Source organism: Allokutzneria multivorans (genome assembly GCF_039537405.1).
Taxonomy (GTDB): Bacteria; Actinomycetota; Actinomycetes; order Mycobacteriales; family Pseudonocardiaceae; genus Allokutzneria; species Allokutzneria multivorans.
In genome coordinates this window covers 581,873-639,543 of the sequence record NZ_BAABAL010000018.1, presented here as the reverse complement: position 1 = coordinate 639,543, position 57,671 = coordinate 581,873, and the positions used below count along the sequence as shown (strand labels likewise).

General features: G+C 70.0%; 26 protein-coding genes, 2 pseudogenes and 1 CRISPR repeat array (2 of these 29 running past the window's edge). Of the genes and pseudogenes, 15 read left to right on the top strand and 13 right to left on the bottom strand.

The genetic code is table 11. The features are described from left to right. Window positions 1-2,276 carry the 3' portion of a helix-turn-helix transcriptional regulator gene (locus ABD798_RS26865; RefSeq protein ID WP_344880371.1) on the top strand. Its footprint begins 505 nt before the window's first position, so the window shows 2,276 of its 2,781 coding nt (coding positions 506-2,781); its start codon lies beyond the left edge, outside the window; the stop codon is at window positions 2,274-2,276. A 10-nt stretch (window positions 2,277-2,286) separates the two neighbouring features. Here ABD798_RS26865 and ABD798_RS26860 read toward each other — a convergent pair whose 3' ends face one another. The 3 genes from ABD798_RS26860 to ABD798_RS26850 form a co-directional block, all read right to left on the bottom strand. Beyond that, the gene (locus ABD798_RS26860; protein ID WP_344880368.1) at window positions 2,287-3,513 is read right to left on the bottom strand and encodes a glycosyltransferase; all 1,227 of its coding nucleotides are present in this window, start codon (window positions 3,511-3,513) and stop codon (window positions 2,287-2,289) included. 72 nt (window positions 3,514-3,585) lie between these two features. Continuing rightward, window positions 3,586-5,142 (bottom strand): MFS transporter, encoded by a 1,557-nt coding sequence (locus ABD798_RS26855; protein ID WP_344880365.1) that lies wholly within the window; start codon window positions 5,140-5,142, stop codon window positions 3,586-3,588. A gap of 44 nt (window positions 5,143-5,186) precedes the next feature. After that, window positions 5,187-6,872, bottom strand: a complete 1,686-nt coding sequence (locus ABD798_RS26850) for a flavin monoamine oxidase family protein (RefSeq protein WP_344880362.1) — start codon at window positions 6,870-6,872, stop codon at window positions 5,187-5,189. A 665-nt stretch (window positions 6,873-7,537) separates the two neighbouring features. On the opposite strand from ABD798_RS26850, the gene ABD798_RS26845 reads away from it, so the two are divergent. From ABD798_RS26845 to ABD798_RS26825, 6 genes and pseudogenes are all read left to right on the top strand, one after another. Beyond that, window positions 7,538-8,983 (top strand): class I adenylate-forming enzyme family protein, encoded by a 1,446-nt coding sequence (locus tag ABD798_RS26845; protein ID WP_344880360.1) that lies wholly within the window; start codon window positions 7,538-7,540, stop codon window positions 8,981-8,983. Further along, entirely contained in the window at window positions 8,980-9,912 is a 933-nt protein-coding gene (locus ABD798_RS26840) for an ACP S-malonyltransferase (protein WP_344880357.1), read from the top strand. The genes ABD798_RS26845 and ABD798_RS26840 overlap by 4 nt, the downstream gene beginning before the upstream one ends. Before the next feature lie 90 nt (window positions 9,913-10,002). Next, window positions 10,003-13,734, top strand: a pseudogene (locus ABD798_RS37255) (type I polyketide synthase); the annotation flags it as partial. Then, a complete protein-coding gene (locus ABD798_RS37250; protein ID WP_425549276.1) occupies window positions 13,723-20,136 on the top strand; it encodes a type I polyketide synthase in 6,414 nt (2,137 codons plus the stop codon). The pseudogene ABD798_RS37255 and the gene ABD798_RS37250, both read left to right, overlap by 12 nt. A 47-nt stretch (window positions 20,137-20,183) precedes the next feature. Beyond that, window positions 20,184-30,005 carry a type I polyketide synthase gene (locus ABD798_RS26830; RefSeq protein WP_344880352.1) on the top strand — a complete coding sequence of 3,274 codons (9,822 nt, stop codon included), beginning with the start codon at window positions 20,184-20,186 and terminating at the stop codon, window positions 30,003-30,005. 112 nt (window positions 30,006-30,117) lie between these two features. Beyond that, window positions 30,118-35,976 (top strand): annotated as a pseudogene (locus ABD798_RS26825) (type I polyketide synthase); the annotation flags it as partial. 48 nt (window positions 35,977-36,024) lie between these two features. Here the strand turns inward: ABD798_RS26825 and ABD798_RS26820 are convergent. Continuing rightward, entirely contained in the window at window positions 36,025-37,263 is a 1,239-nt protein-coding gene (locus tag ABD798_RS26820; protein ID WP_344880346.1) for an activator-dependent family glycosyltransferase, read from the bottom strand. 337 nt (window positions 37,264-37,600) lie between these two features. On the opposite strand from ABD798_RS26820, the gene ABD798_RS26815 reads away from it, so the two are divergent. Next, window positions 37,601-38,710, top strand: a complete 1,110-nt coding sequence (locus ABD798_RS26815) for an HNH endonuclease signature motif containing protein (RefSeq protein ID WP_344880343.1) — start codon at window positions 37,601-37,603, stop codon at window positions 38,708-38,710. A 209-nt stretch (window positions 38,711-38,919) separates the two neighbouring features. On the opposite strand, the gene ABD798_RS26810 is transcribed toward ABD798_RS26815, so the two are convergent. Next, window positions 38,920-39,453 carry a dihydrofolate reductase family protein gene (locus ABD798_RS26810; protein WP_344880340.1) on the bottom strand — a complete coding sequence of 178 codons (534 nt, stop codon included), beginning with the start codon at window positions 39,451-39,453 and terminating at the stop codon, window positions 38,920-38,922. Window positions 39,454-39,746: 293 nt separating this feature from the next. Here ABD798_RS26810 and ABD798_RS26805 point away from each other — a divergent pair, with 293 nt between their 5' ends. Continuing rightward, a complete protein-coding gene (locus tag ABD798_RS26805; RefSeq protein WP_344880337.1) occupies window positions 39,747-40,610 on the top strand; it encodes a GNAT family N-acetyltransferase in 864 nt (287 codons plus the stop codon). On the opposite strand, the gene ABD798_RS26800 is transcribed toward ABD798_RS26805, so the two are convergent. Together ABD798_RS26800 and ABD798_RS26795 are read right to left on the bottom strand one after the other, a co-directional pair. Beyond that, the gene (locus ABD798_RS26800) at window positions 40,592-40,780 is read right to left on the bottom strand and encodes a hypothetical protein (RefSeq protein WP_344880334.1); all 189 of its coding nucleotides are present in this window, start codon (window positions 40,778-40,780) and stop codon (window positions 40,592-40,594) included. The two genes, ABD798_RS26805 and ABD798_RS26800, sit on opposite strands and share 19 nt — an antisense overlap. A 487-nt stretch (window positions 40,781-41,267) precedes the next feature. Next, window positions 41,268-42,629: a putative glycoside hydrolase gene (locus ABD798_RS26795; protein WP_344880331.1), complete on the bottom strand. Its 1,362-nt coding sequence runs from the start codon at window positions 42,627-42,629 to the stop codon at window positions 41,268-41,270. Window positions 42,630-43,092: 463 nt separating this feature from the next. Between ABD798_RS26795 and ABD798_RS26790 the strand changes: the two genes are divergently transcribed. Continuing rightward, a complete protein-coding gene (locus ABD798_RS26790; protein WP_344880328.1) occupies window positions 43,093-43,431 on the top strand; it encodes a hypothetical protein in 339 nt (112 codons plus the stop codon). A gap of 78 nt (window positions 43,432-43,509) precedes the next feature. Here the strand turns inward: ABD798_RS26790 and ABD798_RS26785 are convergent, their stop codons facing one another. Beyond that, entirely contained in the window at window positions 43,510-44,091 is a 582-nt protein-coding gene (locus tag ABD798_RS26785) for a TetR/AcrR family transcriptional regulator (protein ID WP_344880325.1), read from the bottom strand. Between the two features lie 62 nt (window positions 44,092-44,153). Between ABD798_RS26785 and ABD798_RS26780 the strand changes: the two genes are divergently transcribed. Continuing rightward, window positions 44,154-44,837, top strand: coding sequence for an alpha/beta fold hydrolase (locus ABD798_RS26780; RefSeq protein WP_344880322.1), 684 nt, complete (start codon window positions 44,154-44,156; stop codon window positions 44,835-44,837). A gap of 75 nt (window positions 44,838-44,912) precedes the next feature. Then, window positions 44,913-47,108: a transglycosylase domain-containing protein gene (locus ABD798_RS26775; protein ID WP_344880319.1), complete on the top strand. Its 2,196-nt coding sequence runs from the start codon at window positions 44,913-44,915 to the stop codon at window positions 47,106-47,108. 7 nt (window positions 47,109-47,115) lie between these two features. On the opposite strand, the gene ABD798_RS26770 is transcribed toward ABD798_RS26775, so the two are convergent. Beyond that, complete coding sequence (locus ABD798_RS26770) at window positions 47,116-47,586, bottom strand: hypothetical protein (protein WP_344880316.1); 471 nt, start codon at window positions 47,584-47,586, stop codon at window positions 47,116-47,118. A gap of 118 nt (window positions 47,587-47,704) precedes the next feature. On the opposite strand from ABD798_RS26770, the gene ABD798_RS26765 reads away from it, so the two are divergent. Together ABD798_RS26765 and ABD798_RS26760 are read left to right on the top strand one after the other, a co-directional pair. Further along, window positions 47,705-48,352 (top strand): GNAT family N-acetyltransferase, encoded by a 648-nt coding sequence (locus tag ABD798_RS26765; RefSeq protein ID WP_344880313.1) that lies wholly within the window; start codon window positions 47,705-47,707, stop codon window positions 48,350-48,352. A 52-nt stretch (window positions 48,353-48,404) separates the two neighbouring features. Further along, a complete protein-coding gene (locus tag ABD798_RS26760; RefSeq protein WP_344880310.1) occupies window positions 48,405-49,637 on the top strand; it encodes an SLC13 family permease in 1,233 nt (410 codons plus the stop codon). Here ABD798_RS26760 and ABD798_RS26755 read toward each other — a convergent pair. Further along, window positions 49,621-50,088, bottom strand: coding sequence for an AAA family ATPase (locus tag ABD798_RS26755; protein ID WP_344880307.1), 468 nt, complete (start codon window positions 50,086-50,088; stop codon window positions 49,621-49,623). The genes ABD798_RS26760 and ABD798_RS26755 overlap by 17 nt on opposite strands. Window positions 50,089-50,146: 58 nt before the next feature. Between ABD798_RS26755 and ABD798_RS26750 the strand changes: the two genes are divergently transcribed. Then, a complete protein-coding gene (locus ABD798_RS26750) occupies window positions 50,147-50,845 on the top strand; it encodes a DUF6882 domain-containing protein (protein ID WP_344880304.1) in 699 nt (232 codons plus the stop codon). Here the strand turns inward: ABD798_RS26750 and ABD798_RS26745 are convergent. The 3 genes from ABD798_RS26745 to metH form a co-directional block, all read right to left on the bottom strand. Continuing rightward, window positions 50,819-52,036: an erythromycin esterase family protein gene (locus tag ABD798_RS26745; protein WP_344880301.1), complete on the bottom strand. Its 1,218-nt coding sequence runs from the start codon at window positions 52,034-52,036 to the stop codon at window positions 50,819-50,821. The genes ABD798_RS26750 and ABD798_RS26745 overlap by 27 nt on opposite strands. A 36-nt stretch (window positions 52,037-52,072) precedes the next feature. Further along, a complete protein-coding gene (locus ABD798_RS26740; RefSeq protein ID WP_344880298.1) occupies window positions 52,073-53,269 on the bottom strand; it encodes an MFS transporter in 1,197 nt (398 codons plus the stop codon). A 68-nt stretch (window positions 53,270-53,337) separates the two neighbouring features. Beyond that, window positions 53,338-56,943 (bottom strand): methionine synthase, encoded by a 3,606-nt coding sequence (metH, locus tag ABD798_RS26735; RefSeq protein WP_344880295.1) that lies wholly within the window; start codon window positions 56,941-56,943, stop codon window positions 53,338-53,340. A 348-nt stretch (window positions 56,944-57,291) separates the two neighbouring features. Further along, window positions 57,292-57,671: direct repeats of the CRISPR family, unit length 28 nt; unit sequence GGACCACCCCCGCTCGCGCGGGGAAGAC; it runs 321 nt beyond the window's last position.

Sequence of the window (57,671 nt, the reverse complement as noted above, 5' to 3'; positions counted from 1 at the left end):
AGAGTTCTACCCCGTCCTATCTGCACTTTCGGGCGGAGTTGTTGCGGCAGCCCTACTGCCAGCGCATTCGGCTGTTTCCGTTCACGCCCGCCGGGGTCATGCGGCGACTGGCCGCCGAACTGGGAGAAGAGGCAACGAACGAGGCCACTCCGACCTATTTCGCGGCCAGCGGGGGAAACCCGCTGCTGCTCAACGCGCTCATCGAAGGATATCGCGCCGCGCACCGGGAACTGCCGACGGGGGTGAGTCCGGAACCGGTGGTCGGAGACGGTTACCGGCAGGCGGTGCTGGCGTGCCTCTATCGCTGTGAACCGCCGGTGGCGGAGGTCGCCGCCGGGCTCGCGGTGCTGCACGAAGCGGCGACGCCCTCGATGCTGCACCGGCTGCTGGACCTGGAGCCCGAGGCGGTCATCCAGGCGATCCAGACGCTGAACATGGCCGGGCTGCTGGAGCGCGGGCGCCTGCGCCACGCCGCCGCCCGCGCGGCGGTCCTGGAGAACCTGCCCGCGACCGAGCGCACCGAGCTGCACGTGCGCGCCGCGTGGCTGCTGCGGGCCGACCGGGGTGAGGCGTTGACGATCGCCCGCCTGCTGCTCGCGGTGGGGTGGGACCAGGACCCGGCCGTGGTGCCGATCCTGGAGGAAGCCGCCGAAGCCGCGCTCGCCGTGGATGACGCGGGGCTCGCGGTGCGGTGCCTGGAACTGGCGCAGCTGGCGTGCTCGGGGCAGCGCCGACGCGCGGTCGTGACGCTGCGGCTGGTCGAAGCGCTGTGGCACTTCGCCCCGGCCGACGCCGCGCGGCACCTCACCGGCCTGGTGGACCTCGCGGAGCTGGACCTGCTGGAGCAGTCCGACCAGTTCTCGTTGCTGTCGTGCCTGCTGTGGTTCGGCAGGGTCGACGAAGCGAACCGGCTGCTGCTGCGCTGGGACGTGCAGGCGGCGGGCCGCGATGCGCAGCTCACCCTGGTGCGGCACCAGTTGCTGGCGAGCTTCCCGCAGTTGCTGGCCCGCCTGCCCGCCGCGCCGCGCGTGGCGGAGCTGGGCACCGCGCAGAACGGCCTGCGCCCGACGCCCTCGGCCGCGGCGGTGCTGGCGAGGGCGCTGGCCAACGGCAACACCGACCAGATCGTCCTCGCGGCAGAAGAGATCCTCCAGGCCACGCGGCTCAGCGCGGCCAGCCTGGAGGCGATCGAGTTCGCGTTGATGTCGCTGGTCTACGCCGACCGAGCCGACCGCGCGGCGCACTACTGCGTGCCGTTGCTCGGCGAGGCGACCAGCCGCGAGGTGCCGACGTGGCGTGCCGTGCTGTCGTTGGTGAGCGCGGAAATCGCGCTGCGGCACGGTGATCTGACCGAAGCCGACGAGCACGCGGCAGCGGCGCTGAACCACGTCGGCGTGCAGGGGCTGGGTGTTCGGGTGCGCGCGGCGCAAGGCATCAGGGTGTTGGCGCTGACCGAGATGGGCGAGCACTCGGCTGCCGCCGAGGTTCTGCGCCTTCCGGTGCCCGAGGTGATGTTGCGCTCGCGGTACAGCCTGCCGTACCTGCTCGCGCGCGGGGTGCACTTCCTCGCGACGGATCGGCCGCAGGCTGCGGAAGCGGACTTCCGCAGCTGTGGCGCGCTGATGACGCAGTGGGGGACGGACGCGCCCGCGCTGGTCCCGTGGCGCACCGAACTCGCGCAGGTGCACGTGCGTCTCGGCGCGCGGGAACAGGCGCGCGAACTCGCCGAACAGCAGCTCGGGCGCTCTGCCGGTCTGCGTCGGGCGCGCGGGATCTCCCTGCGGGTCTTGGCTTCCACGGTGGAGCTGCGCCAGCGGCCGGGATTGTTGCGCCAGGCCGCCGACATCCTCCAGGCGTGCGGAGATCGGCTGGAGTTGGCCAAGACGCTGGCCGAACTCAGCCGCACGCACTACGCGCTCGGTGAGTTCTACCGCGCGAGGATGATGGTCCGTCGTGCCGTGCACCTGGCGCAGCAGTGCCACGCCGAGCGCACGGTCTGCGGCGATCTCCTTTCCCTGGCAAGGGAATCGTTGCCCTCGGACACCAAGGGGGCCGTCGAGGTGAAGGGCCTGGCGCAGCTCAGCGAGGCCGAACGCCGGGTCGCCGCGCTGGCCGCGCGCGGGCACACCAACCGCGAGATAGGCCGCAAGCTGTTCATCACGGTCAGCACGGTGGAGCAGCACCTGACCCGGGTGTACCGCAAGCTCAAGGTCAACAGCCGCGCGGACCTGCTGGTGTGGGAGAGCACCGAGAAGCCCAAGGCCCGCATCTGCTGAGAAACCCTTGTCAGTCAAGGAGTTCGACCGCCTTGACGATCTGGCCGGCGCCGTCCTCCGAGCGCACCTGCTCGCCGACGGCGTCGGCCACCGCGCTCAAGGACGGCTCGTGCACCGCGCGGTGGATCAGCTCGCCGAGCCGGTCGGCGTCGAGCTTGCGGAGCGGGACCGAGCCAGGACTCACACCGAGCTTCTTCAAGCGCGCGGCCCAGAACGGCTGGTCGGCGGTCAAAGGCGTTGGCACAGCGGGAACTCCTGCGCGCAGCGCGGCTCCGGTCGTGCCGGCTCCGCCGTGGTGCACGACCGCGGCCATCTGCGGGAAGAGCCATTCGTGCGGAGCTTCGCCGATGGTGAGCACGTCGTCGTTGTCCGCCACGGCAAGGCCTGCCCAGCCCGACTGCACGATGCCGCGCACTCCGGCCTTGCGCAGCGCGGCGGCGGTGATCTCGGAGAGCCGTTCTCCGTCACTGCTGGCCATGCTGCCGAAGCTGACGAAGACCGGGGGCGGGCCGGAGGCGAGGAAGTCGGCCAGCTCGGGCGAGGGCGTCCAGTCCTCCCGCACGGCGGGCCACCAGTAGCCGCTGATCTCCAGGCCGGGCCGCCAGTCGCTGGGGCGCGGCACCACGTGACGGCTGAAGCCGTGGTGCACCGGGTAGTTCTCCTGGTGCATGGCGCGGAGCATGGGGTTGAGGCCGACCGCGGGCAGGCCGAGCCGAGCTTGGAAGTCGGAGAAGAAGCGCACGGTCGGCGCGGTCAGCGTCCGCAGCACGCCGTCGAGGTGCCGGTTGGCCCAGCGGCCCAGGTTCGGCAGCGATGCCTCCGCCGGGGGGAAGTCGCCGGTCGGAGCCATCGCGGTGGGGAACAGCTCCAGTGCCATCGTCGGGATGCCGAGCGCCGTGCCGACCGCGTACCCCTGGGGGATGGTGAGGTGGTGCAGCAGGAGGAGCTCGGCACCCTCCGCGACGGTGAGCACGCCCTCGCACAGCTCCCGCATCATCTCGACGTACTGGCGGGCTCCCGAGAGCACCGCGCCCGCGCCGGTCTCCTCCCACGCGGTGTGCGAGGAGTCGGCGCCGCGCAGGTGCAGGAAGTCCAGGCCCGCCGCGCGCACCAGCGGTTCGTGGGCCTGAGCGGTCGCGACGGCGACCTGGTGGCCGACCTCGGCGAGCCGCCGACCGAGGCCGGTGAAGGGGGCGACGTCCCCGCGAACACCGACCGCGGTGATGACGATCTTCATGATGCCGCTGCTCCCCGTTCTGGGTTGGTCTGCTTCCTCTTCTACCGAAGCAGGGCCGACCCAGCGGGCGCGTCAGTCGCTCGATGACTTCGCAGGCGCCTGAACATCATCCTCATGACGGGGTTCAGCCTCGTCCTCGGCGGTGATGTGCCTGGGCATCAGGGCGCACGCCGCCACCGTGACGACTGCGACCAGCACGCCGCCGATGATCCCGTTGAGCTGGATGCCGTCGATGAACGCGGCCCCGGAATCGGCGAGCAGGCGCGTGGCCAGCTCGGGCGGGAGGGTGGCGGCCTCGGCGACCGCGGCGCTGGCGGACTCCCGCGCCGCGTTCATGGTGTCCTCGCTGATACCCGGGATCGAGCGCAGCGAGTCGGAGTACACCGAGAAGGCGATGCCACCCATCACGGTGATGCCCACGCCGATGCCGAGCTCGTAGGTCGTCTCCTCGGTCGCCGCCGCGCTGCCGACGTGGTCGATGTGCGCCACGGTCAGCACCGCGTCGTTGGCGGCGATCATGGTCAGGCCGATGCCCGCGCCCAGCGCCACCATCATCGCCGCGATCGGCAGGTAGCCTCCCGCCTCCAGCGCGAGCCAGCTGCCGAACAACGACAGCGAGGTCAGCCCCAGTCCGACGCCGAAGAGCAGGCGGTGGCCCCAGCGCAGCATGAGCATGCCGACGAAGGTGGACAGCACGATCGCCAGCAGCAGCGGCAACAGCGCGAAACCCGCGCGCATCGGGCTGTAGTGCAGCACCGACTGGAACAGCTGCTCCAGCACGAACATCACGCCCGACATGGCCAGCATCGCCACACCCGCGGAACCGACGCCAGTGCTGAAACCCCTGTTGCGGAACATGTTGAGGTCCAGCAGCGGGTGCGGAGCGCGGCGCAGCCACGCGATCAGGCCGGAGAGCACCACGATCCCGCCGAGCAGCAGCAGCGCGGCGGTGAGGGTGAAGCCGGTGCTGGTGGCGGTCTTGATGCACAGCACCAGGCAGCCGATGCCGAGCACGGAGAGCACCGAGCCGAGGACGTCGATGCCGCCGGGGCCGCTGGCGCGCGACTCCGGGACGAAGCGCAGCACCACCAGGGTCGCGACCGCGATCACCGGCACGTTGATCAGGAACACCGCGTGCCAGGTGAAGTGCTCCAACAGGAATCCGCCCAGCAGCGGGCCGAGCGCCGCGCCGATGGAGAGCACCGCGCCGAGCACCGCGATGGCCAGCGTCCGTTCCTTGCGGTCGGGGAAGACCACCCTGGTGATCGACATGATCGCGGGCATGATCATCGCCCCGCCGATCGCCGTCCCCGCCCGCGCCGCGATCAGCAGCTCGGGGGTGGGCGCCCACGCCGCGAACAGCGAGTTCACCACGAACATCAGGAAGCCCAGCAGCAGGATCTTCTTGCGCCCGAAGCGATCGCTGATCGAGCCGGAGGTCAGCAGCAGCGCGGCCAGCAGCAGCGGGTAGACGTCGTTCATCCACAGCAGCTGCGACAGGCTGGGCCGCAGGTCCTGGGTGATCGACGGGATCGCCAGGCCGAACACCGTGCTGTCGACGGTGACCAGCAGCTCGCTCATGGCCAGCGCGGCCAGGATGCCCCAGCGGGCCTTGCCTAATTTGATCATGTTTCGCGGTCCCCAACGGAAGTCGTGACGAAGCTCAGGCGGTGCTAGTCCTCAGGCAACTCAACAGGGGCGATCTGGTCGAAGACGTCACCCGGTCCCGGATTGCCCGCCGCGGTCGTCCCACCCAGGTGGGTGAGCACGCCCCAGACCGCGTTGAGCGCCGTTGTCACCGCGCCCTCTGCGAAGCCCGCGGTCCACGAGATGTCGTCCCCCGCAAGGAAGAACCCCCGATGGCCGCTCGCGTGCCCGTCCTGCTTGAAGTGGGTGTACAACCGGCGCTGGTAACGGTAGTGGCCCGGCAGGTTGGCCTTGAACGCGCCCATGAAGTAGGGCTCGTTCTCCCAGGTGATCGTCACCGGCGGGGCGATCACGTGCGAGCGGATGTCCACCCCGGGGTAGATGGCCGCGAGCGAGCCGAGCACGACCTCCAGCCGCTCGTCGGCGGGCAGCGCGGCGAACTTCAGCGAATCGTCGTTCCACGTGTAGGACAGGCACATCACGCCGGGCTCGTCGGGGCCGTCGTCGAAGAGGTAGACCCCGCGCGGCATCCGGTCGGTGAGCGTCATGCTCATCAGCTCGCGCCCGGTCGCGGGGTCGATGTCGCGCCAGAACGGGCGGTCGGTGAGCACGAAGAGCTTGGAGCTGCCCATGTAGTGCGTGCGCTCCACCGCCGTCCACACCGGGCCGGGCAGCAGCGACTCCGAGCAGCGGATCTTCGACAGCAGCATCCAGTTCTGCGCGGCGAAGACGGCGGCCGGGTACTCGCGGGCCACGCCTTCCTTGTCGTGCACCAGGAATCCCGTGCCGACGCGGTCGATCGCGGTCACCGCGGGCCGGTGCCCGCCGTCGTGCAGCGAGGCCAGTGACGTGCCCTCGGGCCAGTGCGCCATCCGCCCGGGGGAGTAGTCCCACAGGCCGAGGGGGAGCTGTTGGCAGCCGCCGAGGATGCGCTGGTGGTCATCGTCCGCGCCGGTGTAGACCACGCGCAGGATCTCCAGCATGGAGTTCGGGAAGTCGGTGTCCCAGCCGCCGGTGCCGAAGCCGACCTGGCCGAAGATCTCGCGGTGCCGGAAGGAGGCGAAGGAGGGCGAGGAGGACAGGAAACCGTAGAAGGAGACGTCGTCGAGCTTGGGCACCAGGCGGTTCCAGATCGCCTTGATCCCGGCCACGTCCCGCCTGCGGATCGCGGCGTTCATCATGGACAGTTCGGCGTGCTCGTGCAGCGCCTTCTCCCACGCGTCGGCGACCTCGCGGTAGGCGGTGGGCAGCTCGGCGGAGGTGCGCGCCCAGTGGCTCTCGCCGTTGAGGTCGACCACCGTGCCAGGGGTGAGCGGGGACAACGGGTTCGGGAACGGCGCGGTGGACAGGCCGAGGAGGTCCAGGTAGTGCCCGAGCGCGGTCGCCGACGGCGGGAAGCGCATCGCGCCCATCTCCGCAACGGTGCCGGGGTGGCCCTCGAAGCTCGCCGAGCGCATCCGCCCGCCGAGCTGGTCGGCCTCGTAGACCACCGGGCGCAGGCCGAGCTTCATCAGCTCGTGCGCGGTCACCAGGCCGGAGAGCCCGCCGCCGATCACCGCGACCTCGGTGCCCAGCACGTGCTCCGGCAGCCTGCCGAGCCCGGCGGGGTGGGCCAGCCAGTCGTCGTAGGCGAAGGGGAAGTCCGGGCCGAACATGGTCAGCGGGCCGACGGGCTCGGGAAGGGCCTGCTGGTCGGTGAGCAGCGAGAGCATCGTGTGGTTCCCCCAGGAACGTGGTGGCCGGACGGTCGCCGGTCTCGCCGAGCGGAAAATGTTTGCGAAGATCTCGTGGTACCGCCGTTGCGAACTGTTCATCTCCGTGAACAACGACCCTCGGCGCGCTCGCGGCATTAGTGACCGAGGTGGTCAACCTATTTGCGGCGCCGTCTCCCCGAGAATGGGCAGAAGGTGTTCGTGTTCCCTCGGATCAAGAACGCTAATATGCGCTGCCTGGAGGGTCGCGGTGTCCCGAGTGGCAGTTAAGCGACGTTGAATCATCCTCAGGTTAGGACTGTGGCGTTGGGGCGACAACCCCTATACCTGCACGTTCGTTCGCTCGGAGCGATCACGTCCGCTTCGTGTGAGCCACGTGTTAATGGTTTTTCGATTGTGCGCGGATTTTGTGGCCGTGCGAACTGTCGACACTGTGGAAAAGTGCACGTTAACCCCGGTGTTATCGTTTCGTGTTCTTCGTGATAGGGGGTGTAAGGGCATCCTAAAGGGTGTCGTCCGCGAGCTGGCCGGACGTAGGTTTGTCGCGCCCGACTCTGTATGTGCAAGCACGCTGTGTGATTACTGGGGTCACCGTTCGACACCATTGTCGAATCGGCTGAAAAGCGTGCGGAGCGCGGGCGCGAGGTGGGAAGGAGTTCGATCCGATGACGGCAAAGTTCTTCGCCCTGGACTCGGTGCAGACCTTCGCGGAGTTCGAGCGCAACACCCTGCGAGTGGTGGAAGTGTTGCGCGCCAAGGGAATCCGGCCCGGCGACCGGGTGCTGCTGAAGGCGGGGAACTCCCTGGCCTACGTCGGCACGCTGTTCGCGCTGATGCACCTGGGGGCCTCGATCGTCCTGGTGGACCACCAGGAGCGCGCCGAGGAGACCCGCTTCATCGCGCGGCAGGCGGGTGCGGCGTGGTGCCTGGTGGACGACGACGCCCCGCTGCCCGAGGACGAGGACCGGATCTACCTCTACGAGCTGTTCGTCGCCGCGCTGGACGAGCACATCGCGTGGTCGAACACCGAGCGGCGGCTGGACTTCGAGCCGTGGGGCGAGCGCGTCGACGGCCTGATCATGTGGTCCTCCGGCTCCACCGGTACGCCCAAGGGCATCGTGAAGTCCGGCGGGAAGTTCCTGCGCAACCTGGTGCGCAACGCCGACCACATGGGCCACCGGCGCGGTGACGTGCTGCTGCCGCTGCTGCCCTTCTCCCACCAGTACGGCCTGTCGATGGTGCTCATCGCGTGGCTGGCCAAGTGCTCGCTGGTGATCGCGCCGTACAAGCGGCTCGACCGCGCGCTGCGGCTTGCCGGGCAGACCGGGGTCACCGTCGTGGACGCCACGCCCGCGACCTACCGCAGCATCCTGAACCTGGCCGAGCGACGTCCCGCGCTGCGCGATGAGCTGCGCACCGCCCGGATGCTCTGCGTCGGCGCCGCGCCGCTCGACCCGACCCTGGTGCCGCGCGCGGTCGCGACCTTCGGGCTGCCGCTGCTGGACAGCTACGGCAGCACCGAGATGGGCAACGTCGCCTTCGCCACCAACGAGAACCCGGTCGCGACCGGGCAGCCGATGAACGGCATCGACGTGCGCGTGATCAACGAGGACGGCGCCGAGGTCGTGCCCGGCGAGGTCGGCGAGCTGATCGTGCGCACGCCGGACATGATGGAGGGCTACCTCGGCCTGGACGGCGGGGTCGTGGAGGTCGCGCTGGACGACGGCTGGTTCCGCACCAACGACCTCGGGCACGTCGACGACGACGGCAACGTCTTCGTCATCGGCCGCAAGTTCGCGGTGCAGCGCATGGGGTACGTGCTCTACCCGGAGATCATCGAGCACAAGCTCGCCGCAGCAGGGTGCTCGGTGAAGATCATCGCCGTCCCGGACGAGCGCAGGGGCGCGCAGCTGGTCTTCTTCGTGGAGGACGAGCAGGACCGCGACGCCCGCTACTGGCGCGGCATGGTCTCGGCCGTGCTGCCGCCCTTCGAGCACCCGAACCAGGTGCGCGTGCTGGAGCGCTTCCCGCTCAACCGCAACGGAAAGCCCGACCGCAAGCAGCTTGAGAAGATGGCTTTGGGCGTGGAGACCGCCGGGGTCTCGGCATGAGCAGCACCGCTGTTGTGTTTCCGGGCATGGGGCCGTCGACCTTCGCGGACGTCGGCAAGTTCATGATCGTCAACCCGTTCGCGAAGGCGCGGTTGGCCGAGGCCTCGGAGGCGGTCGGCTACGACGTGCTCACCGCGTTCAGCCGCTCCGAGCACGTCTACACCGAGGTCGCCCAGGTGGCGTTCGTGGTCAACTCGATCGCCGTGTCGGACTGGGCTCGCGAGCACCTCGGCCTGAACCCGTTGCTGTGCGCGGGACCCAGCAACGGGCTGCGCGCGGCGACGGCGTTCTCCGGAGCGCTGTCCTTCGCCGACACCGTGCGGCTGACCGCTGATCTGGCGGCGTGGGAGCGGGAGTACTTCGACCGCGCGGAGAACGCCGACATCGTCACGCACTCCTTCGTCCGCACGCCGGGCGACGCGCTCGCGGAGATGCTGGCCGAGCTGGACGAGCGCGGTGAGTGGGCCGAGATCTCCTCCTACCTGGAGGACGGTTTCTTCAACGTCTCCTTGCGGGAGCACAACCTCGACTGGTTCAAGCAGAGCATCCGCGACGCGGGCGGTTACTCGATGTACACGATGCGACCGCCCGCGCACAGCTCGCTGTTCGAGCCGCAGCGCGAGCACGCCGCGCGGGAGATCTACCCGAAGTACACCTTCGCGGACCCGGATCTGCCGCTCGTCGCCGACCACGACGGCGCGCTGGTGACCACCGGGGAGGGGGTCCGCGAGCTGCACCTGGCCGGCATCGTCCAACCGGTGCGGTGGGACTCGGTGGTGGGGACCCTGCGCCAGCACGGCGTGGAGCGGGTCTGCGTCACCGGCTCGGACAACCTGTTCCGCCGCTTGCGTTCCACGAAGTCCTTCGAGGTCGTCGCGGTCGATCCCGACCGCGCGCTCAAGCACCGCAAGTCGCTCGTCCAGCGCTGACCGCACCACGTCGATCGTCGGCGCAGGTCCTGGGGAGGATCGTTGTTCTCGCACCGTCTCACGGAGTTGTCCGAAGCCGAGCGCGACCGCGTGCTGCTGGAGCTGGTGCGCGCCGAGGCCGCCGCCGCCCTGGAGCTGCCGGGACCGGAGGCCGTCGCACCCGACCGGCCGTTGCGGGAGCTGGGGTTGCACTCGCTGGCCGCGGTCGAGCTGCACCGCAGGCTCGGCGCGGCCACCGGGCTCGACCTGCCGGTGACGCTGGCCTTCGACTACCCGACGCCGATCGCGCTGGCCCAGCACCTGCTGGCCGAGTCGCTGGGCCTGGGCGACGCGGTGTTCGCGCCTTCGGTGGCCGCGGGCTCCGACGAGCCGATCGCGATCGTGGGCATGGGCTGCCGCTACCCCGGCGACCTGGACAGCCCGGAGAAGCTGTGGGACTTCCTGCTGGCGGGCGGGGACGCGATCTCGGAGTTCCCCGCCGACCGGGGCTGGGACGTCGACGGCCTCTACGACCCCACCGGTGAGCGGCCGGGCACCAGCTACACCCGGGAGGGCGGTTTCCTCAACCGGGCCACCGAGTTCGACCCGGCCTTCTTCGGCATCAACCCGCGCGAGGCGCTGGCCATGGAGCCGCAGCAGCGGCTGCTGATGGAGACGGCGTGGGAGGCCCTTGAGCGCGCCGGGATCAGGCCGAAGTCCTTGCGCGGCAGCCAGACCGGCGTGTTCGTCGGCGCGGAGCCGCAGGACTACGGCCCCCGCCTGCACGAGGCCGAGGAGGGCGCCGAGGCCTACCTGGTGACCGGCGCGACCCTGAGCGTCGCGTCGGGCCGCATCTCCTACACCCTCGGCCTTGAGGGGCCCGCGGTCTCCGTGGACACCGCGTGCTCGTCCTCGCTGGTGGCGCTGCACCTGGCCGCGCAGTCGCTGCGGGCGGGGGAGTGCTCGCTGGCGCTCGCCGGTGGTGTCGCGGTGCTGTCCAACCCCGGCTCCTTCGTCGCGTTCAGCACGCAGCGCGCGCTCTCCGCCGACGGCCGCTGCAAGCCCTTCGCGGCCGCCGCCGACGGCACCGCGTGGGGCGAGGGCGCGGGAATGCTCGTGCTGGAGCGGCTTTCCGACGCGCGCCGCAACGGCCACAAGGTGCTCGCAGTGGTGCGGGGCTCGGCGATCAACCAGGATGGCGCCTCCAACGGGCTGACCGCGCCGAACGGCCCCTCGCAGCAGCGGCTGATCTTGCAGACGCTGGCCAACGCGGGGCTCAAGGCCGACGAGGTCGACGCCGTCGAGGCGCACGGCACCGGCACCACGCTGGGCGATCCCATCGAGGCGCAGGCGGTCCTGGCCACCTACGGCCGCGACCGCTCGCCGGAGAAGCCGCTGCTGCTGGGCTCGGTGAAGTCCAACATCGGCCACACCCAGGCCGCCGCGGGCGTGGCCGGTGTGATCAAGATGGTCATGGCGCTTCGCAACGGAGTGCTGCCGCGCACGATCAACATCGACGCGCCGAGCCCGCACGTGGACTGGTCCTCCGGCGCGGTCGCGCTGCTGACCGAGGACGTGGAGTGGAAGCCCAACGGTCATCCCCGCCGCGCGGGTGTTTCGTCCTTCGGGATGAGTGGCACCAACGCCCATGTCATCCTGGAAGAGGCGCCGGAGGATGATTCGGCTCCGGTCGAATCGCTTGCGGGTGTACTGCCTTTCGTGCTCTCCGGGCGCTCGAAGGAAGCCCTGCGGGCACAGGCTTCGCGGCTGCGTGAGCACCTCGACGCCCATTCCGGCATCGCGCTGGGCGACCTCGCCCACTCGCTAGCCACGACGCGGGAGTTGTTCGAGCACCGGGGTGTGCTCGTGGCCGACAATCGCGCGGAGCTGAGCGCCGGGCTCGACGCGCTTGTCGACGATCTTCCCGCAGCGGGTGTGGTGAGCGGAGTCGTCGAAGGCTCCTCGCGCGTGGTGTTCGTGTTCCCCGGCCAGGGGTCGCAGTGGGCGGGCATGGCCGTGGAGCTGCTGGAGACCGCGCCCGCCTTCCGCGCGGAGATCGAGGCGTGCGCTTCGGCCCTCGAACCGTTCGTGGAGTGGGACCTGCTCGCCGTGCTGCGCGGCGAGCCCGGTGCCGCGTCGCTGGAGCGGGTCGACGTCGTGCAGCCCGTGCTGTTCGCGGTGAACGTGTCGCTCGCCGCGCTGTGGCGTTCTTACGGCGTGCAGCCTTCGGCCGTGGTCGGCCACTCGCAGGGTGAGATCGCCGCCGCCTACGTGGCTGGCGCGCTCTCGCTCGAAGACGCGGCGTGGGTGGTCGCGCTGCGCAGCCAGGTCATCGCCGAGGAGCTGGCGGGCAAGGGCGGCATGACCTCGATCGCCCTGCCCATCGAGGACGTCGACCACCGCATTTCCCGTTGGGAAGGACGGATTTCCGTCGCCGCCGTCAACGGTCCCGACTCCGTGGTGGTCGCGGGCGAGCCGGACGCGCTGGACGAGCTTTTCGCTCAGCTCGATGGCGAGGGCGTTCGTGTTCGCCGCATCCCGGTGGACTACGCCTCGCACTCGGCTTATGTGGAGGCGATCCACGAGCGCCTGCTGACCGTGCTCGGCCCGATCTCGCCTCGTGCGGCCAAGATCCCGTTCTACTCCAGTGTCACCGGCGACCTGTACGACACCACGGGCCTCAACGCCGAGTACTGGTACCGCAACCTCCGCCAGACCGTCCACTTCGACCAGACGGTTCGCCGCCTCGTCGAGCTGGGCCACGGCATCTTCGTCGAGTCCAGCGCGCATCCGGTGCTGACCGTCGGCGTTCAGGCGTCCATTGAGGACAGTGGTCGTGAAGGGCTCGCGGTCGGCTCGCTGCGTCGCGACGAGGGCGGCTTGGACCGCTTCCTCAGCTCGGTGGCCGGAGCGTTCGTCCGTGGCGCGGACGTTTCGTGGCTCGACCGTCCACTTCGGACCATCGATCTGCCGACCTACGCTTTCCAGCGCGAGCGCTACTGGCTGGAAACGCCGCTATCCGTCGGTGACGTCTCCGCTGCCGGGCTGCGCGGCGCGAACCACCCGCTGCTGGGCGCGGAGGTCGGCCTCGCTGTGGACGGCGGGCTGCTGCTCACCGGCAGGCTGTCGCTGCGCACGCATCCCTGGCTGGCGGAGCACGCCGTCATGGGCACCGTTCTGTTGCCCGGAGCGGCTTTCGTGGAGTTGGCGATCCGGGCGGGCGACGTCGCGGGCTGCGACCTGCTCGACGAGCTGACCCTCGAAGCGCCCCTGCTGCTGCCGGAGCGCGAGAGCGTCCTCGTGCAGGTTTGGGTTGGTGCCGCTGACGAATCCGGCAAGCGCGCGATCCAGGTGCACTCCTCCCGCGAGGATGCGGAGTGGATCAGGAACGCCAGCGGTGTGCTCGCGGTGGGCGCTGCGGCCGGTTTCGCCGAGTCCGCGTGGCCGCCTGCCGGAGCTACCGCGATCGACCTCGACGGCTTCTACGACAAGCTCGCCGAGGCTGGCTACGACTACGGTCCCGCCTTCCAGGGTGTGCGTGCCGCGTGGAAGCTCGGCGCGGAGATCCTGGCCGATGTCGCGCTCGACCCGGCGCAGGACGTGTCCGGCTTCGGCCTGCACCCCGCCCTGCTCGACGCGGCGCTTCAGGTCGGAGAGCTGGGTTCTAGCGGCGCGGCCAGCCTGCCTTTCGCGTTCAGTGGCGTTTCGCTGCACGCTGTCGGAGCTTCGGCGCTGCGGGTTCGCCTAACGCGCAACGGTTCCGACGCTGTCTCGCTGCGGCTCGCTGACACCACCGGAGCGCCGGTCGCGACCATTGAGTCGTTGGTGTCCATGCCGGTTTCGGCGGACCAGCTGTCCAGCACAGGCATGGACTCGCTCTACCGCGTGCAGTGGGTTCCGGCGACCGCGCCCGTTGTTGAGCGCACCAGCGCGGAGATCGGTCCGCACGCTGCTGAGATCGACGCTCTGCTTGACGGCGAGCTTCCCGAGGTCGTCTTCGTCTCCTTCACCGGGAGCACCGGCGAGATGGTGGAGTCGGTGCACGCCGCGACCCACCGTGCGCTGGCGTTGGTGCAGCGGTGGCTCGCGGAGGAGCGCCTTGCCGAGACGCACCTGGTGATCACCACGCGTGGGGCCACCGCGACCAAGACCGGCGAAGACGTCACCGACCTGGCGAACTCCGCTGTGTGGGGGCTGTTGCGTTCCGCTCAGGCGGAGAACCCCGGTCGCTTCACGCTGCTCGACCTCGATGATGCCGCGACGGCCGTTCTGGTGGCCGATGAGCCGCAGATCGCTGTGCGGGGCAAGGACGTCCTCGTTCCGCGACTCGTGCGCGCCGTGCCTTCGTCCGTTGTGGACAGTGACGTGGCGGCGGCCGAGGCGGGCACCGTGCTGATCACCGGTGGGACCGGGGCGATCGGTGCTCTGGTCGCGCGTCACCTCGTGCTGGGCGGAAGTGCCGATCACCTGCTGCTCACCAGCCGCCGGGGCATGGACGCGCCGGGCGCTGAGGACCTGGTCGCTGAGCTGACTTCGCTCGGTGCCAACGTGACCGTCGCGGCCTGCGACGCCGCCGACCGTGCCGCGTTGGAGCGCGTTCTCGCTGAAGTGCCGAAGGAACACCCCGTCACCACGGTGGTTCACGCGGCCGGAGTGCTCGACGACGCGCTGGTCACGTCGCTGACGCCGGAGCGGCTGGACGCCGTGTTGCGGCCGAAGGTCGACGCGGCGTGGAACCTGCACGAGCTGACGAGCGACCTCGAAGCGTTCGTGCTCTTCTCTTCGGCCGCCGGAACGTTCGGCGACGCGGGCCAGGGCAACTACGCCGCCGCGAACGCGTTCCTGGACTCCCTCGCACAGCACCGCCGCGCCGCTGGTCAGGCCGCGACCTCGCTGGCGTGGGGTTTCTGGGAGCAGCGCAGCGGGATGACCGCGCACCTCACCGACGCCGACGTCGAGCGGATGGCGCGCTCGGGCATGCTGCCGGTGCCCTCCGACACCGGGCTGGCGCTGCTCGACGGGGCGCACCTGGTCGACGAGGCAGTGATCGTGCCGCTGCGCCTCGACCTCTCGGCGCTGCGCGGTGCCACGACCGTCCCGCCCCTGCTGCGCGGACTGGTCCGTGCCACGCCGAAGCGTTCCGTCGCGGGCACCGCGCCCACCGGCGGGCTCGCGCAGCGGCTGGCGACGTTGGCGGAGGCCGAGCGCGAGCGCGTGCTGCTCGACCTGGTCCGCACCACCGCGGCGGCCGTGCTGGGCCACAGCGGGACCGACCAGGTCACCGCGACGCGGGCGTTCAAGGAGATGGGCTTCGACTCGCTGACCTCGGTCGAGCTGCGCAACCGGCTCGCCGCGGCGGCGGGGGTCTCGCTGCCCGCCACGCTCGTCTTCGACCACCCGAACCCGGCCGCGATCGCCGCTCTGCTGCTGACCAAGCTGCTCGGCAGTGCCGCTCCGGCCGCGGTGGCGATGACGAAGGTCGCCGCTGATGAGCCGATCGCGATCGTCGGCATGGCCTGCCGTTACCCAGGCGGTGTGCGGACTCCTGAGCAGCTGTGGGAGCTGCTGTCCGAGGGCCGGGACGCGGTCGGCGGTTTCCCGGCCGATCGTGGTTGGGAGCTGGACACGCTGTTCCACCCCGACCCCGACCACGTGGGGACCAGTTACACCCGCAACGGCGCGTTCCTGGCCGAGGCGGCGGAGTTCGACCCCGGATTCTTCGGGATGTCCCCGCGCGAAGCCCTCGCGACCGACCCGCAGCAGCGCATCCTCCTCGAAACCTCGTGGGAGGCCGTGGAGCGCGGCGGCATCGACCCGCGTTCGCTCAAGGGCACGTCGACCGGCGTGTTCGTGGGCGTCATGTACAGCGACTACGCCAGCCGCTTGCAGCCCGCGATCCCGGACGGCTTCGAGGGCCAGGTGGGCAACGGCAGCGCGCCGAGCGTGGCGTCCGGCCGGATCTCCTACACCTTCGGCCTGGAAGGCCCGGCGATCACTGTCGACACCGCGTGCTCGTCGTCGCTGGTGGCCATGCACCTTGCGGCGCAGGCACTTCGCGGCGGCGAGTGCTCGCTGGCCCTGGCCGGTGGTGTCACCGTGATGGCGACGCCGGAGACCTTCATCGAGTTCAGCCGTCAGCGCGGCCTGGCCCCGGATGGCCGCTGCAAGCCCTTCGCCGACGCCGCCGACGGCACCGGCTGGGGTGAAGGCGCGGGAATCCTGTTGCTGGAGCGTCTTTCCGACGCGCAGAAGAACGGCCACCCGGTGCTCGCGGTGATTCGCGGCTCTGCGGTGAACCAGGACGGCGCGTCCAACGGCCTGACCGCGCCGAACGGTCCTTCGCAGCAGCGCGTGATCCGCCAGGCCCTCGTGAACGCCGGTCTGTCCACTTCGGACGTTGATGTGGTGGAGGCTCACGGAACTGGTACCACGCTGGGCGATCCGATTGAGGCGCAGGCGCTTCTCGCGACCTACGGGCAGGATCGGTCGGAGCCGTTGTGGCTGGGGTCGATCAAGTCCAACATCGGGCACACGCAGGCCGCCGCTGGTGTGGCCGGAGTGATGAAGATGGTCATGGCGATGCGGCACAACGTCGTCCCGCGCACGCTGCACGTCGACCAGCCCAGCACCCACGTGGAGTGGAGCGAAGGCAACATCAGCCTCGCCACGGAAGCTGTGGAGTGGCCCGAGACGGGCCGTCCGCGCACTGCGGCTGTCTCGTCCTTCGGTGTCAGCGGTACGAACGCGCACTTGATCATCCAGCAGGTTCCGGCGATCGAGACCGTGGTTGAACCGGTCGCGGCGCCCGAGTTCCTGCCGCTGTTGATCTCTGCTAGCAGCCGCGAAGGCATTGCGGCGCAGGCACGTAAGCTCCGGCTCGACGACGCCAGTCTGCTCGACGTCGCGCACACCCTCACCGCGAGGACGAAGCACCGCCACCGCGCGGTCGCCGTCGTGGCCGACCGCGACGAAGCACTGTCCACTTTGGACGCACTGGCGAGTGGCGGAGAGCCGCTCAACGTGGTGCAGGGCCTTGCCGGGGAGTCCGGCCGAGTCGCGTTCGTGTTCCCCGGCCAGGGCTCGCAGTGGCTCGGCATGGGCGTGGAGCTGATGCGCACCTCGCCGGTCTTCGCAGCGCGAATCCGCGAGTGCGAGGAAGCCCTCGCGCCGTTCGTGGACTTCTCGCTGACCGAGATCCTGAACGGAGCGCCCGGCTTCGAGCGCGTGGACGTGGTGCAGCCCGCCACCTTCGCGGTGATGGTCTCCCTCGCGGCGCTGTGGCGCTCCTACGGCGTCGAGCCCGCAGCGGTGATCGGCCACTCGCAGGGCGAGATCGCCGCCGCCTGCGTCGCGGGCGCACTGTCCCTTGAGGACGCTTGCCGCGTGGTTGCTCTGCGCAGCAAGGCCATTGCGGAAGACCTCGCCGGTCTCGGCGGCATGGGATCGGTCTCGCTGCCGGTGGAGCAGGTGCGCGAGCGGATCGCGTCCTACCCCGGCCTGTCCGTGGCCGCCGTCAACGGCCCGACGTCCGTGGTGATCTGCGGCGAGGTCGACCCGCTGGCCGCCGTGATGGAAGAGCTTGCCGCAGAAGGCATCCGCGTCCGCCGCATCCCGGTGGACTACGCCTCGCACTCCGCCTATGTGGAGGAGATCCGCGAGCAGGTGATCACCGCGCTGGAGCCGATCCGGCCGCGCAGCTCGGAGATCCCGTTCTACTCCACGGTGACCGGCGAGCCGATCGACACGGCCGAGCTGACGGCGGAGTACTGGTACCGCAACCTCCGCCAGACCGTCCACTTCGACCAGACGATCCGCAGGCTGCTCGCTGACGGCCACCACGCGCTCGTCGAGTCGAGCCCGCACCCCGGCCTGGCCGTGGCGGTGCAGGAGATCATCGACGAGACCGGCACTCCGGCCACCGTGGTCGGTTCGCTGCGCCGCGAAGACGGTGGTCTTCGGCGATTCCTGACCTCGCTGGCCGAAGCGCACGTCAACGGTGTGGCCGTGGACTGGGCGCAGGCGACGGCTGGTGGCCGCCGGGTCGATCTGCCGACCTACGCGTTCCAGAACGAGCGCTACTGGTTGCAGATGGAGCCGCGCGCCGAGCAGATCGCTGAGAGCCCGGCGGAGTCGGAGTTCTGGCAGGCCGTCGAGCGCGGAGACCTCGATTCGCTCTCCACGACCCTGGCCCTGCCCGACGCGTCGGCCATCGAAACCGTTCTGCCCGCCTTGTCTCAGTGGCGCAAGCAGCAGCGCGAAGAGTCTGTTGTGGACAGTTGGCGCTACCGCATCGGTTGGGAGCCGGTCGCCGACGCCGCGAACCCACGCATCTCGGGAACTTGGCTCGTCATCTCCGGCCTTGATGAGGCAACGGCTGCGATCGAGAACCACGGCGGCACCGTCGAGCGCATCGAGCTGGACTCCGTCACCGACCGCGCCGCGCTGGTGGCTCGACTGCGCAAGCTCCCGCCGTTGGCTGGCGTGATCTCCGGACTGGCGTTGGACACGTCTCAGCTCGCCGAGTTCCCGGGGCTGACCGTGGGCCTCGCCGGAACCCTGGAGCTGGTGCGGGCGCTGGGCGAAGCCGAGATCGAGGCTCCGCTGTGGTGCCTCACTCGGGGCGCGGTGTCCGTGGGCACGACCGACGCGGTGAGCAGTCCCGACCAGGCGGCTGTGTGGGGCCTGGGCCGGACCGTCGCGCTGGAGTTCCCGCGCCGCTGGGGCGGCTTGGTCGACCTGCCCGCAACCGCTGACGATCGGACGCTGACCCGCCTCGCGGGCGTGCTCGCCGGAGCCGGTGACGAGGACCAGATCGCTGTGCGGCCGGAAGGGCTCTTCGCGCGCAGGCTCGTCCGATCCTCCTTTGTGGACACTCCGGTCACGAGGGACTGGAAGCCGCGCGGATCGGTACTGATCACCGGCGGCACCGGCGTGCTGGCGAGGGAACTCGCGCGTTGGCTGGCGCAGAACGGCGCCGAGCACCTGGTGCTGACCAGCAGGCGTGGAGCCGACGCGCCCGGAGCGCCCGAGCTGGTGGAGGAGCTGACCGCGCTTGGCGCCCGCGTCACGCTGGCCGTCTGCGACGTCACCGACAAGGCCGCGCTCGCCGAACTGGTCGAGCGAGTGGCCGCCGAGGGCACGCCGATCCGCAGCGTGATGCACGCGGCGGCGGTGATCGAACTCGGCTTCGTCGCCGACACCACCCTGGCGGAGTTCGCCGACGTCGTGCACGCCAAGGTCACCGGAGCACGGCACCTCGACGAGATCTTCGACCACGACGATCTCGACGCGTTCGTGCTGTTCTCCTCGATCTCCGGGGTGTGGGGCAGCGGCGAGCACGCGGCCTACACCGCCGCGAACACCTATCTCGACGCGCTCGCCGAGCAGCGCAGGGGTCGCGGCCTGCCCGGGACCTCCATCGCGTGGGGGATCTGGGCCGCCCGCAACGCCTTCGACAACAGCGAGCACGCCGCGCGCGAGGCCGAGGTCTCCGAGCGGACGGTGCGCCAGGGCCTGGCGATGCTGGACACCGACCTCGCGCTGAGCGCGTTGCAGCGGGTGCTCGACCGGGACGAGACCTTCGTCGCGATGGGCGATGTGACCTGGGACCGCTTCGTCCCGGTGTTCACCTCGGCGCGGCCGAGCACGCTGATCACCGGCGTGCCCGAGGCGCGGCGACTGCTCACGGAAGTGCCTGTCGTAGAAGCCGAGAAGGACTCGTCGCTCACCGGTCGACTGGCACGAGCGTCCACTGTGGAGCGTGCGCAGGCGTTGCTGGAGCTGGTGCGCTCCACGGCCGCCGCGGTGCTGGGTCACTCCGGCTCGGCGGCGGTGGAGGAGGACCGGGCCTTCCGCGAACTGGGCTTCGACTCGCTCTCCGCCGTCGAGCTGCGCAACCGCCTCCGCAAGGCCACCGGGCTCAACCTGGCTGCGGCCGTGGTGTTCGACCACCCCAACGCGAAGGCGCTGTCGGACTTCCTGCGCGTGGAGCTCTTCGGCGAGGACACCACCTCCGTCTCCGCCGCGCACACCGAGCTGGACCGCCTGGAAGCGACCCTGTCCACGCTCGGCGCGGACGAGCAGGAGAGCGAGGGCATCCGCACCCACCTCCAGGCCCTGCTGGCGAAGTGGGACGAGCGTTCGTCCGGCTCCACGAAGGCGCGCAAGACCTCCGACGACGACCTTGCCTCGGCCACCGAGGACGACATCTTCGACTTGCTGGACAAGGAAATGGGGTCCTTGTGAGCGAGTCAGACCCGAGTTCGGCAGCGACGGCGAGGAGCAGCACCCAGATGTCCACCGAAGAGAAGTACCTTGCCTACCTCAAGCGCGTCGGCGCGGACCTGCGGCAGACCAAGCGCCGCCTGCGCGAGGTGGAGGACCGCGCGCAGGAGCCGATCGCCATCGTCGGCATCGGCTGCCGCCTTCCCGGGGGCGCCGACTCGCCGGAAGCGTTGTGGCGCCTGCTCTCCGAGGGCGCGGACGTGATCTCCGAGCTGCCGGTCAACCGCAACTGGGACATCGACGGCAGCTTCGACCTCGACCCCGACCGGCACGGCAAGAACTACGTGCGCGAGGGCGGTTTCCTGCACGACGCGGGCGAGTTCGACCCGGCGTTCTTCGGGATCTCCCCGCGCGAGGCGCTGGCCATGGACCCGCAGCAGCGGCTGCTGCTGGAGACCTCGTGGGAGACCATCGAGCGCGCGGGCATCGACCCGCACTCCCTGAAGGGCACCAAGGTCGGCACGTTCGTCGGCTGCAACTACTCCGACTACTGCCCGACCGTGGAGGACGCGCCGGAGGAGCTGGAGGGGCACATCCTCACCGGCACCGTGCCGAGCGTGCTCTCCGGCCGCATCGCTTACACCCTGGGCCTTGAGGGGCCTGCGGTCACCATCGACACCGCCTGCTCCTCGTCGTTGATCGCGCTGCACCTCGCGTGCCACTCGCTGCGCCAGGGCGAGTCCTCGCTGGCGCTGGCCGGTGGTGTCGCGGTGATGGCGAACATGGGCTCCTTCATCGGCTTCAGCCGTCAGCGCGCGCTCGCCGCAGACGGCCGCTGCAAGGCCTTCGATGCCTCCGCCGACGGCATGTCGCTGGCCGAGGGCGTCACGCTCGTGCTGCTGGAGCGCCTTTCCGACGCCCGCAAGAACGGCCACGAGGTGCTCGCTGTGGTCCGCGCGAGCGCGGTCAACCAGGACGGCGCCTCCAACGGCCTTTCCGCGCCGAACGGCATGGCGCAGCAGCGCGTCATCCGCCAGGCGCTCACCACCGCGCGCCTGTCCGCCGGCCAGGTCGACGTGGTGGAAGCCCACGGCACCGGCACCTCGCTGGGCGATCCCATTGAGGCACAAGCACTTCTGGCCACCTACGGCCAGGGGCGCCCCGCTGACCGTCCGCTGCTGCTGGGCTCGATCAAGTCCAACATCGGCCACGCCCAGGCCGCCTCGGGCATGGCGGGCTTGATCAAGATGGTGCTGGCGATCCAGCACGGCGTGGTGCCCAAGACGCTGCACGTCGCCGAGCCGACCCCGCACGTGGACTGGTCGGCGGGCGCGGTGTCGCTGCTGACCGAGACCGTGCCGTGGCCGCAGACCGGGGAACCGCGCCGCGCGGGCGTGTCGTCGTTCGGTATCAGCGGCACGAACGTGCACGTGATCATCGAGGAAGAGCCTCCGGTTGAGGTCGCCGACGATGAGGACGCCGAAGAGGTCGTGGCCGAGGAGGTGCCCGAGCACCCGGCGATCGACCACCCGATCGCGCCGCTCGTGCTCTCCGGCAAGAGCGAGAACGCCCTGCTGGACCAGGCCTCCCGCCTGCTCGACCACCTCCGCGCGAATCCGTCGATCGACTTCAAGGACCTCGGCCTGTCGCTGGCTACCACGCGTTCCGCCTTCGAGCACCGCGCGGTCGTGCTCGCTGCTTCCGGCCTGGAGTCGTTGGTGCGCGGGGAGGCCGATCCGGCGGTGCTCACCGGCACCACGCGCGCGGCTGGGCGGACCGTGTTCGTGTTCCCCGGTCAGGGCTCGCAGTGGATCGGCATGGCCTTGGAGCTGGCCGATTCCGCGCCGGTGTTCGGCGCCCGGCTCGACGAGTGCGCCGCCGCGTTGGCCCCGCACACTGACTGGAACCTGCGCGACGCGCTCTCCGATGAGGAGGCGCTGGCCAGGGTCGATGTCGTGCAGCCCGTGCTGTGGGCGGTCATGGTGTCGCTCGCGGCACTGTGGCGCTCCTTCGGTGTCGAGCCCGCTGCGGTGATCGGCCACTCGCAGGGCGAGATCGCCGCCGCCGCGGTGTCCGGCGCACTGTCCCTTGAGGACGCTGCGGCCGTGGTTGCTCTGCGCAGCAAGGCAATCCTTCAGCTCGCTGGTCGCGGCGGGATGGTGTCTGTCTCGTTGCCGTTGGAGGCGCTGAACGAGCGGATCGCGCGGTGGGATGGCCGAATCTCGGTTGCGGCGGTCAACGGCCCCGCGTCCGTGGTGGTCTCCGGCGACCCCGACGCGTTGGCCGAGCTGGTCGCCGAGTGCGAGGCCGAGGAAATCCGGGCGCGCACGGTTCCGGTGGACTACGCTTCGCACTCCGCGCACGTAGAGTCCATTAAGGACGAGCTGCTGACCGTGCTCGCCGGGATCACGCCGCGCGAGCCGGAGGTGCCGTTCTTCTCCACCGTGACGGGGGAGTGGCTGGACGAGCCGGTTGACGCCGGGTACTGGTACCGAAACCTGCGGCAGACCGTGCACCTGGAGCAGGCCACCCGCGCGCTGATCGAGCAGGGCTACCGCTCGTTCATCGAGGCCAGCGCACACCCCGTGCTGACCATGGCGGTCCAGGCGACCGCTGAGGCCGCTGGCGGCGAGGTCGTGGCCGTGGGCTCGCTTCGCCGCGACGAGGGCGGGCTCGACCGCTTCGTGACTTCGCTCGGCGAGGCGCACACCCGTGGCGTTGCGGTGGACTGGCGTCCGCTTTTCGCTGGCGCTTCACGGGTGGGCCTGCCGACCTATGCGTTCCAGCGGCAGAACTTCTGGCTGGAGCTGGTTTCGCGCGAGGCCGCTGTGTCCGAAATGGACGCGGACTTCTGGGCGGCCGTCGAGCGCGAGGACCTGGACTCCCTCGCCGCGACGCTGGACCTCGCCGATCGGTCCTCTTTGGACACTGTGGTGCCCGCGCTGTCCTCGTGGCTGCGCAAGCGCCGCACGCAGTCCACTGTGGACGGTTGGCGGTACAGGTCGACGTGGCAGCCGGTCAGCGAGAAGCGCTCGCCCGCGCTGTCGGGCACCTGGTTGCTCGTCGTTCCGGCGATCGAGCACGAGTGGTTCGCCGTAGAAGACGTGCTGCGCGAACGCGGCGCGGAGGTCGTCCGTGTCACCGTGCCCGCCGACGCTTCCCGAGCTTCGCTCGCCGCGCAGCTCGGAACGGGCGCGGCCGGAGTGCTCTCGCTGCTCGCGCTCGACGAGGAGCCGCTTCCCGTCGGCCTGACCAGGGGCCTGTCCGCCACGGTCACGTTGACGCAGGCGCTCGGCGACGCCGGGATCGACGCTCCACTGTGGACGTTGACATCCGGCGCGGTCTCTGTCGGCCGGAGCGATCCGCTGACCAGCCCCAACCAGGCCGCAGTGCGAGGTCTCGCGCTCGCCGCCGCTGCCGAGATCCCGCAGCGCTGGGGCGGCTTGCTCGACGTTCCAGCCACTTTCGAAGCGCGCACCGCCGCGCGCCTGTGTGCTGTGCTCGCGGGTACCGATGAGGACCAGCTCGCCGTGCGGTCGCAGGGCGTCTACGCGCGCCGCCTGACCCCGGCTCCGCTCGGCTCGTCCACCGCGCCGGAGTGGAAGCCCAGCGGCACCGTGCTCATCACCGGCGGCACGGGCACCCTCGCCGCGCACCTCGGCCGCTGGCTGGCCGGACGCGGCGCCGAGCACCTGCTGCTTACGAGCCGCCGTGGCTCCGACGCGCCCGGTGCCGCCGCCCTTGAGGCCGAATTGAAGGCGCTCGGCGCCGAGGTCACCATCGCGGCCTGCGACGTCTCCGACCGTGCCGCCCTGGCCGCGCTTCTGGCAGAGATTCCCGCAGACCGCCCGCTCAGCGCCGTGATCCACGCGGCCGGGGTGGTCGATGACGTGGTGCTCGACCAGCTCACCCCGGAGCGCATCGCCGGAGTGCTGCGGCCGAAGCTCGACGCGGCGCGGCACCTGCACGAGCTGACGTCAGATGTGCAGCTCGACGCCTTCGTGCTGTTCTCCTCCTTCGGTGGCACGCTGCCCGATGTCGGCCAGGGCGCCTACGCGGCGGCCAACGCCTACCTCGACGCGCTCGCCGAGACCCGCACCGCCCGTGGCCTGCCCGCGACCTCGGTCGGGTGGGGGTCGTGGGGCAGCGGAGGCCTGGTCAGCGCGGAGCTGGAAGAGCGCATGCGCCAGCAGGGCATGCCGCCGATGGACCCCGCGCTGGCGATCACCGGGCTGGCGCAGGCCGTCGATCACGGCGAAACCGTGCTGACCGTGGCCGCGATCGAGTGGGACCGCTTCCCGCAGACCACCGCGCACTGCCCGCTCATCAACGACATTCCCGCAGTGGTTCGCGCCCGCGCATCCGCCGTACCGGAGGAAGCCACGGGCTCGGCCTTCGTGCAGAAGCTCACCGCGGCCTCGCCCGCCGAGCGTGAGCGGATCATGGTGGATCTGGTGCGCGCCAACGCCGCCACGGTCCTCGGGCACTCCGACTCCGACGCGGTCGAGGAGGGCAGGGCGTTCAAGGAGGTCGGCTTCGACTCGCTGACCTCCGTCGAGCTGCGCAACCGCGTGGCGGCAGCGACCGGGCTCCAGCTGCCCGCGACGCTGGCCTTCGACTTCCCCAACCCCGTCGAGATGGCCCGCCACCTGCTGACCAAGCTCGTCGGCGACACCGCGACCGCCACCACCGTCGCGGTGGCCGCTGCGACCGACGAGCCGATCGCGATCGTCGGCATGGCCTGCCGTTTCCCCGGTGGCATCGCCGCACCGGAGCAGCTGTGGGAGCTGGTCTCGCAGGGCCGCGACGCGGTCACCGAGTTCCCGACCGATCGCGGATGGGACGTCGCGAACCTCTACCACCCCGACCCCGACCACGCTGGGACGAGCTACACCCGGCACGGCGGGTTCCTGCACGACGCGGCGGGCTTCGACGCGGACTTCTTCGGGATGTCCCCGCGTGAAGCCCTCGCGACCGACCCGCAGCAGCGCCTGCTGCTGGAGACCTCGTGGGAGGCCGTCGAGCGCGCCGGGATCGACCCGCGCGGGCTCAAGGGCAGCGCGACCGGCGTTTTCGTCGGCTCCAACGGCTTCGACTACACCGCCGACCCCGAGCAGGTCCCCGACGACCTCCAGGGCTACGTGCTCACCGGAAGCAACTCGGCGGTGATCTCCGGCCGCATCTCCTACACCCTCGGCCTTGAGGGACCGGCGATCACGGTTGACACCGCGTGCTCGGCTTCGCTGGTCGCGATGCACCTTGCGGCACAAGCACTTCGCGGCGGCGAGTGCTCGTTGGCGCTGGCCGGTGGCGCGACGGTGCTGTCCACGCCGGGCACGTTCATCTCCTTCAGCCGTCAGCGCGGCCTCGCTCCGGACGGCCGCTGCAAGCCCTTCGCTGAGGCCGCCGACGGCACGGGTTGGGGTGAGGGCGCGGGAATGCTCGTGCTGGAGCGCCTTTCCGACGCGCGCAAGAACGGTCACCCGGTGCTCGCGGTGATTCGCGGCTCGGCGATCAACCAGGACGGCGCCTCCAACGGGCTCACCGCGCCGAACGGTCCTTCGCAGCAGCGCGTGATCCGCGCGGCGCTCGCCAACGCCGGACTGTCCACTTCGGACGTTGACGTTGTCGAGGCACACGGCACCGGCACCACGCTGGGCGATCCCATTGAGGCGCAAGCACTTCTCGCGACTTACGGCCAGGATCGCGACGAGCCGCTGTGGCTCGGTTCGGTGAAGTCCAACATCGGTCACACGCAGGCCGCCGCTGGCGTGGCCGGTGTGATGAAGATGGTCCTCGCGATGGGCAACGGGACGATCCCGCAGACCCTGCACGTCGACCAGCCCAGCACGCAGGTCGAGTGGAGCACCGGCAAGATCGCGCTGGCCACGTCGTCTCAGCCCTGGCCGGAGACCGGACGCCCGCGCACGGCGGCGGTCTCGTCCTTCGGCGTGAGCGGCACCAACGCGCACCTGATCATCCAGCACGCGCCCGCGTTCGAGGAGACCGCCGCGTCCCCGTCGGACCAGGTCGTGCCGCTCGTGCTGTCCGCGCACTCCGAGCAGGCGTTGCGTGACAAGGCTTCCCAGCTGTTCTCGTTGCTCGACGATCACCGTCCGGTCGACCTCGCGCACGCGCTGATCGCTGGCCGAGCCGTTCAGCGGCACCGTGCCGTCGTGGTGGGCGAGGATGCCCTGTCCGCGCTCGCTTCCGGTCGTAGCGCGCCGGGCCTGGTGTCGGGGCTCGCGGGCAAGCCGGGACGGATCGCGTTCGCCTTCCCTGGCCAGGGTTCGCAGCGCGCGGGCATGGGCCAGGAGCTGTACGCCACTTTCCCCGCCTTCGCCGATGCCTTGGACGAGGTCTGCGTGCGGCTCGACGCGCACCTTCCTCGTCCACTGCGCGAGGTGATCTTCGCGGGCCAGGAGGAACTCGACCAGACGGAGTTCACGCAGCCCGCGCTCTTCGCGATCGGCGTCGCGCTGTACCGGCTCCTGGAGGCCCACGGCGTCACGCCCGACTACCTGATCGGCCACTCGATCGGCGAGATCGCGGCGGCTCACGTCTCCGGCGTGCTCTCGCTCGAAGACGCTGCGCTGCTGGTCACCACACGGGCTCGGCTGATGCAGGCGCTGCCCACCGGCGGCGCGATGCTGGCGATCGCCACGACGGAGGACGAGGTCCTGCCGCTGCTGACCGATCGGGTCAGCGTCGCGGCGGTCAACGGCCCCAGCTCGGTGGTCATCGCCGGTGACGAGGACGCGGTGCTGGACATCGGCGAGAAGTTCGCCGGAGTGCGGACGCGGCGCCTGCGGGTGAGCCACGCGTTCCACTCGCCGCTGATGGAGCCGATGCTCTCTTCCTTTGAAGCTGCGATCTCGAAGCTGGTCCACAACGCGCCGCAGATCCCCGTTGTGTCCACTGTGGATGGTGGATTCGCGGAGTTCAGGGCGGAGTACTGGGTCCGTCACGCGCGCCAAGCGGTCCGCTACGCCGACGCCGTCGAAACCCTTGTCGGGGAGCGGGTCGGCACGTTCGTCGAGCTCGGCCCCAACGGTGTGCTGACCGCGATGACGCAGGGCTGCCTGCCCGAGGACAGCGCCGCGACGCTCGTGGCGACGCTGCCGAAGAACACCTCCGAGACCACCGGAGTGCTCTCGGCGCTGGGACGCTTGCACATCGCGGACGTCGCGGTGGACTGGACGCCGTCGGTGCCGGTGACCGGGCACGTCGACCTGCCGACCTATCCGTTCCAGCACCAGCGCTTCTGGCTCGTGCCCACACCCGCGGCCGGTGACCTCGGCTCCGCCGGGCTCAGCGCGGGCGAGCACCCGTTCGTCGGCGCGCTCACCACGCTGGCGGACTCGGGGCAACTGCTGATGACCGGTCGCCTCAGCCTCAGCGCGCACCCGTGGCTCGCCGACCACGCCGCGCGCGGAACCGTGCTGCTGCCCGGAACCGCGTTCGTCGAGCTGGCGATCCACGCCGGTGACCAGGTCGGATGCGCGCTGCTGGAGGAGCTGACCCTCTACGCGCCGCTGACCTTCGCCGAGGACAGCGCGGTGAGCTTCCAGCTCCGAGTGGAGGAGCCGGACCAGCTTGGCCGCCGCGAACTCACCGTGCACTCCCGTGCGGACGAGGACTGGGTGCTGAACGCCAGCGGTTGGCTCGCGCCCACTGCTTCCACCCTCGATGCCGACCTCGTGACGTGGCCGCCGACCGACGCGGTTCCCGTTGCGCTGGAGGGCTTCTACGAGCGGTTGGCCGAGACCGGCTTCGACTACGGCCCGGCCTTCCAGGGTCTTCGCGCGGCGTGGCGTCGGGGTGACGAGGTCTTCGCCGAGGTCGAGGTGCCGCAGGGCGATGAGGCGTTCGGGCTGCACCCAGCGCTGCTCGACGCGGCCGTGCAGACCGTTGGCCTGCGCGAATCCGACGAGGACAGCAAGCAGGACCTGATGCCGTTCTCCTGGAACGGAGTATCGCTGCACGCGACCGGGGCCACCCAGCTCCGCGTGCGGCTGACCTCGAACAAGGGGGACACTGTCTCGCTTGTGGCCGCCGACCGTACCGGCGGGCTCGTCGCGACGGTGGAGTCGCTCACGCTGCGCCCGCTCGCGGTGGACCTGGGCAACCCGCTCTACCGCGTCGACTGGGTGCCGGTGGCGACTTCGCCGCAGCCCGTGCCCACCGACTGGGCCGATGTGCGCGGCGCGGACGGGCTGCTCGCGCTCGCGCGGGGACCGGAGAGCCCGGCGACGGTGCTCATCAACTTCCCCGCCTCGTCGGAGGACGTGGTCACGGCGACCCACCAGGTGACCATTGAGGCGCTCGCGGCGTTGCAGACCTGGCTCAGCACGGCCAAGTTCACCGACTCGACGCTGGTCGTGCTCACCAAGGGCGGCCAGGACGGAACCGACCTCGGCCACGCCGCGATCTGGGGCCTGGTCCGCGCCGCGCAGGCGGAGAACCCCGGCCGTTTCGTGCTGCTGGACAACTCCGGGGCGAGCCCTCAGGAGCTGGTCTCGGCGGTCGCGACGGGCGAACCTCAGCTGGCGATCCGCGATGGCGTGACCACCGCGCCGCGCATGGTTCGCGCGGCGGTCACCACCGAAGGCCCCGGGCTCGACACCTCGGGCACGGTCCTGCTCACCGGCGCGACCGGCACGCTCGGCGCCCTTGTGGCCAAGCACCTGATGACCGCGCACGGCGTGCGGCACCTGCTGCTCACGAGCCGTCGCGGCATGGACGCCCCTGGAGCCGCCGAGCTGGCCGCGATGGGCGCTCAGGTCGCGGCGTGCGACGTCGCGGACAAGGCCGCGCTCTCCGCTCTGCTGGCGGAGATCCCGGCTGACCGGCCGCTCACCGCCGTGGTGCACGTGGCGGGTGTGATCGACGATGGCGTGATCGAGTCGCTGACGCCGGAGCAGGTGACGAAGGTGTTGCGCCCCAAGGTGGACGCGGCCCTCGCGCTGCACGAGTGCACGGCTCATCTCGACCTGTCGGCGTTCGTGTTGTTCTCCTCGGCGTCGGGCACGCTCGGCGGCCCCGGGCAGGGCAACTACGCGGCCGGCAACGCCTTCCTGGACGCCTTCGCCACCCGTCTGCGCGGTCTCGGTGTTCCGGCGACGTCGCTGGTGTGGGGCCTGTGGGCCGACGCGAGCGGGATGACCGGGGCGCTGAGCGATGGCGACCTCGCCCGGATCTCGCGCGGCGGCCTCGCGCCGATGTCGGCTTCGGAGGCACTCAGCCTCTTCGACGCGGCGGTGCGCGGCGAGGATTCGGTTCTCGCGCCGGTGAAGCTCCACATGCCGGCGCTGCGAGCGTTGGCGGAGAACGGAGAACTGCCCGCACTGTTCAAGGAACTCGTCAGAACCCCAGTTCGCCGAGCAGTGCGCGGCGCGGACACAGCGGTTTCCTACCAGCAGAAACTGGCCGGGATGTCGGAGTCCGCGCGGGCGAAGGCGGTCCTGGAGCTGGTGTGCGAGTACACGGCGACGGTGTTGGGCCACTCCGGTGGACAGGCGGTCGAACCCGATCGCGCGTTCACCGAGCTGGGCTTCGACTCGCTGACCGCGGTGGAGCTGCGCAACCAGCTCACCACGGCCACCGGGCTGCGGCTGCCCGCGACGCTGGTCTTCGACTTCCCGAGCCCGCAGGTGCTCGCCGAGCACGTGCGCGAGTCGCTCTTCCCTGCCGTGGCGGAGTCCGATGAGTCCGAACTCCGTCGCATGGTGGCGTCGGTGTCGCTGGAGGCGTTGCGCGAGGCCGGGTTGCTGGAGAGCGTCCTGTCGTTGGCGGGCAAGACATCCGCCGCACCGGCTCCCGCCGAGGCCGCGAGCTCGATCGACGACATGGACATCGACAGCCTTGTCGACCTCGCACTTGAGAACTGACCGGAGCGAAGAGATGAACGCGCAGCAGGACAAGCTCGTCACGGCGCTCCGTGCGTCGCTCAAGGCGAACGAGAAACTCCGCCAGGACAACGAAGAACTCGCCGCGCGGCAGTCAGAGCCGATCGCGATCGTCGGCATGGCGTGCCGTTACCCGGGCGGTGTTCGGACCCCCGAGCAGCTGTGGGAGTTGCTGGCCGAGGGCCGCGACGCGGTGGGGGACTTCCCGACCGACCGCGACTGGGACGTCGCGAACCTCTACCACCCCGACCCCGACCACGCCGGGACCAGTTACACCAACCAGGGCGGATTCCTCTACGACGCCGCCGATTTCGACCCGGTGTTCTTCGGGATGTCGCCGCGTGAAGCCCTGGCGACCGACCCGCAGCAACGCCTGCTGCTGGAAACCGCGTGGGAGGCCATCGAGCGCGGCGGCCTCAGCCCGCGTTCGCTGAAGGGCACGTCCACCGGCGTGTTCGTCGGCGTGATGTACAGCGACTACTCCGTGCGCCTGCAACCCTCGCCGGAGGGCTTCGAAGGCCAGCTCGGCAACGGCAGTTCGCCCAGCATCGCCTCGGGCCGCGTCGCCTACACGCTCGGCCTCGAAGGCCCGGCGATCACCGTCGACACCGCGTGCTCGTCCTCGCTGGTCACCGTGCACCTCGCGGCACAAGCACTTCGGCGCGGCGAGTGCTCCCTCGCCTTGGCGGGCGGCGTGACCGTGATGTCCACGCCGGAGACCTTCATCGAGTTCAGCCGTCAGCGCGGCCTCGCCCCGGACGGCCGCTGCAAGCCGTTCGCGGGCGCCGCCGACGGCACCGGCTGGAGTGAAGGCGCCGGAATCCTGTTGCTGGAGAAGCTTTCCGACGCGCGCGCCAACGGCCACCCGGTGCTCGCGGTGATCCCGGGCTCGGCGGTCAACCAGGACGGCGCGTCCAACGGCTTGACCGCGCCGAACGGGCCTTCGCAACGCCGCGTGATCTTGCGCGCGCTGGACGACGCCGGTGTCGAAGCCGCCGACGTCGATGTCGTCGAGGCGCACGGCACCGGCACCACGCTGGGTGATCCCATTGAGGCGCAAGCACTTCTCGCCACCTATGGGCAGGGTCGTTCAACGCCGTTGTGGCTCGGCTCGGTGAAGTCGAATCTGGGCCACACCCAAGCCGCTGCGGGCGTCGCCGGGATCATCAAGATGGTCCTCGCGATGCGCAACGGCACCTTGCCGAAGACGCTGCACGTCGATGTGCCCACACCGCACGTGGACTGGGCCTCCGGCGAGGTCTCGTTGCTCACCGAGGCTCGCGCGTGGCCGGACACGGGCCGCCCGCGCACGGCGGCGGTCTCGTCCTTCGGCGTGAGCGGCACGAACGCGCACCTGATCATCCAAGAAGCTCCTGCCGTCGAGGAGACCCTGGCCGCTCCGGCGGATCAGGTCGTGCCGTTGCTGCTGTCCGCGCACACCGAGCAGGCGTTGCGGGACAAGGCTTCCCAGCTGCTGTCGTTGCTTCGTTCGCACCACCCTGTCGAGCTGGCGCGCGCCCTCGCGGTCGGCCGCTCCACCCACCGCCACCGCGCCGTCGTCGTGGCGGGCGACGCATCTGCTGCTCTCACCGCTCTGGCCTCCGGCAGGGAGAGCGCCGACGTCATCTCGGGCCCTGTGGTCCGACCCGGCCGGATCGCGTTCGCCTTCCCCGGCCAGGGTTCGCAGCGACCGGGCATGGGCCACTCGTTGGCGGACTCGTTCCCGGTCTTCGCCGAGGCCTTGGACGAGGTGTGCGCGCACCTCGACGCCCACCTCCCGCGCCCGCTGCGCGAAGTGATGTTCGCCGCGGAGGAGGGGTTGCTCGACCGCACGGAGTTCACGCAGCCCGCGCTCTTCGCGATGGGCGTCGCGCTGTACCGGCTGGTGGAGAGCCTCGGCGTCGTCCCTGACTACCTGATCGGCCACTCCATCGGCGAGATCGCGGCGGCCCACGTTTCCGGAGTGCTCTCCCTCGCCGACGCGTCGCTGCTGGTCACCACGCGTGCTCGGCTGATGCAGGCGCTTCCGGCCGGTGGCGCGATGCTGGCGATCGAAGCCACTGAGGCCGACGTGCTGCCGCTGCTGACCTCTCGGGTGGGCATCGCGGCGATCAACGGGCCCCGGTCGGTGGTGATCGCCGGTGACGAGGACGCCGTGGCCTCGGTCGGCTCGCAGTTCACCGGAGTGCGGACGCGGCGCCTGCGGGTGAGCCACGCGTTCCACTCGCCGCTGATGGAACCGATGCTCTCCTCCTTTGAAGCCGCGATCTCCTCGCTGGTCCACAACGCGCCGCAGATCCCCGTTGTGTCCACTGTGGATGGTGCGTTCGCGGAGTTCTCGCCGGAGTACTGGGTGCGCCACGTCCGCCAGACCGTGCGCTACGCCGACGGCGTGGACACCCTGGTGGAGGAGGGCGTCGGCACGTTCGTCGAACTCGGTCCCAACAGCGTGCTGACCGCGACCACGCAGGGCTGCCTGCCGGAGGACAGCCCGGCGACGCTCGTGGCGACGCTGCCGAAGAACACCGCCGAGCCCACCGGCGTGCTTTCGGCTCTGGGGCGACTGCACCTCGCGGACATCGCGATCGACTGGGCTTCTCTGACGCCGAAGGCGGCGCACGTCGACCTGCCGACGTATCCCTTCCAGCGCCAGCGCTACTGGCTGGAGAGCACGATCGGCCTCGGTGACGTCAGCTCGGCGGGCCTGCTGCCGTCCACGCACCCGCTCGTCGGCGCGATCACCCCGCTCGCCGAGACCGGGCAGCTCGTGCTGAGCGGACGGCTCGGGCTCGACAAGCAGCCGTGGCTGGCCGACCACGCCGTGCACGGAGTGGTGCTGCTGCCAGGAACCGCCTTCGTGGACCTGGCCATTCACGCCGGTGACCAGGTCGGATGCGGGCACCTCGAAGAGCTGACGCTGCACGCTCCGCTGACGCTCGTCGAGCCCGTGCAGTACCAGCTCCGTGTCGAGGACGCCGATGGGCAAGGCCGTCGCCAGTTCAGCGTGCACTCGCGTTCTGCCGAGCAGTGGGTGCTGCACGCGAGCGGTTGGCTGTCGCCGTCCGTCGTCGCCCCTGTCGGTGACCTGACCTCGTGGCCGCCTTCGGGCGCGGTGGCCCTCGACCTGGACGGCTTCTACGAGGAGTTGTCCGAGGCCGCCTTCGACTACGGCCCGGCGTTCCAAGGTCTGCGTCGCGCGTGGCGTCACCGCCAGGACCTCTTCGCCGAGGTCGAGTTGCCGGGGGAGGCCGGGGACTTCGGCGTGCACCCCGCGCTGCTCGACGCCGCCCTGCACGTCGCGGGCGTACGGTCCGAAGAGGACGGCGGCAGCAGCGCGACGCCGCGAGTTCCCTTCGCGTGGGCCGGGGTTTCGTTGCACGCCACGGGAGCCACGGCGCTGCGCGTTCACGTGAGCCCGCACGAGGCAGGTGAAGGCATGTCGGTGCGCATCGCCGACCGCACCGGCGCGCCGGTGGCCACTGTGGACTCACTGATCGCTCGCCCGGTGACGGCCGACCAGCTCTCCGCCAAGCCCACCTCGAAGTCGCTCTACCGCGTCGACTGGGCTGAGGTTGCCGTCGCTTCCGCTCCCGTCAGCTGCGTTCTTGTCGGCGAGGACCCGTTCGACCTCCCCGTCTCTGACAAGTACGCCGACCTCGAATCGCTTGCAGCGTCGGGGAAAACGCCTCCTCTTGTGTTGGCGTCCTTCCACAACTCCGCTTCGGGTGTTCCTGCTCTCGCGCACAGCACGGCCGAGCAAGCTTTGCGCCTGGTGCAGGAGTGGCTGGCCGCTCCTTCGTTCGCGGACGCTCAGCTCGTGATCGTCACCAGCGGCGCGGTCGCCACTTCGGACACCGAGGACGTCACCGACCTCGCCACATCCGCCGTGTGGGGCCTCGTGCGCTCGGCGCAGACGGAGAACCCCGGCCGGTTGCGGTTGCTCGACCTCGGTGGCTCCTCGGACTTGGTGCACGCGGCGCTGGCCTCGGCGTCACCCCAGCTCGCTGTGCGCGACGGTGCTCTGCTGGCGCCGCGCCTGGCTGCTGCTTCGGTGCTCGACGGGCACGCGTGGAATGCCGACGGCACCGTCTTGATCACCGGTGCGACGGGGACCTTGGGTGCGCTCACGGCTCGTCATCTTGTTGTGCGGCACGGTGTTCGGCATCTGCTGCTCACCAGTCGGCGGGGCATCCTCGCCCCTGGTGCTGCGGAGCTGCGCGCGGAGCTGACCGAGCTCGGTGCTGACGTCGTCGTGGCCGCGTGCGACGCCGCCGACCGCGACGCGTTGGCCGCCCTGCTCGCGACGCACCCGGTCACCGCGGTGATCCACACCGCCGGCGTGCTGCACGATGTGATCTTGGAGTCGCTGACCCCGGAGCAACTGCACACGGTGTTGCGGCCGAAGGTCGACGCGGCGTGGAACCTGCACGAGCTGACCAGTGACCTCGAAGCGTTCGTGCTGTTCTCCTCGGCGTCCGGCGTGTTCGGCTCGGCGGGGCAGGCGAACTACGCCGCGGCCAACGCCTTCCTGGACGCGCTCGCCCACCACCGCCGGGCTTCGGGGCTGCCCGCGAGTTCGCTGGCTTGGGGGCTGTGGGAGCAGGCGTCCGGGATGACCGAGCACCTGGCCGGTGAGATCGCCGGGATGCCCGCGCTGCCCAGCGAGGAAGCGTTGGCGCTGCTGGATTCCGCCGTCGCGGGAACGACCCCGTTGCTCGCACCGATCACCCTGGACAAGGCAGCTCTGCGCGCAGCACCGGACTCCGACGAGCTGCCGCTGATGGTGCGCGAACTGATCGGTCCGGCCCGTCGCGCCGTCAGTACTGCTGCTGCCGCCGAGGTCTCTTCGGGGGACGTGTTGGAGCTGGTGCGCTCGCACGTCGCGGTCGTGCTCGCGTTCTCCGGGCCGGAGGACATCGAGGTCGACCAGGACTTCCTCGAACTCGGCTTCGACTCGCTCATGTCGGTCAACCTCCGCAACCGGCTGGCGTCGGTCACCGGGCTCCGGCTGCCCGCGACGCTCGCCTTCGACCACCCCACGGCCACCGCGCTGGCCGACTACCTCACCAACGCGCTGAGTTCCGGTCCTGCTTCGGCGGTGGCGGCCGAGGAGAAGGAGACGGAGTCCGGCGCGCTGACCGCGCTGTACTTCAAGGCCGTCGAAGAGGGCAGGTTCCCCGACTTCTTGGAGCTGCTCGGCGCGATGGCTCGCTTCCGGCCGCAGCTGACCGATGCGACCAGCTCGTCGGTGTCGACCAAGCTCTCCACGGGCGACGAGCCCTGCCAGGTGTTCTGCCTGACCTCCTACATCGGCCGGTCCGGGCCGCAGGAGTACGCCCGCTTCGCCGCCGCGTTGCGTGGCAAGCGCGACGTGCTCGCTTTCCGCGAGCCCGGCTTCACGCGGCACGAGCTGCTGCCGTCCACCGCCGAGGTCGTCGCGCACCTGCACGCCAACGCCATCCGCTCGCAGGCCGACGGCAGGCCGTTCGTGCTCGTCGGCTACTCCTCGGGTGGCGTCGTGGCGCACGCCGTCACGCGGTACTTGGAGAGCATCGGCCTCGCTCCGGCGGGCCTGGTCATGGTCGACACCTACGCGTTGGAGGACAAGGTCGGCCTCAACGCCATGGGGCGCTTCATGAACTCCATGATGGACGACCTGTCCGAGGAGATGACCGCCAACAGCGGCGAGCCCGACATCTGGGGGGAGGCGTGGCTGACCGCGATGGGTCATTACTCCACAATGGACTGGACGCTGAAGCCCTGCACGACGCCGACCCTGTTGGTGCGCCCGGCGAACCCGGTCACCCAGAACTGGACCGAGGACTACGACTGGCGCACCAACCCGCCCGTCGCGCACACCGTCGCCGAGGTCCCCGGTGATCACTTCACGATGATGGGCGAGCACTCCGCCAGCGTCGCCGAGACCATCGACGCCTGGATCGCCACGCTGTGACAGCTTCGCCCGCCGCCCTTCGCGGGGCGGCGGGCGAAATTCGTTGTGTCAGCGGCTCGCGGCCAGCTTCTCCAGGTCAAGAATGATGTCGTTGAACGTCGGCCTGCTCAGCATCTCGCGCCGCACCGCCGCCGCACCGTCCACAAAGGACTTGTCCTCCAGCAGTCGCACGAGCCGCTCGCGCAGCGCCTGCGCGCTGAACTCCTCCGGCTGCAACGTCAACGCCGCCCCGGCCTTCTCCAGCTCGTGCGCCGCCGTCGCCTCGCCCCACGAGGACGCCGGGATCACCAGCTGCGGCACTCCGTGCACCACCGCGTTGCCGATCGTCCCCGTGCCACCGTGGTGCACCACCACCGCGCAGCTCGGCAGCAACTCGTTGAGCGGCACGAAGTCCACCAGCCGCACGTTCTCCGGCGCTTCCACGGCTCGCAGTGTCGCGATCACCTCGATGTCCAGGCCGCGCACCGCCTCGAACAGCTCGGCCGCGTCGAAGCCGTCGTCCTTGTTCGGGATGTCGTTCTCCCGTGACGACAAGCCCACCGTCACGCACACGCGCGGCTTGGTCGGCTTGTCCCGCAACCACTTCGGCGACTCGCTCGGCCCGTTGTACGGCGTGAAGCGCACCGGCAGCGTCTTGGCGTCGGTCTCGTACCGCGTGCACGCGGGCATCGCGTCGATCGTGAGCTGCCCGAGCACCACGTCCTCGTCGAACTCCAGGCCGAACTCGCCGAGCTTGCCCGTCAGCCAGTCCCGCATCGGGTCCCGCTGCTGTTCTTCGAGGGCGCGTCGCATCCGCCCGAAGTGATCCGATCCCATCAACAGCCGCGCGTGCGCCGCCCCGCAGGCCTTCGCCGCCACCGGCCCCGCGTAGACCAGCGCGTCCCACACCACCAGGTCCGGCTTCCACTCCCGCGCGAACTCCACGAGGTCCGCGGTCACGTCCGCCCCCGCCATCGCCTCGCACAACGGCGCCCAGATATCGAAGATCACCTCCGCGTATTCGGCGGTGATCCTTTCTCCGTCGGTCTGCGCGATCGGGAATTCGGCGATCAGCGCGAGTTCTTCATCGGTGTACTCACCGCCGCCCTCCTCGGTTCGCTGCTCCCAGTCCAGCGGATTTCCGACGCTCCGAGCTGAAAGGCCCGCGCTGGAGAGCGCGTCGGGCTCGGCCGGGTTCGGCTGGATGGCGATCCGCACCTCGTGGCCCGCGTTGCGCATGGCCCAGATGAGCGGGGTCATGTTGTAGACGTGGGCCTTGGCCGGGAAAGGTGTGAAGAGGACGCGCATTTACTCATTCGATCGTGGCTGTTGGTTGTGGGGCAACCCCTAGTGGGGTCTCTCTTTGGGGTTAGTCGGGGACGGGCTTCCAGCTTGCGCCGGTTCCAGCGTGGGGGTCGGCTTGACCTGGGGGCCCCTTGCGCGTGCCGTCATGGGCCGGACGGGCACGGTGAAGGATCACCGGCCCACGCGGGCAAGCGTATGGCACGCGCACCCCAGGTAAAGCCGACCCGGTTTTGTTTTGCGGCTCGCTTTAGTCTGGGGTTGCGTTTTCGGGCGGTGGGGCGCCTGGGAATTCATCCGTTAGAGCCATGATCCACTATTTAATCGGCGTAAAATAGAAGGCATGGACGAAGCCGACGTAAAAACAGCCTACGCGGCCATTGCTCAAGCCATCGCCGCATTCTCCGGTGTACTGGTCGACTACCTGGCCGGGCTTGATTCTCGTGATCGTGAGTTCGCGGAGAACTTCATCGCCCCGGTCCTGAAGGTGTCGCCGATCAAAGGCACCCGGTTGATCGACCGTGCCACCGAACTCCTTGAGCACCGCGTGGTGTTCAAGGCGATGGCCGAAGGCCGCATTGACGAGGGCAAGTCACTCATGATCCTCGACCTCCTCCGCACCCTCCCCATCGCTCAAGCCCTGGTCGTGGAGAAGGTCCTCGTCGCCCACGCCGAGAACAGCACCTACTCCGCGACGCGTCAGTACGGGGTGCGCTACATCCACCGCATCGACCCCGACGCCGCTGAGCGCCGTCACAAGGCCAAACACAAGGCCCGTCTTGTGGAGAAGTTCAACCTGGAGGACGGCATGTCCTCCCTGCGCCTGACTATGACCGCCCATGATGCGGCCCTCTCCTACGACCGGATCGACCGGATCGCGAAGGCCTTGCCGAAGGACCGCCGCACCTTGGACCAGAAGCGCTCCGATGTGGCGAAGGACCTGTTGCACGGCAGGGAAACCGCCGCCCCGCAGGGCCAGACCATGGTGTACCTGACGATGCCCGTCACCTCAGCCCTCGGCTTGACCGAGGAGCCGGGGATGCTCAGCGGCTACGGCCCGCTCCCCGCACCCGTGGCGAAGGACATCGCAGCAGGCGGTGTGTGGAAGCGGATCTTGACTGACCCGAAGACCGGCATGGCCGAGGAGATCAGCAACATCTACCGGCCCACCGACAAACAACGCGAACTCATCGCAGCCCGCTACCCGACCTGCACCGCCATCGGATGCAGACAACCCGCACACCGCTGCGACCTCGACCACTGCTGCCCCTACAACGGCACCAACACCACCATCAAGAACCTGCGACCCAAATGCAGGCATCACCACCGCATGAAAACCCACACCAACTGGACCTGCGAAAACCGCGACGACGGCACACACACCTGGACCACGCCTCGGGGCCACACCTACGAGACCGCGCCCGAGCCCATCGCCGAACCCGCACCCTTCTAGGCCGTGTCCTGGAGGTCGTCAGGTTTGCAGGTCTTCAAGACCACCCAACCCCCACTCCGGCCGTCTTCAACGACAGCAAACCCGGCAAGGCCGCAGGGTTTGAGGCGGTTAGCGATGATCAACAGGGGGGTTTGCTGGTCTTGAAGACACCCCGACCCCCGGCGGCACCGTCACCGGAGCACGCGGCGCAACCACTTACAGGACAGGCCTTAGGCGCGCGGCGCGTACCGCAGTGCCACGACACCCGAGCCGAACTCGACGCGGCTCACGAGGGTCAGATCTACGTGCTTCGACAGGCCCTCGAACAAGGTCGGACCGTGGCCCGCCAGACGGGGGTGCACGACGAACTCGTACTCGTCGATCAAACCCAGCTCCGCCAACGCGAGCGGGAGCCGCACGCCGCCGACGAACAGGCCCTTGCCCTGCGACTGCTTGAGGCGCCGCACAGCGGTGGCGAGGTCGCCGCGCACGAGTTCCGCGTTCCAGTCGACCTGATCCAGAGTGGTTGACACGACGTACTTCTTCGCCGCGTCGATCGACCGGGCGAAAGGGTCGTCGTCGTGGGGAGACGGAGAGCGCCAGGCAGCCTCCATCATCTCGTAGGTGACCCGGCCGAACAGGAGCGCGTCGGCGCGGCCGAGGTTCTCGGCGTGATGGCGGTGCAGAGCCTCGTCCGCCGGGATCGCGCGGTGGTCGCAGCACCCGTCCAGCGTGACGTTGATGGAGTACCGAATGGGTCGCATCGCCGAAGGGTACTTGTGCCCAGCTGATCAGATCATCCCGAGCGAGCCCGTCGAGCGGATGGAGCTGAGGCTCTGGAAGAACGAACATCTACTCGTTCCGTCTGCCCGCGCTCACCGGGCGAGGCAGTTGGCCACCCAAGCCGAACCCTGACGCCGCGCGGCGACTCGCGGGAAGGACGTCCAGCAGCGGGACGAGATGCTGGCGATCATCGCCACCGCGCTCGCCGACCTCGCGGTGCGGAGCGCGGAAAACCCGGGTGCGGGCCGCCGGGCGATGGTGTGAGATCGCGGGCATGACGATCGTGTTGGACAAGCCGGGGGTCGACGGGCTGCCCGTGGCGGTCGACGCGCTGCGCGGGTGGCAGCGGGACAGGGCGATGCAGCTCCACCCGGGCGACGTCGGCTGGTTCTGGCGCTTCGGCGCGGAAGCGACGGCGCGAGCGGTCCGGACCTGGAGCCGCGACGGACGCGTGCTGGCGGTGGGGTTGCTGGACGGCTCGACGTTGCTGCGCATCACGATCGCGGCGGACGCGCAGCAGGACGAGGAGCTGGCGCGGCGGCTGGTCGAGGACGTGACCGACCCGGAGCGCGGCGTGCTGCCGGCGGGCAAGGTCAACGTCGAGGCGCCGATGGGCGCGCGGGTGCAAGCCCTTCTCGCCGAGCGGGGGTGGCGGACCGACGAACCGTGGACGCCGCTGTCACGCGATCTCTCCGAGCCGGTGAAGGCGCCTGACCTGCGGGTCGAGAGCGCGGGGCCGGAGCGGGCGGAGCTGTGGGCCGAGGTGATGCGCGCGTCGTTCGAGGGCTCGACGTTCTCGAAGGAGCGGTGGCTCGCGATGTCAGAGGGAACGCCGTACACCGATGCGCGGAGCATGATCGGCTACGACGAGCAGGACGCGGCGGTCGGCGTGGTCACGGTGTGGTCGGCGGGGCCGGGGCGGCCCGGGCTGATCGAGCCGATGGGCGTGCACGAGGACCACCGCGGGCGCGGGTACGGCAGGGCGATCACCGTGGCCGCTGCGGCGGCGCTCCAGGAGATGGGCTCGTCGAGCGCGCTCGTGGCCACGCCGACCTCGAACGTCGGCGCGGTCGCGACCTACGCTTCGGCGGGCTTCGACAAGCTCTCCGAGGTCCGCGACTACTTCCGGGAAAGCTGAGCCTCGATGAGGTCGGCGGCCAGGGAAGTGCCGCCCGAAGCCAACTCCTGACGCAGCTCCGCCAGGCGCACGGCGACCGCGGGGTCGTCGACGAGATCCACCAAAGCCTGGCGGCGCGCGGTCGCGGTCACCTCCGCCGGGTCGATGCGGCGGCCAACACCGAGGCGCACCATCACATCCGCGTTGTGGAGGTCGAGGTCGTCGGTGAACCCAAGAGGTTGAGCTGCGTATTCCGGTCACGGTGTCGCTGGGGGTTGGGGTGTCTTCAAGACCACCAAACCCCCCTGTTGATCATCGCCAACCGCCGCAAACCCTGCGGCCTTGCGGGGTTTGCTGTCGTTGAAAACGGTGGGGGTTGGGTGGTCTTGAAGACCGGCGAACCTGATGACCTACAGGACACGGCCTAGGGCCTGTCCTGTAAGTGGTTGAGCTGTGCATTCCGGTCACGGTGCCGCTGGGGGTCGGGGTGTCTTCAAGACCACCAAACCCCCCCCTGTTGATCATCGCCAACCGCCGCAAACCCAGCAGCCTCGTGAGGTTTGCCGTCGTTGAAGACCGCTGGGGCAGGGGTTTGTAGGTCCTGAAGACCGCCGAACCCGGCGACCTACAGGACAGGGCCTAGCCCCCAGACGCGCCGCACGGGGGCGGTCTGGGCAGCTACCTCTTCGACGGGCAGGTCTTGCGCAGGATGGTGCCCGAGGTACCCGGCAGGCTGACCGAGTTCACGTTCGTCCCGGCCTCGTTGAGGTGGTCGCCGCCGAGGGAGAGCGTGATGGCCTTGCTGTCCGTCGGGTTGGCGTTCACCACGACCGTGCCGCAGGCGAAGTCGCGCCGGTAGACGTTGGTGCCGACGGAGGTGTGCGGGCCGGAGGGCTTGCCGAGGTCCCAGTCGTACTCGGGGTGCCACGGCGACGGTTCACCGTAGCCGTCGGTCTTCTCCATCTCCGCGATCGCCGACTTCGTGCTGTTCGCCGCCATGAAGTAGGAGGCCAGCGCGTAGCGGAACGGGCGGACGGCCGTCTTCGAGAAGTGCGGCTGCACCAGCGTGATCTTGCCGGCCGCCTCGTTCTCGGCGATCTGCGCGACCTGGCGGCGCCAGCCCTCGGCGTAGTCCGGCAGCTGCTCGGTGTCGGAGAAGGACAGCCACCACTCGTCCCAGCCGCCGTCGAGGTTGGCCATGTAGTTCTTCCAGCCGTCCTTGTGCAGCCTGGCGTTGCTCATGTTCGCCACCGTCTTCACCCCGGCCGAGGTGAAGATCTCGCGGGTGTTGGCGAAGAACGAGGAGTACGCGGCCTGGAAGGAGGCGTTGTCGCGGTACTGCGACGGGCACGTGCCGGGGTGGTAGGTGTCGCAGGTCCACAGCGCGTTGTCGATCAGCACGCCGTCGAAGACGCCCTTGGTCGCCGCGACGACGTTCTCCGCCCATTCCTTCTGGTACTTCGGGTTGCCGACGTCCATCTGCCAGTGCCCCTGGTACCCGGCGTACTCCAGGCGCTTGCCGTTGGGCCCCTTGAGGAACCACTCCGGCCGGTTCTTCTCCGCGTCGCAGAAGCCGATCCCGGTCGGCAGGTGCTTGTCGTCCTTGCCATCGCGGCAGGCGTAGGAGCGCGTCGAGGACATGTCCTTGTACACCAGCACGGTGACCGTCGGGTTCGCCGCCTTCAACTTGGGGACGTAGTCCGCCTCCCAGGCGTTGAGCAGGATGTAGTCGCGCTTCTGCGCTTCCTCCGCCAGCATCTCGTCGGTGACCGGCGTTCCGTTCCAGTGCACCCAGAACGACTTCGTCCGCCAGTCGGCGCTCGGCGGGGTCGTCGGCACCGACGTCGTGGTCGTCGGGACCGCCGTGGTCGTCGGCACGGACGAGCTGGTCGGCGCCGCCGACGTGGTCTGCGCGGGCGGGGTGGTCCGCTGCACCGGCGGGATGATGTGGACCGGTGGCGTGGTGGGGCCCGCCGCAGCGGGGACCGCGATCGCGGTGACGAGAACCGTGGCGACGAGCAGGGTGGGCAGTGCTCTCACAGTGATCCTTACGGGGACGGCAGGGGGTGCCCACCGTAGGGCCTGTGAATGTCCTATCCAGACTGCGTGAAACTCTTGAATGCAGGACCCGTAGGAAGTCGTCCCTGTTTCAAGGCGCACTGAATCCCTTTGCCCCCAACGCTCCCGATCGTGAGTTGCCGGTCCGGCAACTCGATGACGTGGAGCGACGAAACAGGTGCACGCTCAGTGATCAGCTACCCTGTTGAAGCGCTGATGACGTTGTGTGCCAGAGTGTTCGTCGCGTGTGCGTTCACCCCGAACCTCCCTGTGGGAGATCGCCCTCGAACACGAAGGCTGTTCCGGTGCGGTCATTGAGGTGGAACGCGTCGGCGGTGGAGCTGGCGTGCAGCCACCGGAGCCGACGTTGAGGTTCTGCACCCTGGCCGAGCCTCGGAAAACGTTGACACCAAAGCGCCCTGAGCCGTTGTCCTGTCACACGCGGATGCGCCTGCACCTTGAGGCGGTGGGCGCGACCAGCGGTGATCGGCGCGGCGTGGGTCGCGGTGCCCCGACGAGGACGCCACCGCTTGACGAGCCCGGCGCGATCGATGCTCGCGGTGTACCCGGCTCCCTCGGCGGTCGATCGGAACGTCAGTCCGGCGGCTCGCGCGGTGCCGGGCACGCGGTCCACGAGCCGGAAGCGCGCCACGGCCAGGCGACGTTGCTGTCCAAAGTGGACTCAGTCGTGTCCCGCGAGCTGGCCCCGGTCGACCAGCAGGCTTGCGGTCGTAGACCACAGTGCGATCCGCCGCGCACGTCGAACTGCGCTGTGGCCTCGTAGGTGTCGGCCTTGATCCCCTGGAAGAGCTTGCCGCCGCTGATCAGCTAAGCAGGGGGCTTTCACGGCGAACAAGCACGACTACACGCGCAGTCCAGCGACGAGGAGTCCGACCAGCTTCCGCGCGTCGTAGCGGCGGTTCGCTCCCGCTCCCGCGCACAGGCCCCCGACGCCGCGCATCAGCTCGTAGGCGTCCATGCCCGGCTTGATCTCGCCTGCGCTCGTCGCGGCCGCCAGCAGTTCGGTGCACACGGGCACGAGTCGTTCGAGGAAGTAGGAGTGCAACGGGTCGTAGCACGGGTCGTCGGACTGCAGGACGGACGCGAGCCCCTGCTTGGTGATCACGAAGTCCACGAAGAGGTCGATCCACCGCCTCAGCGCGGCGTACGGGCTGGAGCCGTGCTCCAGCAGCGTCGGGCCCGTTTCGGCGAGGTTCTCCACCTGGTGCCGGTAGACCGCCACGATGAGGTCGGCGCGGGTGGGGAAGTGGCGGTAGATCGTGGCCGTGCCGACGCCCGCGCGCGCCGCGATGTCGCGAATCGGCGCCTCCACGCCGGAGCTGACGAAGACCTCGGCGGCGGCGTCGAGCAAGGTCTCCTTGTTGCGCCGCGCGTCAGCGCGCTGGGCTCGCACAGCGGTCCCGCCCTTCCCTAAGCGGGACACTGTCCCGTATCGTCAAGTGGGACAGTGTCCCGTCTCTGCATGATGCCAGGAAGTGGGCGGCCATGGCGACATATCTGCTGGTGCACGGCGCGTGGCACAGTGCGCGCTGCTGGGATCGGGTGATTCCGCTGCTGGAGGCGGCAGGGCACCGCGTCCTCGCGCCGACGCTGACCGGCTACGGCGGCAAGATCCACCTCGCCGGACCCGACGTCGGGCTGGACACCCACGTGGCGGACGTCCTCGGGCTGATCACCGAGCAGGACCTGACCGACGTGGTGCTGGTGGGGCACAGCTACGCCGGACTGGTGATCTCCTCGGTGGCCAACGCGGTGCCGGAGCGGGTCGCGCACCTGGTCTACCTCGACGCGATGGTCCCGGAGCACGGTGAGGCGGCGGTCGACGTCATGCCCGTGAGCCAGAACTTCGTCGACCTCGCCCTGAACTCCGACAGCGGCTGGCGCATCCCGCCGCCCGGCACGTTCGGGGTGACCGATCCGGACGACGTGGCTTGGCTGCGCACGATGCTCTCCGACCAGCCGGTGCGCTGCCTCCTGGAGCCGGTGCGCCTGGACAACCCAGCTGTGAAGGCGATTCCGCGAACGCACATCCACTGCACGGTGGTGCCGGAAGGCTTCGTGCGGCGCGCCGTGCCCGACGGGGAGCGCGTGCTGGAGCTGCCGACCGGGCACGACTGCATGATCACGATGCCGCGCGAGCTGACCGAGCTGCTGATCAAGGCCGGCTGAGTTCACCCTTGGGGAGGGCGTGATCTGGGTACTTCTCCGTCATGGGGAAGTGATCAGACGGCCTTGGAGGCGACGATGCCCAGCAGCGCCCACCCGGTGCCCCGGCTCGACATCACCGTGCTCGACCCCGGTGGTGGCGAACCGGAACGGGCCGTCTCGCGGACGCTGTCCGTGCTGCGGCTTGTGGGTCTGTGCCTCGTCGCCGGGCTGTTGGTGGCGGCGGTGTGCTTCCCCGTCGTGGGAGCCGCCGGGCTGCTCTCCAACGAGACCGGTGACGCGGCGGCGGACAGCGCGAAAGCCGTGCTGGGAAAGGAACCCCCGGTGCTGACCACGCTGGTGGACAGCACCGGCCAGCCGCTCGCGGTGGTCTACGACCAGTACCGGTTCCAGGTGCCGACCGACCGGATCTCCCAGGCGATGAAGGACGCGGTGGTGGCGATCGAGGACCAGCGCTTCTACGAGCACGCGGGCGTCGACCTGCTGGCGATCGGGCGCGCGCTGCTGACCAACAGTGTCAGCGGCAAGGTCTCCCAGGGCGGCTCGACGCTCACCCAGCAGTACGTGAAGAACCACCTCATGCACGTGGCCGCGACGACGGAAGCGGAGCGCGACAAGGCTTCCGAGCAGTCCGCTGCGCGCAAGCTCCGCGAACTGCGCACCGCGATGCAGGTCGAGCAGGAGCTGTCCAAGGAGGAGATCCTCGGCCGCTACCTCAACACCGTCCCCTTTGGACACAACTCCTACGGCATCGGCGCCGCCGCGCGCACGTACTTCGACATCCCGCAGGAGCGGCTGAGCGTGGCGCAGGCGGCGCTGCTCGCCGGGATCGTGAACGAGCCGACCGCGCTCAACCCCTTCCGCCACCCCGATCGCGCGCTCGCGCGGCGCAACGTGGTGATCGACGAGATGGCCAAGCAGAAGCGGATTCCCGTGGAGCTGGCCGATGCGCAGAAGCGCGAACCGCTCGGACTGGCGCCGGAGGTGGCCCGCCCGCCCAACGGCTGCGTCGGAGTCGGCGACGCGGGCTACTTCTGCGACTACGTGCTGACCCACCTCGCGAAGGCCGGAGTGTCCAAAGAGGACGTTCAGCGCGGTGGGCTGACGATCAGGACCACGCTCGACAAGGACGCGCTGACCAAAGCCAAGTCCGCCGTCGACGCGCAGGTGCCGCCGGACACCGAGCACGTCGCCAACGCGATGGCGATCGTCAAGCCCGGCAAGGACAAGCACCGCGTCGTCGCGCTCGCTGCCAACCGCACGTACGGGCTGGACCGCACCAAGAACGAGAGCACGCTCGGGCTTCCCTTCGAGCCGCAGAACCTCGGCGCCGGGTCGATCTACAAGCTCTTCACGGCCGCCGCGGCGCTGGAACAGGGCATGGCGATCACGGACTCCGTCACCGCGCCGCCGACGTTCACCTCCAGCACGTTCCTCGGCGGCGGGGCGAGCTGTCCTGCGGGGGAGCGGGGTGTGCGAAGGTACTGCGTCCGCAACAACGAGGGCAGCGACTACCCGCCGCGCATGACCTTGCAGGACGCGCTCGCCACCTCGCCGAACACGACCTTCGTGCAGTTGCTGGAGAAGGTCGGCGTCGGCGCTGCCGTGGACATGGCGCAGCGCCTCGGGCTCCGGTCCCTCGCGACCACGGTTGCCACCGAGGACAAGAAGAAGCGCACGGTCGGAAAGTTCTTCACCGAGCAGAACTTCGGCTCGTTCACCCTCGGCCCGACGCCCACGAGCACGCTGGAGCTGGCCAACGTCGGCGCGACCCTGGCCAGCGCGGGAACGTGGTGTCCGCCGAGCCCCGTCGAGGAGGTGCTGGACCGCCAGGGCCGACGCGTTCCGCTGCGCGAGGAGCCGTGCGCGCAGGTCGTCGACCCCGAGCTGGCCGACGCGATGACCGTCGGCATGAGCAAGGACGCGATCTCCGGCACCGCGACCGCCGCCGCGAAGGAGTACGGCTGGGACCGGCCGATGGCGGGCAAGACCGGCACCACGCAGGAGCACAAGTCCGCCGGATTCCTCGGCTACACACCGCAGTTGGCCGGGGCGGTCTTCACCTTCGACGACACCTCGACTCCCACGACGCTCTGCGACCCCGGCGGCTCCGCCCCGCCCAAGCCGTGCACCGACGGCCGCTTCATCTACGGCGGCAAGTCCCCCGCGCGCACCTGGTTCCAGGCGATGAACGGCACCGGAGCGGAACCCGGCATCATGACCGCCATGGACCGCGCCGAACTGCCGTCCGTCGAAGGCCCCTACGGCGGCTGACCCCTGGCTAGTGGCGGGGCTTCGTGGTGAGCGCGAGCGTGTCACCGGCGACGCGCTGGACCTGTTCGCTGACGTAGCGGATGCGCGAGCTGCTGGCCTCGGTCCACAGCAGGTTCCCCAAGCGCAGCAAGGGAACCGCGAGTTCGTGCAGCACCGTCTCCGCGCCCCAGCGGTGGGTCACCGGCGGAGCCGGAGTGCGGGCGCCCCACGAGGTGAACAGCTCGCACAGGGTGATCTCCAGCAGGCACAGGGCCGTGCGCGTGACGTTCACCAGGTCGCCGACGGCGGTCGTGCACTGGCACTCGAACAGCTCCTCCGAGGCGTCGGCGCACGTGCGCAACGCGGAGTGCGCCGCGAGCAGGCGCCGGGTCTGCGCGGGTGGCCCGACAGCGTCGATCGCGTGGTGCATTTCGGCGATGCTGTGCGCGGCCTCGTCGTTGAGCGTTGCCCTGCCGTAGACGCCCGCCGTGCTGCTCATCTCCGCCTCCACCAACTCCGTCAACTACCCCCCACAGCTGCGAATAGCCCCGCAGTCACCGTCCAACCGCGACGAAAACGAATTCACTCGAAGCGGTTCCGCAGGTCAGGATGGGGGCATGCTGGTCGACCACTTCCCACTCCTCGGGCTCCGGCTGCGCACGCCGCGCCTGGAACTGCGCCTGCCCGCGCCCGAGGAGCTGGCCGCGCTGGCGGAGCTGGCCGCCGCAGGCATCCACGACCCGGCGGTCATGCCCTTCGCCGCCGCGTGGACCGACCAGCCGCCCGCCGACATCGCGCGCGGAGTCGTGCAGCACCACTGGGCGCAGCTCGGCGCGTGGGCCCCGGACAAGTGGGAGCTGAACCTCGTGGTGTTCCGCGACGGCGTTGTCGTCGGCCAGCAGAGCGTCGGCGCGCGGGACTTCTCGATCGCCCGCGAGGTGCACACGGGTTCCTGGCTGGGCAAGCGGTTCCAGGGCGAGGGCATCGGCACCGAGATGCGCGCCGCCGTGCTGCACCTGGCCTTCGACGGACTGGGCGCGGCCGAGGCGGCCTCCAGCGCGTTCGTCGACAACGCGGCTTCGCTGGCGGTCTCGCGCAAGCTCGGCTACCAGGAAGACGGCACCTCGCGCCAGGTGATCCGCGGAGCGCTCGCGATCGAGCACCGGCTGCGCATCACCGAGCGGGCTTGGCGGAGCCACCGCGCGACCGAGGTCACCGTGCACGGCCTCGCCCCCTGCCTGCCGATGTTCGGCGCGGCCTCCTAGGATTTCGCTCGCACGGGGGAGGTGCGTTCTGTCCGGCTGGGTCGCTGAGCTCGTGTCCGTCGCTGTGCTGCTCGTGGTGCTGATCGTCGCGGTGATGCGGCCCCGGGGTCTGCCGGAGGCGGTGGTCGCCGTCCCCGCCGCCGCGCTGGTGCTGGCCGCCGGAGCGATCCCCGTGCCCGAGGCGTGGTCCGAGATCACCCGCTTGGCGCCGGTCGTCGGCTTCCTCGCGGCGGTGTTGGTGCTCGGTCGGCTGTGCGAGGAGGAAGGTCTCTTCCAGTACGCCGGAGCGCTGATGGCCCGCGTCAGCGACGGTCGGCCGCGCCGGTTGCTGCTGGCGGTGTTCGCGGTCGCGGCGGTGATCACCGTGGTGCTGAGCCTGGACGCGACCGTCGTGCTGTTGACGCCCGTGGTGTTCGCGACCGCCGCCCGGCTCGGGATCCGCTCGAAGCCGCACGTCTACGCCTGCGCCCACCTCGCGAACTCGGCTTCGCTGCTGCTGCCGGTGTCCAATCTGACCAACCTGCTGGCCGTCGCGGCGACCGGCATCTCTTTCCTGCACTTCACCGCTCTGATGGCGCTGCCTTCGGTGATCGCGGTCGCGACGGAGTACCTCGTGTTCCGCCGCTTCTTCGCCGCCGACCTCGGCGCCGCGCCCCGCCCTCGCGAGCCCGCGCCGCCCGTGCCGACGCCGACCTTCGCGCTCGTCGTGCTCGGGCTGACCCTCGCGGGCTTCGCGGCCGCCTCGCTCGTCGGCCTCAGCCCGGGATGGGTCGCTTCCGCCGGAGCCCTCGCCCTGGCCTGTCGAGCCCTTCAGCGGCGGCGCACCACCGCTTTCGCCATCGTGCGCGCCGCGAACGTGCCGTTCCTGGCGTTCGTGCTGGCGCTGGCGGTCGTGGTCCGAGCCGTGGTGGACAACGGCCTCGCCGCCGCGCTCGGCCACCTGATGCCCACCGGCTCCTCGCTGCTAGCCCTGCTGCTCGCGGCCACCACCGCCGCCGTCGTGGCCAATCTGATCAACAACCTGCCCGCCGTGCTGGTGCTCCTGCCCCTCGCCGCCGCTGCCGGGACCCCCGTGGTGCTGGCCGTGCTGATCGGCGTGAACCTCGGCCCCAACCTCACCTACGTCGGGTCCCTGGCCACCCTGCTGTGGCGGCGGATCGTGCACCAGCACGACACCCAGCCCGACCTCGGCGAGTTCACCCGGCTCGGCCTGCTCACCGTGCCCCTGTCGATCACCCTCTCCGTCCTCGGCCTCTGGCTCGGCGTCCTCACCCTCGGCGCCTGACCAGAGCCTGCAAGCGGTCGACGACGTCGGAGAGCGGAGCTGACGCGTCGATCTCCAGGGTGGCGGAGGCGCGGAGGAGGGGTTCGACGAAGGTGAGGTGCTCCAGGATGGCGGCGCGTTCGGCGGGGTCCTTGCCGTAGGGGTTGTCGGTGCGCGCGGCGATGCGGGCGAGCAGCACCTCAGCAGGCGCGCTGAGCAGGACGATGTGGTCGAACAACGGGTAGAAGTCGACCTGGTTGCTCTTGCAGCCGGCCACGAAGAGGGCGCCGTCGCGGTGCTCGGTCAGCAGTGCGGTCATGGCGTCCTCGCGCCACACCCAGTCGGGTTCGGGAGTCCACCGGCTCCACTCGTCGGTGTCGGTGTCGACGGTCCGGTAGCCGCGCGAGGCGAGAGCCCGTAGTGCGGTGGACTTCCCGGTGCCGGACATGCCGGTGATCAAGATCTTGGCCACACGGCGAGGCTAGTCCCGGAAACAGGTGACCTGGCGGTCGACAAGTACTGTCGCGGCCGTGCCAACCTTTGTCGAACTCCAGGACGACGCGGCGCTGCTGTCGTTCGAACACCAGCTGCACCTGGCCGATGTCGTCGGCATCCCGCCGTGGAAGGTCGACTTCACCGTGCCCCGCTTCGAGTTCACCGGCGACAAGCCGTTGACCGTCTCGGAGGTGCACCTGCTCGGTAGCGCGGCGCCCGGGCCGCGGTCCTGGTTGTGGTCGTGGGCGAGCCGCCCGGACGACTACCGGCCAGAGGTGACCTGGCTGGCCGAGCGGCTGCGTGAGTACGGCGAAGAGCACGGGATCGCCGAGCTGACCGAGGCCGAGATCCCGTTCGACGCCCTCCCCGGCGCACCGACGGAGCCCTCCGCGGTCGCGTCGCTGATGATGGAAGCCGCGAAGGTCGTCATGGGCCGGTGGACCGGCTACGCGGCCTCGGTCGGCCGCGGTACGCGTTTCGGCATGCTCATCGAGCACCCGTCGTTCGCCCTGCCCGAGCCGGACTTCGCGCGAGTGTCCCTTGTGCTGCAAAGGAGCTTGGCGGAGCTGCGTCTCTACGACCAGCGCCGCGCTTTCCGTTCCTACGCCGTCAACCGGGGTCTTCGCGTGCAGGAGAACGACACGCAGATGCGTATCGAAGGACCGGGTGTCGGGGCGACCGTGGGGTTCACCGAGAAGAACCTGGTGTCAGCGATGAGCATCGGCGTCGACTGACGGAACGTGCTTCAGGAACGCGATGCCGTCGGTGTCGTGAAGGTGCCGCGTGTCGAACGGGAAGTACCCCTGATGGGTAGCCTGGTCTTTGCGCAGCACCAAGTTCTGCCCGTCGAGGGCCGCGGCGAGCTGCCGCGAGTTGAACAGGTACTCATCGCCGGGCAGCTCGGACAGCACGCCCTCGAAGGTGTCCGGCTGCGGCGCCGGGAGCCCGTGGTGGGGTGCGGAACCCAGTGCCAGCGCGATGAAGGCGTACTCGTCGCCGAGCTGAGCCGACATGATCGCCCCGGCGCCCCACCACTCCAAGCGCTGTCCGGCAAGCTCCCAGACGCTCGGGTGGCGCTGGAGGTGGCTGTTCTGGGCGAAGAGGAGCGTCCGCTGCGTGAGCGCGGCGAGGTTCTCCGCCATCATCGCCTCCCGCAGCCCGAGCATCCGGGAGATGCGCCGCGGCGAGGTGTCGGCGGCCGCGGCGTGGTAGCGCAGCAGCCCGGTCGCGGTGCGCGCGTGCAGAGCGGCCCGCTTCCACGACTCCAGCGAGGTCGCGGAGATCAACCGGGGTGACTCGGTCAGCAACAGCGCTTGCAGCTCGTCGGCGATCAGACGCAGCTGCTTCACCTCCGCCGAGCCGCCGAGGGACCTCGCCGGATCCATCATCGCCTCGGTCGACGTCCACGCCGCGTCGTCACCGATGAGCCGGTCGATCTCCTCAGCGGTACAAGGAAGATCGGCCCCGGCGAGGTAGCTGTGGACTTCGAGCAGGGCCTGCCGGGGGCTCGCGGCGGAGATCATCTCCAGTGGCGCGTCGAAGCCCGCGAAGCGCACCTGGTCGCTGGACGGACGGGCCTCGTTGAACTCGCGCATCCACGTGATCAGCTCGCGGGTCGCCCCGTACTCGCCCACGCGGTGGCTGAAACCGTTCCGCAGCACGGTTTCGAGTGAGCCGGCACCGTTGGTCACGTAGTCGTCGACGAGCAGCCCGGAGAGGCAGTCGCTCTCGATCGCCACGCAGCGGTAGCCCTCGTGCTCGACCAGGTGCTGGAAGAACCTGTTGCGCAGCCTGGGAAAAGTCTCCTCCAAGTGCATGGGCTCGCCGAGCCCGAGCAGGCGGGGACGCGTGGGGAACGAGTCGAGGAGGTTCGTGAGCGCGGTGCCGAGGTCATCGCACGCCCAAGCGGAGTCCTGCGGAGTCATGACTCAACCGTATCGTTGAAGCATCTGTTGGCAGTTCTACGCGAGATGTCCTGGAGAGCGGCCGAAAAGCTTCAAACCGGGAAGCAGGAGCGGTGTGGCGAGCAGGAGCACTCCGGCGACGGTGATCGCGGCTCGGGCGCCGATGAGCCCGCCCAGTGCACCCCACAGGCCGGTGAGCAGGGCGGTCGCGGCCTTGCTCGTGATCGACCACGCCGACAGCACGCGCACGACGCGGTCCTTCGGCACACGCTCCAACCGGTACGTGGCGAAGACGGGGTTGAACACACCCATGCACAGGATCAGCACGAACTCGACGCCGATGACCAGGACGAGGCCGCCCACGCCGGGGTGCACGAAGCCCAAACCGACCGGCCAGCACGTGCGCAGCGCGCCCGCGACGATCATGACCCGGTCCCGGCCGAAGCGCGCCACCAGCGGATGGACCACGCGCGAGCCGACCAGGCCGCCGAGACACGCGATCCCGAACGCGAGGCCGTACTGCCACGGCGCGAAGCCGAGCTCGCCGAGCATGAGGACCGCGAACGGCGGCGACGTCGCCATGATCAAGCCGTTGACCAGCAGCGTGTTGGCGAAGAACCGCCGCAGCACCGGGTCGGCCAGCACGTGCCGCCACCCCTGCACCACGTCGGCGCGGCTGAACCGGTGCGCCTTCGCGGGCGCCGGTGGCTCCGGGCCGACCATTCGCAGCGCCATCGCCGACAGCACGTAACTGATCCCGTTGGCCACCACCGTGATCACCGGACCGAACACGCCGAGCGCCGCCGCCCCCAACGGCGGGCCGAGCGCGGAGGCGGTCCACATCGTCGCCTCGAAGCGCCCGTTCACGCGCAGCAGCTGCTCAGGCGGAGCGAGGGCCTTGACCAGGGCTCCGCTGGCCGCCGTGAACGTGATGTCGGCCGCGATCACCACCACCGAGACGAGCAGGAGCTGGGCGAAGCTGAGCCAGCCCAGCGCGAACGCCACCGGCACGCTCAGCACCGCCGCGCACCGCACGAGGTCCATCGCGATCATCACCGGGCGCTTGCTCCGGACCTCCACCCACGGCCCGAGCGGGACCGCCAGCACCGCGCCGACGGCGAGACCCGCCGCCGCCAGCGCGGAGACCTCCGCCGGGCCCGCGTCCAGCACCAGGATCGCGATCATCGGGAACGCGTCGAAGGCGAGCCAGGTGCCCGCCGTGCTCACCGCGTACGCCGTCCAGAGCCACCACACAGCGAGAGATCAAGCCACCACGCGCCCCGCCAGGGCAAACAACCAACCCCACAACCAGCGGTTGTGCCCTACTCCGGGGTGTAGTCCAGGTTCGGGCGCAGCCAGCGCTCGATCTCGGCCAGCTCCGCGCCGCGCCGCCGCGCGTAGTCGGTGACCTGGTCCTTGCCCAGCCTGCCGACGGTGAAGTACCGCGACGAGGGGTGGGCGAAGATCAGCCCGCTGACGGCCGCCGCCGGGGTCATCGCGAAGGACTCGGTCAGCCCGATCTTGAGCGTGTCCGCGTCGAGCAGGTCGAACAGCTCCTGCTTCTGGCTGTGGTCGGGGCTGGCCGGGTAGCCCAGCGCGGGCCGGATGCCGCGGAAGCGCTCGGCGTGCAGGTCGGCCAGCAGCGGCTGCGCGTCCGGCTCGAACCAGTCCCGCCGGGCCTGGAGGTGGATGTGCTCGGCGAAGGCCTCGGCGAGCCGGTCGGCCAGCGCCTTCACCATGATCGCCTTGTAGTCGTCGTGCGCGGCCTCGTACTTCGCGGCGAGGTCCTCCGCGCCCTGGATGGCCACGGCGAAGCCGCCGAGGTGGTCGCCCTCGGGCGCGATGTAGTCGGTGAGGCAGCGGTTCGGGCGGCCGTCGGGCTTCTTGGTCTGCTGGCGCAGCATCGGGAAGCTCGTGCCGCAGTCGAGCACGATGTCATCGCCGACCGAGCGCGCGGGCCAGAAGCCGTAGGCGCCCTTCGCCTGGAACGAGCCGTCGGCGATGATCTTGTCGAGCAGCGTGTTGGCGTCGTCGAAGAGCTCGCGCGCGACCGGCTGCTCCAGGATGGCCGGGTACTTGCCCTTGAGCTCCCACGCCAGGAACAGGAACTGCCAGTCGATCATCTCGCGCAGTTCGGTGATGCTCGGCTCCACCACGCGCACGCCGGTGAACGCGGGCGTGGGCAGCCCCTCGAAGGACACCTGCTCCGCGTTCGCGCGCGCGTCGGCGACCGACAGCAACGGCACGCGCTGCTTGGCGGCGTGCTGCTCGCGCAGTCGCTCCTGGTCGGCGCGGTTGGCCGTGTCCAACTCCTCGGCGCGGTCGGCGTCCAGCAGGTCCGACACCACGCCGACCACTCGCGAGGCGTCCAGCACGTGCACGGTGCTGTGGTCGTAGGCGGGGGCGATGCGCACGGCGGTGTGCTGCTTCGAGGTCGTCGCGCCGCCGACCAGCAGCGGCAGCTTCAGGCCCCGGCGCTCCATCTCCGCCGCGACCGACACCATCTCATCCAGCGACGGCGTGATCAGCCCGGACAGGCCGATCACGTCGGCGCCCTCGGCGACGGCGGTGTCCAGGATGCGCGCGGCGGGCACCATCACGCCGAGGTCGATCACCTCGTAGTTGTTGCAGCCCAGCACGACGCCGACGATGTTCTTGCCGATGTCGTGCACGTCGCCCTTGACCGTGGCGAGCACGACCTTGCCCTGACCGCGCTCGGCCTCGACGCGGCCCTCCAGGCGCGCCTTCTCCTTCTCCGCCTCCATGAACGGCTCCAGGTAGGCCACCGAGCGCTTCATCACGCGCGCGCTCTTGACCACCTGCGGCAGGAACATCTTGCCCGCGCCGAACAGGTCGCCGACGATCTTCATGCCGTCCATCAGCGGGCCCTCGATGACGTTGAGCGGCCGGGGGAACTGCTGCCGGGCCTCCTCGGTGTCGTCCTCGATGAAGTCCACGATGCCGTGCACCAGCGCGTGCGAGAGCCGCTCGGCGACCGTGCCCTCCCGCCAGGACAGGTCGACCGCGCGCTTGGTGCCCTTGCCGCTGACGGTCTCGGCGAAGGCGACCAGCCGGTCGGTGGCGTCCTCGCGCCGGTTGAAGATCACGTCCTCGACGAGCTCCAGCAGGTCCGCCGGGATGTCGGCGTAGACCGCGAGCTGGCCGGCGTTGACGATGCCCATGTCCAGGCCCGCGCGCACGGCGTGCAGCAGGAACGCGGAGTGCATCGCCTCGCGCACGACGTCGTTGCCCCGGAAGGAGAACGACAGGTTCGAGATGCCGCCGCTGGTCCGCGCGCCCGGACAGCGCTGCTTGATCAGCGGCAGCGCGTCGATGAACTCCTTGGCGTAGCTGTCGTGCTCGGAGATGCCGGTGGCCACCGCGAGCACGTTCGGGTCGAAGATGATGTCCTCGGCCGGGAAACCCGCCTGCTGCGTCAGCAGGTCGTAGGCCCGCGCGCAGATCGCGACCTTGCGCTCGGTGGTGTCGGCCTGGCCCTGCTCGTCGAAGGCCATCACCACGACGCCCGCGCCGTAGTCGCGGATGCGGCGCGCCTGCGCCAGGAACGGCTCCTCACCCTCCTTGAGGCTGATGGAGTTGACGACTCCCTTGCCCTGCACGCACTTCAGGCCCGCCTCCAGCACGCTCCAGCGCGAGCTGTCGATCATCACCGGGATGCGCGCGACCTCGGGTTCGGTCGCGATCAGGTTCAGGAAGGTGGTCATCGCCCGCTCGCTGTCGAGCAGGTCGGCGTCCATGTTCACGTCCAGCAGGTTCGCGCCGCCGCGCACCTGCTCCAGCGCCACGTCCACGGCGGCCTGGTGGTTGTCGCCCTCGATCAGCCTGCGGAAGCGCGCCGAGCCGGTCACGTTCGTCCGCTCACCGATCATGATGAAACCGGTGTCGGGCTGGATCTCGAAGGGCTCGAGGCCGCTGAAGCGGCTGCTGCGGCGCGGCTGCGCGACCGTGCGCGGCGGCAGGCCCTTGACCACCGACGCGATCTGCTTGATGTGCGCGGGCGAGGTGCCACAACAACCGCCGACGGCGTTGACCATGCCCTCGTCGGCGAAGTCGCGCAGCAGCGCGGCGGTCTGCTCCGGCGTCTCGTCGTAGCCGCCGAAGGCGTTGGGCAGACCGGCGTTGGGGTGGCAGGCCGTGTAGGTGTCGGCGAAGCGCGCCAGCTCCGCGACGTGCGGGCGCATCTCCTCGGCCCCCAGCGAGCAGTTCACGCCGACGACCAGCGGGTTCGCGTGCTCGATCGCGGTCCAGAACCCCTCGACGGTCTGGCCGGAGAGCGTGCGCCCGCTCAGGTCGACGATGGTCACCGAGATCCACAGCGGCAGCTCCGGCGCCACCTCGCGCGCGGCGGCGATCGCGGCCTTGCAGTTGAGCGTGTCGAAGATCGTCTCGATCAGCAGGATGTCGACGCCGCCCTCGGCCAGCGCCTGGATCTGCTCCGCGTAGGAGTCCTTGACCTGGTCGAAGGTCACCGCGCGGAAGGCCGGGTCCTCGACCTTGGGGGAGAGCGAGAGCGTGACGTTGAGCGGCCCGATCGACCCGGCGACGAAGCGCCCGCCCACCTCGTCGGCCGCCTGGCGGGCCAGCTCCGCGCCGCGCAGGTTCATCTCGCGCACGCGGGACTCCAGGCCGTAGTCGGCCTGCCCGATGCTCGTCGCGGTGAAGGTGTTCGTGGTCGTGATGTCCGCGCCCGCCGCCAGGTACTGCCGGTGCACGTCCAGAATGACGTCCGGCCGGGTCAGGTTCAGCAGGTCAGGGTCGCCGGTGACGTCGTGGGTGTGGTTCGCGAGCCAGTCCGCCAGGTAGTCCTCCGGCGCCAGCTTGGCGTTCTGCAACATCGTGCCCCACGCGCCGTCCAGCACGGCCACACGGCTGTCGAAGAGCTCCCGAAGTTCCTGGATCCTGCTCACGGCCTACCTCCCCGATGGGAGGCGCCCTTGTCGCGGATCGTGCAGGGTCGAGCGTGGCGGGCTGGGGTGTGTTCCCGGCAGCCCGTTGCAGCGCCTCTCGACCTGGGCGTCGAGTTTACCCGAAGCGCTGTGCGGATCCCCCGAAGAAACTCTGATGTTGATCGTTGTCAACTACCCGGGTGACACCGGTCGGCCTCCGCCCTGCCCCCGTTCGGTCCATTGTGGACGGTGGGGGCCGCGTTCTTCCCTGCTCGTGCGGGGAGTGGCGGTTGGCCGGAGGGGTGCGGGGCGCGCTGGCGGAGCACCCGCTCGTGTGCGCGAGCAGGAGCGCAAGGCGTCCCACAGTTCGGACCACCCCCGCTCGCGCGGGGAAGACCCGCTCTTCAGACCGCCGGGCAGGTCGATGCCTGGACCACCCCCGCTCGCGCGGGGAAGACGGACGGATGGGAATGACCGTGCGGCGGTTCATGGGACCACCCCCGCTCGCGCGGGGAAGGCCACACCCCTATCCGGTGGCCCTGGACACGTGGGGACCACCCCCGCTCGCGCCGGGAAGACCCCGTCAAGCTCGGCCTGGCCGCCGCGCAGACCGGACCACCCCCGCTCGCGCGGGGAGAAGACGTCAAGCCGGGTGCGCCGTCGCCGCTGCGGGAGGGACCACCCCCGCTCGCGCGGGGAAGACCATTCTTTTCTGGCTGGCGATCTCGCCGTCACCGGACCACCCCCGC

Bases quoted from the DNA above. Each gene is read 5' to 3' on its own strand.
- ABD798_RS26805 (WP_344880337.1), top strand. From the start codon at position 39,747: ATGACGATCGTGTTGGACAAGCCGGGGGTCGACGGGCTGCCCGTGGCG.
- ABD798_RS26780 (WP_344880322.1), top strand. From the start codon at position 44,154: ATGGCGACATATCTGCTGGTGCACGGCGCGTGGCACAGTGCGCGCTGC.
- ABD798_RS26860 (WP_344880368.1), bottom strand. From the start codon at position 3,513: ATGAAGATCGTCATCACCGCGGTCGGTGTTCGCGGGGACGTCGCCCCC.
- ABD798_RS26745 (WP_344880301.1), bottom strand. From the start codon at position 52,036: ATGACTCCGCAGGACTCCGCTTGGGCGTGCGATGACCTCGGCACCGCG.
- ABD798_RS26770 (WP_344880316.1), bottom strand. From the start codon at position 47,586: ATGAGCAGCACGGCGGGCGTCTACGGCAGGGCAACGCTCAACGACGAG.
- ABD798_RS26855 (WP_344880365.1), bottom strand. From the start codon at position 5,142: ATGATCAAATTAGGCAAGGCCCGCTGGGGCATCCTGGCCGCGCTGGCC.
- ABD798_RS26820 (WP_344880346.1), bottom strand. From the start codon at position 37,263: ATGCGCGTCCTCTTCACACCTTTCCCGGCCAAGGCCCACGTCTACAAC.
- ABD798_RS26765 (WP_344880313.1), top strand. From the start codon at position 47,705: ATGCTGGTCGACCACTTCCCACTCCTCGGGCTCCGGCTGCGCACGCCG.
- ABD798_RS26845 (WP_344880360.1), top strand. From the start codon at position 7,538: ATGACGGCAAAGTTCTTCGCCCTGGACTCGGTGCAGACCTTCGCGGAG.
- ABD798_RS37250 (WP_425549276.1), top strand. From the start codon at position 13,723: ATGCCGGTTTCGGCGGACCAGCTGTCCAGCACAGGCATGGACTCGCTC.
- ABD798_RS26790 (WP_344880328.1), top strand. From the start codon at position 43,093: ATGCGCCTGCACCTTGAGGCGGTGGGCGCGACCAGCGGTGATCGGCGC.
- ABD798_RS26850 (WP_344880362.1), bottom strand. From the start codon at position 6,872: ATGCTCTCGCTGCTCACCGACCAGCAGGCCCTTCCCGAGCCCGTCGGC.
- ABD798_RS26830 (WP_344880352.1), top strand. From the start codon at position 20,184: ATGTCCACCGAAGAGAAGTACCTTGCCTACCTCAAGCGCGTCGGCGCG.
- ABD798_RS26810 (WP_344880340.1), bottom strand. From the start codon at position 39,453: ATGCGACCCATTCGGTACTCCATCAACGTCACGCTGGACGGGTGCTGC.
- ABD798_RS26775 (WP_344880319.1), top strand. From the start codon at position 44,913: ATGCCCAGCAGCGCCCACCCGGTGCCCCGGCTCGACATCACCGTGCTC.
- ABD798_RS26840 (WP_344880357.1), top strand. From the start codon at position 8,980: ATGAGCAGCACCGCTGTTGTGTTTCCGGGCATGGGGCCGTCGACCTTC.
- ABD798_RS26815 (WP_344880343.1), top strand. From the start codon at position 37,601: ATGGACGAAGCCGACGTAAAAACAGCCTACGCGGCCATTGCTCAAGCC.